Genomic DNA, 52502 nt, shown 5'->3' with positions numbered 1-52502 from the left:
CGGCTGTCGAAAGCGCTTCAACAGCAGACGAAAGTATAAGCGCGCCACTTTCTTAAAATTCACTTTGCTAAGCTAACTATTAAGTTTTGGCCATTCGGCATAAGACCGTTCTAATTTTCTTTCGACGTAATAGCCTCACGCAACTGAGCCTCGATCAGGCGACTCAACAAAGCAGCCACCCAATCGAAGCCCGGTCCCCATCACGCGCCCTTAATTCACCACCAACACCGGCGCCACAGCCGCCGGATCACTAATACTCGGCCGCCCATTCTCAACGTGCCCAGCCAAACGACGCGAGAAGCTAGCGTCGTCGTTACTCGTCACCGTCAAGTCATACCAGTGATGGCTCGACGCCAGCACCCAGGCCTCTTCGATATGCGCCTCCGCCGGCACCAGCACCGGACGCGTCCGCGCCCCATACGCGTTGTCGGTAACCGTCAAGCGCGCAACACTGCCGCCCTTGTTGCTGAACTTCAGAAACACATTGCCGTTCGCCACATCGTATTGCACCTTGATCTCTGGCTGTGCGGGCTTGCCGTTGCCATGTCCGCCCAAGGCTGCCTGTACCGTTTGCGCCGTCGCCGGTTGCGTATTACCCGCAAACTTACGCACGAAGCCATTAGGCCCAAACACTTCAAACGCATACACGCCGTTCGTCGTCGTCAGGTCAAAGCTTTCATTGAGCGACTTGCCGGCCTCGACGGTATAACGCCACGGACCATCCGTGCGATTCGTCGAGTACACGTAGAAATGCGCGCCTTGATCGCCGCTATTGGCAAGCACGATCTCGAACGTGTTCTTCTTTACATCCGCGTGACCGTTCACGTGCAACTCATACGGCAGCGCACGGGCGAAACGGATACCGCTTTCCTGCGGGTCAATTGCGCCGAGCGTCGTGGGCACAGTCGGCTTCGGCTGCGTCGCGCACTGGTTGTCGGCGATGCTCTTGTAGTTGCTCGTGTCCGGCAGCGGCGGCACCTTCGAGTCCGGCGTGCGGAAGTCGAACGCCGTGGTCAGGTCACCGCATACAGCGCGGCGCCATTGCGTGATATTCGGCTCATACACACCAAAGCGCGTCTCGATGAAGCGAATCACCGACGTGTGATCGAACACCTGCGAGCACACAAAACCACCCTTGCTCCACGGCGATACGATCGTCATCGGCACGCGCGGGCCGAGACCGTACGGTAGACCGTCCGCGGTGTAGCTGCCGCCACGCGCCGGATTCACCACGTTGTGAATTTCACCATCGGTGCTGACCGTCGACTGGCCTTGCGCCGGTGTCGTCGCCGGTTGCGGCGGCACGAGGTGGTCGAAGAAGCCGTCGTTCTCGTCGTACATGATGAACAGCACGGTCTTGCTCCACACTTCGGGATTCGACGTCAATGCATCGAGAATCTGCGAGGTGTATTCCGCCCCGTATGCGGGCGTATAGCTCGGGTGCTCGGAGTACGCAGCCGGCGGGCACAACCACGACACTTGCGGCAGCTTGTTGGCCAGCACGTCGGCCTTCAGGTCATCGATGGTGCGCACGGTTTGCGCGCGCTCATACAACGGCGAACCCGGCTGCGCGTTGATGAAGTTCGCGAAGTTCTGCAGGACGTTGGTGCCGTAGTTGCCATTCAACGGATCGGCGCCCGTCAAACCCTGCTGATACACCTGCCACGAAATCCCCGCGGCTTGCAGGCGTTCCGGGTACGTGGTCCACGAGAGCAATTGATAATTCGGCGGACCGTCGCCGTCGACGAAATCGTTGTTGTCGAGCAGCGGACCGCCCAGCGTGCCGGTCGGATCGACCATACCGGTCATCAGATACGAACGGTTCGGGTGTGTCGGTCCCGGCAGCGAGCAGAAGTAGGCGTCGCAGATCGTGAATGCATCGGCCAGCGCGTAATGGAACGGAATGTCGCTGCGCAGGTGATAGCCCATCGTCATGTCGGTCTTGTTCGCGGGCCACTGGTCGTAGCGGCCGCCGTCGATGGCGGCATGCGTCTTATACCAGGTATGGTCAAGATCGCCGACGCATTGCGCGCTGGTCGTCGCCGTGTTCAGATGGAACGGCAGCACCGGCTGGGTCGGGTCTTCCTTCGACGGTTGATACCACACCGGCTTGCCGCCCGGCAGCGGAATCGGGAAGCGGTCGTTGTAACCACGTACGCCGCGCAGGTGGCCGAAGTAGTGGTCGAACGAACGGTTCTCCTGCATGAACACGACGATGTGCTCGACATCGCGGATGGTGCCGGTGCGCGAAAACGCGGGCACGGCAAGCGCATTGCGAATGGACTCGGGCAGCGCGGTCAGCGCGGCGGCAGCGCCGGCGGATGAAGCCACGGTCTGCAGGAAACGGCGACGGCTATTTGATGTCATCGAATATCACCTTCTGCGGGTGGGGAAAGAATAGCGCGCCTCGCGCGCGCCGGAGGAGTCAGGTCAGTTGCTGTTGGCGTTGTCGCCCGGTGCGTAATGCATCACGGGCGTGACTTGCTGGCTGTCGGCAGCGAGGCTGGCTTGCATGTTTTGTGTGATCGGGTCGGACGCGGCGGCAGGGCCGGCTGCGAGTGGCGCTGATGCGTTGAGCATCCCCGCCACGGGAACTGTCGTGGCGTTTTGCGCGACAGCATTATTAGCGGCGGTTGGCGATGAAGACGTCGAGGCCGAGCCGGAGTCATCGGCGCCGCAACCGCTCAACGCGAAAGTTGCGAGCGCAACGAAAACGGCGCTGGCCAGGCGGGTGTCTGTTCTCATGTCTGCATCCAATGTGTGGCGGCGGATGCAGTCTCCATTCCTTTCGAGAAATAATTGTGAAACGTTTGCGAGTGGATAGACTTGCGTCGCAATGTCGGCTGGTAGAAAGGAAATGGAAAGCAGTAAGCAGGAGAATGGTCACGTTAGCGCCATACGGCTGAAGCCTTGGCACACCGAACGATTTGCGGCTTTGTATACCTTGGCAGCGCCATGACACGCATCGAAAGACCTTTCGACATCACGCGTCTCGAAGACGAATGGCTCGAAGCAGACGGCTTCGGCGGCTTCGCTTCGGGAACCGTCGGCACACTGCGCACGCGCCGCTATCACGCGTTGCTGCTCACGGCTACGCGCGCGCCTGGCGGGCGCGTGGTACTGGTTAACGGGGTGGAAGCGTGGCTCGAAGCGGACGGCCAGCGTTATCCGTTGAGCATGCAGCGGTATGTGCCGGACGTGATCTATCCCGACCTGACAGCGAGTCTTCTCGCGTTCGACACCGACCCGTGGCCGACATGGCGTTTGCAACTCGATCCGCAGAAAACGCTGATAGCGGAAGTGTTCGTGAGCAAGGCGACGCGCGAAACGGTTTTGCGTTGGCGGCTGGAAGGTTCTGAGGCGGCTTCTGGCGCGGGTGCGTTCACCCTGAAAGTCCGGCCCTTGCTCTCCGGGCGCGATTACCATGCACTGCACCACGAAAACTCCGCGTTCAATTTCAACGTGCAGACGAGCAGCGATCAGGCGTGCACGAGTTGGCAGCCTTATGGCGACCTGCCGGTCGTTAATGCGGCGACCAATGGCGTCTACACGCACGCGCCTGATTGGTATCGAAACTTCTGCTACGTTCGCGAGCGCGAGCGTGGCCTCGACTTCAGCGAAGACTTGGCAACGCCCGGCGTGTTCAGCTTCAATCTCGCCGATGGCGAAGCAGTGATGATCCTCAGCGCGTCGATCGCATGCTCAGCATCCGTGTCGGAGCCGTCCTCAGTATCCGCGTCGGAGCCGGCAGGTACGAAGGCAGTCGCCGACTATGCAGCAGAGTCGGCCGGCACCGGCAACCGTGTAACGAAGCCGGCAGGCGTGAACCTAGCCCCCCACGCAACGGAACTCGCAAACATCGAACAGCAGCGCCGCAGCGCACTCGGCTCACGTCTGCAACGTTCCGCCGATGCCTACCTCGTTGCCCGCAACGAAGGCCGCACGATCCTCGCCGGCTTTCCATGGTTCACCGATTGGGGCCGCGACACGTTCATCGCCATGCGCGGCTTGCTGATCGCAACGGGGCGCCTCGACGAAGCCGAAGCGATCCTGCTCGAATGGTCGGGCACCTTGTCCGAAGGCATGCTGCCGAATCGCTTTCCCGACTACGGTGACACCCCTGAATACAACTCCGTCGATGCATCGTTATGGTTCGTCATCGCCGTCCACGACTATCTGGCGACGACCCACGCAAAAGCCGACACCCGAACGCGCCTGCAGCAGGCGGTCGAAACCATCCTCGCGGGCTACACGAACGGCACGCGCTTCAACATCAAAGCCTCCACCGACGACGGCCTCCTGAGCGCCGGCGTCCCCGGTGTACAACTCACGTGGATGGACGCAAAGGTCGGCGATTGGGTGGTCACGCCGCGCATCGGCAAACCCGTGGAAGTACAGGCGCTCTGGATCAACGCATTGCGCATTGCAGCAACGTGGAATCCGCAGTGGCAGCCACCTGCGGAGCGAGCGTTGCAAGCGTTTCATGAACGTTTTACCGATCCGGCGACGCAAGCGCTCGTCGATAACGTCGACGTGGATTTCGTGAAAGGTGCGGTTGACCGCTCAATCCGCCCAAATCAGATCTTCGCCGTAGGCGGCCTGCCGTTTCCGTTACTCGAAGACGCGGCGGCGCGCGCGGTGGTCGATCAGGTCGAAGCGCACTTGCTCACGCCGCTTGGCCTCAGAACGCTCGCCCCGTCCGATCCTGCCTACCGCGGGCACTACGGCGGCACGCCGCTGGAGCGCGATGGTGCCTATCATCAAGGGACGGTCTGGCCATGGCTGCTAGGCCCATTCGTCGAAGCGTGGCTGCGGGTTCACGGCGCCGAGCCGGATGCCCGTACACAAGCCAAAGCGCGCTTTCTCGACCCGCTGTACGCGCATCTCGATCACGCCGGCTTCGACCATCTCTCCGAAATCGCCGACGGCGACGCGCCGCACACGCCCGCCGGCACGCCGTTTCAGGCGTGGTCGCTGGGGGAGTTGCTGCGCATCGAAAACCTGCTTGCCCGATTGGAGTCCATCGCCCCTTAAACCGCGCTACGATGTGAGTCCCACCGCCAGGCCCGACGCAAGGACGTAGTCATGCCACCGCTGCGCGCTGCCAATCTGCTCGATACGATCGAAGGTTCCCGCCTGCACTCCGCCGACTGTGCCCATTGGCAACGCTGGGGGCCGTATCTCAGCGAGCGTCAGTGGGGCACGGTGCGCGAGGATTACAGCGCGGATGGCACCGCCTGGGACTCTTTCCCCCACGACCACGCACGCAGCCGCGCTTACCGTTGGGGCGAAGACGGCATCGCCGGTTTCGGCGACGACAAACTGAGCTGGTGCGTGTCGCTCGCGCTTTGGAACCGGAAAGACCCGATCCTGAAGGAACGTCTGTTCGGCCTCACCAACGCGCAGGGCAATCACGGCGAGGACGTGAAAGAGCTGTACTTCTACGTCGACGGCACGCCGACGCATTCGTATATGCGGATGCTCTACAAGTACCCGCACGCCGCCTTTCCGTACGACGACCTCGTGCAGGAAAACGCGCGGCGTGGCGGCGACATGCCGGAATACGAAATTCTCGACACCGGCGTGTTCGACGATTGCTGTTACTTCGACGTGCAGGTTGAGTACGCGAAGCATGCGCCCGACGACATCCTGATGCGCGTGACGATCGAGAATCGCGCGGACGAGCCGGCTTCGCTCGACGTGCTGCCGCAGATCTGGGCGCGCAATTCGTGGTCGTGGAAGGAGAACAAGGACAAGCCGTCGCTGGTCGCCGGCAAGGACCACAACGGTGAAGTCCATTTGATCGGCAAGCAGCATGGCCATGAGCCGATCGTCGTGACAGCGTGGTCGAAAGACGCGCCGCAGATGGCTTGGCTGTTCTGCGAGAACGACACCAACGTTAAGCGTCTGTTCAACATGGAGGGTGCCGGGCCGTTCAAGGACGGCTTCAACGACTACCTCGTCCACGGCGACGAGCAGGCGGTCCGTCGCGATGCCGGCACCAAGGCGGGTGCGCATGCTTCGATTGAACTCGGCCCGCATGGCCGCGCCGTGGTGCACCTGCGCTGGCGTCCGCAGTCGGCGCCCGACGACACGCAACTCGATGCGGATGCGGTGTTCGCTCACCGCATCGCCGAGGCCGATGAATTCTATGGCGCGCTGCAACACGAAATCGACGATCCCGATGCACGCCTCGTGCAGCGACAGGCGCTCGCCGGCATGCTGTGGTCCAAGCAGTACTACCAGTACGACGTGCAGCGCTGGCTTGACGGCGATCCGCTGCAACCCACGCCACCTGGGTCCCGCAAACGCGGCCGCAATGCGGACTGGCGGCATCTGTGCAACGCGGACATCGTGTCGATGCCCGACAAGTGGGAATACCCGTGGTACGCGTCATGGGACCTGGCGTTTCATGCGGCCGCGTTCGCGCTGATCGATCCCGCGTTTGCCAAGCGTCAATTGCTGCTGCTGGTGAAGGACCGCTATCAGCATCCAAACGGCCAGATACCGGCCTACGAATGGGCGCTCGGCGACGCAAATCCGCCTGTGCATGCTTGGGCCGCGTGGCGCGTCTATGAAATCGACCGTGCGCTGACCGGCAAAGCGGATCGCGATTTTCTGGAACTCGTATTTCACAAGCTCCTGCTGAACTTCACGTGGTGGGTGAACCGCAAGGATGCGGACGGCCGCAACGTTTTTCAGGGCGGCTTTCTCGGGTTGGACAACGTCGGTATCTTCGACCGCTCGTCGCCGTTACCGACCGGCGGTCACATCGATCAAGCCGACGGCACCGCATGGATGGCCGCATACGCGCTCGACCTGATGCGGATCGCGCTCGAACTCGCGTACGCGAACCCCGTGTTCGTCGATATCGGCGTGAAGTTTTTCGAGCACTTCCTGTATATCGCCGAGGCAGTGAGTTGCGACGACGGTTGCGATACCGGTCTATGGGACAGCGAAGACGAATTCTTCTACGACAAATTGCGCCTGCCCGACGGCAGCAATATTCCGATGCGCCTGCGCTCGATCGTCGGCCTGATTCCGCTTTTCGCGGTGCACGTGCTTGAAGAGCGTTTGCATGGTCACTTGCCGGGTCTGCGCGAGCGGCTCGTCTGGTTCCTCGAACACCGCCCCGATCTGGCGAAGCTGGTTTCGCGCTGGAACGAGCCCGGCAAGGGCAATGCGTTGCTGCTCTCGCTGCTGCGCGGGCATCGGATGAAAGCGTTGCTGCGCCGGGCGCTCGACGAAAGCGAATTCCTCTCCGATCACGGCGTGCGGGCGCTGTCGCGATTCCATCGCGACCATCCGTTCGAGTTCAACCACAACGGCACCAGCGTCACCGTCAAGTATCTGCCGGCCGAATCCGACACACGGGTGTTCGGCGGCAATTCGAACTGGCGCGGACCGGTATGGATGCCGGTGAACTATCTGTTGATTGAATCGCTGTACGAATTTCATCGTTACTACGGCGATAGCTTCCGCGTCGAATATCCGACCGGCTCAGGGCAGAAGTTTTCGCTCAGCGAAATTGGTGACGAATTGGCGCGCCGGGCGACCACATTGTTCCTGAAGGACAAAAATGGCGAACGTCCGGTGATGGGCGCGTATCCACTTTTGCAGGCCGACCCGCGTTCGCGTGACCTCGTGCTGTTCCATGAGTACTTCCATGGCGACAACGGGCGTGGTGTGGGTGCTTCGCATCAAACCGGCTGGAGCGGCTTGGTGGCGCTGCTTCTGCAACCGCGGGCGATGGGCGCATCCGGCAATGTGCCGCTGGCTGGCGAGCCGGACCGGGCACCGATGCCGACGTCGACTTCGGCGCCTGCTCCGGCATACACACCCGAGTCCGCGCCCGAACCTGCGCCTGCGCTAGTAACGGCGGTGACCAAGTAGCGAGGTCTTTCATGTGCCGCCACGTCCGTTCCATTGGCTTCCTTCCATAAGCGAATCCCATGTCGACTACTCCGAACACCCCAACTTCCGCCAGTCGCGAACCCAGTTGCAAAGTCAGCGCGGGTCCGCATGAGGCGCCGTCGTCGCCTGCCGGCAAGCGGCCTGCGCCGCCTTGCACGCTGGTGATCTTCGGTGCGGGTGGTGACCTGACCAAACGGCTGCTGATGCCCGCGCTGTACAACCTCGCAGTGGACGGCCTGCTCGATGACGGCATGAAGATCATCGGCGTGAATCACGGCGAACGCGAGACGAGCGTATGGCGTGAAGACTTGCATAAGTCGCTGCAACAGTTCGCCGCCGACAAAGCCAGCACTTTCCACGCCGGCAAGCTCGACGACAAAGCGTGGGACTGGGTCGCGCAGCGGCTCGAATACATGGCCGGTGAGTTCGAAACCGACGATACGTTCGCGAAGCTCAAGCAAAAGCTCGATCAATCGCCGGGTGGCAATGTGATTTTTTACCTGGCGGTCACTGCGCGCTTCTTCAAACCGATCGTCGAACATCTCGGCAAAGCGGGCTTGCTGAAAGAAGGTGAGGGCAGCTTCCGCCGCATCGTGATTGAGAAACCATTCGGCACCGATCTCGCTTCGGCGCGTGATCTGAACGCGCACATTCTGTCGTACGCGGACGAGTCGCAGGTGTATCGCATCGATCACTTTCTCGGGAAGGACACCGTGCAGAGCATTCTCGCGGTGCGCTTTGCGAATGCGCTGTTCGAACCGATCTGGCGGCGCGAATATATCGACAGCGTGCAGATCACCGCGGCCGAAACGATCGGCGTGGAGGGGCGCGGCAAATTTTACGAGCAGACCGGCGCGTTCCGCGACATGCTGCCGAACCACCTGTTCCAGTTGCTCGGCATGGTCGCAATGGAGCCGCCCAATTCGTTCGATGCCGAAGCCGTGCGCGACAAGAAGGCCGAAATCTCCGACGCAATCCAGCCGCTGACTGCCGACGACGTTGTCTTCGGTCAATACGAAAAGGGTCCGGCGGGCGTTGGCTATCGCGAGGAACCGGACGTCGCACCAGACAGCACGACCGAAACCTACGCCGCCGCGCGCGTGTACGTCGAGAACTGGCGCTGGGCGGGCGTGCCGTTCTATCTGCGCACCGGTAAGCGGCTCGCCGCGCGCCGCACGGAGATCTCGGTGCAACTGAAGCCGGTGCCGTTCCGTCTGTTCCGCGACACGCCGGTCGACGCGCTAACGCCGAACGTGCTGACCTTGCGCATCGATCCCGCGCACGGCACGAGTTTCGATTTCAATGTGAAGACGCCGGGGCCGGTGATGCAGATCGGCGCGGTGCAGTCGTCGTTCGACTACGCAGACTTCTTCGCCGAGCGGGCCAACGTTGGCTACGAGACCTTGCTGTACGACTGCATGCTGGGTGACGAGACGCTGTTTCAGCGCGCAGACAGCATCGAAACGAGCTGGTGCGCGGTGGACGACGTGTTGCACCCGAAGACCGGCGGCGCGATGCCGGTGCACGGTTATGCTGCTGGCAGCGAAGGGCCCGCTGAAGCAGACGCGCTGCTCGCACGCGACGGCCATGCATGGCGGCCTTTGAAGCAGGATGCAGTCGAAAAGAAGTAATTCCATGAGGCGCACCAACACAATCGGGGGACACTGTGGCCACACGTAAGACGAAAGTAAAAAGCAGTACCGAGCGGATTCTGGCGATCGATGTCGGTGGCACGGGCTTGAAAGCCGCGATCATCGATGCGGACGGCCAGATGAAAACCGACCGTTTGCGCGTGCCGACGCCGCATCCGTGCACGCCGGATCAACTGGTGGATGCGTTGGTGAAGCTGGTCGAGCCGCTCGTCGAAAAGGAGCCGCCTACGCTGATGTCGATTGGTTTTCCGGGTGTGGTGCGCAACAACCGCATTTTGACGGCGCCGCATTTTGGCGTTGAAGGCTGGCATGACATTCCGCTCGCGGATTCGCTGGCGCAGCGCCTCGGCGGTCTGCCGGTGCGCATGATCAACGACGCGGAGATGCAGGGCTTTGCCGCGATCGAAGGTCATGGGATCGAGCTCGTGCTGACGCTTGGTACGGGCGCGGGCACAGCGCTGTTCCGCGATGGCGAGTTGATGCCTCACCTCGAGCTTGCGCATCATCCGGTCAGCAAGACGGGGGTGGCGTACGACGAGTACATCGGCGACGCGGCGCGCGAGAAGGCGGGGAATAAGCGCTGGAATCGCCGGGTCCAGAAGATAATCGGCATTCTCGATGCGCTGGTGAACTACGACAAGCTGTGGATTGGCGGTGGCAACGCGGCGCGGTTGACGTTCAAGTTGCCCGCGAATGTCGCGACCGTATCCAACGATGCAGGGATCGAAGGCGGCGCGCGCTTGTGGCATCCAAAGTCATTGCGTGAGACGCGGCAGTTGCCGGAGGCGAATGAGCGGACGGGTCGGTTCAAGTGATGCGTGGTGTGCTGATGGATTCGTTGCACGTCGGCGGAATAAAGCGCCCGATCGATACGTTTGTCACCGGTGGCTGTGACGCGCGTTTGTTGCGCCACCGCCTTTTTCAGCTTAGCTAACTTATACGCGGGGAGGCCAACGATGATTCGAAGCGATACCACTGGCGTTGCACGACGCCTGTTATTTGTCAGCGTGTGTGCCGTGCTGACTTTTGCTGCAGTGAGTGCCCGCGCGGCCGATGCATTCGCGCTGTCGTCGCCGGGTGTGGCCGACGGCGGCACGCTGGATTCGAGCCATGCGGCGAGCGCGAACAATTGCGGTGGCGGTAATGTGTCGCCGGCCTTGCAATGGCGGAACGCGCCTGCCGGCACGAAGAGTTACGCGATTACTATTTTCGACCCGGACGGCGCGAAGGGTCTGGGCCTTGTGCACTGGGTGCTATATGGCGTCGCGCCGTCGGCGACCGGGCTCGGCGCGGGTGCGACGCCGGCCGGTAGCGTGGCCGGAACGAACCGGACGGGTGGCCCTGGCTATTACGGACCCTGCCCGCCGGTCGGGGACGTCCCGCATCACTATGTTGCGCAGGTTTATGCGCTTGATTTACCGCCCGACGCATTGCCGGCAGGATTGACGCGCGACGCGTTGCAGGCGGCTATGAAGGACCATGTGCTCGCTGCGGCGAGTACGGTGCTTCGATACGGACGGTGATTTCTGTGCCTTCGAAGGCGGCGGCCGGGCAACCGAAGCCGCCGTCAAAGGCACCCCACTATCGGGCCGCATCACCCCATCGATACTCCAGACTCACCTCATCAAGCTGTGCCTTAACCTGTGCGTCGAGCACAAGCTCCGAAGCCGCCAGCGTATCGCTCAACTGCTCAGCGCGACTAGCGCCGATAATCGCCGATGTAATCAGCGGATTAGCCAGCACCCACGCAAGAGAAACCCGAGTCAAAGACTCGCCCGTCGGCGTGGCGATCGCCTTCAGTTTCTCGATCGTTTCGAACTCGCGCTGATGCCAGTACCGCTCCTGATACATGGCCCCCGCCTTCCCGACGGTTTCGGTGAATCGCCCGGACGTGGGTGCAGCATCCACCCGATGTTTACCGGTCAGCAAACCACCTGCCAGCGGGTTATAAGGCATCACGGCTAATTGCTCTTCATCCGCCAAAGGCAACAACTCCCGCTCGATCTGCCGGAACAACAGGTTATAGCGGGGCTGCACCGATACAAACCGCGCCACGCCCAGCACGTCGGCGCGACCCAGCGCCCGTGCCAGTCGATACGCCAGGAAATTCGACACGCCGATATACCGCGCCTTCCCAGATCGCACGATCACGTCCAGTGCTTCGAGCGTCTCATCGAGTGGGGTGTTCGCGTCGTCGGAATGGAGCTGGTACAGGTCCACGTAGTCCGTGCCGAGCCGCCGCAGCGATGCGTCGATCGCGTCCAGCAGATGTTTGCGCGACGCGCCTTGATCCCACGCGGACGGCCCCATCTTGCCGACCGCCTTCGTGGCCAGAATGAAGCGGTCGCGTTTGCCCTTCAACCACCGTCCGACGACCTCTTCCGTGCGTCCGGCAATACTTTCGTCGGCGCCGAGCGGATAAACGTCGGCGGTATCGATGAAGTTCACGCCGGCGTCCGCCGCTGTGTCGAGAATCCGCCGCGAAACGTCTTCTTCAGTCTGCAGGCCAAAGGTCATCGTGCCGAGACACAGGTGCGAAACGGTCAGGCCGGTGCGGCCGAATTTGCGGTATTGCATGGTCAACTCCGAAGATGGACGGGACAGTTGCGGTAGGCGGTGTTGTAGAAAGGATAAACGGTGTCGCGATTTCGTGTTCGGCCGCCGGCACTCGCCCGGAACCCTGCCCGGCCGCCAGCGGAAAAGTGGGCGCTCGCGCTAGAATCGGCGCAGACCGCCAAAAACCGTTGGCCCTGCCGGATTTCTGCCGATGACCACGTCCCCCAACCAGGTCGACGCCGCGTTGATATCGCGGCGGTCGATCCGCGCCTTTCTGCCCACGCCGGTTGCGCGCGCCGATATCGAGGCGATTCTCGAAGCGGCCAGCCGCGCCCCTTCGGGCACCAATACTCAGCCGTGGAAAGTGTATGTGGTGACGGGCGAGTCGCTCGCGCGCCTGTCGCAGGCTCTGGTCGCCGCCTATGACGACCCTCAGCGCGATGCGCTGTATCAGGAAGAGTATCGCTACTATCCGCACCAATGGGTGTCGCCGTACATCGACCGCCGCCGCAAGATCGGCTGGGATCTTTACGGCCTGCTGGGCATCGAAAAGGGCGACAAGGCGCGCATGCATGAACAGCATGCACAGAACTACCGGTTCTTCGGCGCGCCGGTCGGCCTGTTCTTCACGATCGAGCGGGTGATGGAGCGCGGTAGCTGGCTCGACTACGGCATGTTCCTGCAAGCGATCATGACGGCGGCGCGCGGGCGCGGCCTCGATACCTGTCCACAGGCGGCCTTTACGCAGTTTCATCGGCTGATTGCCGAGCATCTCGACCTGCCGGCCGAAGAGCAACTGGTGTGCGGCATGTCGCTCGGTTTCGCCGACGAAAGCGCGCTGGTCAATACGTTGCGCACGGATCGCGAACCGGTTGAACGGTTCACGCGATTTCTCGATTGAACCCGATCAACGGGCATCCCCACTTCCCATCTTCCCATCGGACCATGATGAAAACCTCACGCCGCCATTTTCTGATGCTGAGTGTGGGCGTGAGCTCAACGCTCATGCTGTCCCGCGTCGCGTTCGCCGACACCGCGAACGCACTGAGCGAAGCCGATCCGAAGGCGCAGGCCGTCGGCTATAAAGAGGACGCGTCAAAAGTCGACAAGGCGAAATTCCCTGGCTACGCCGCCGGACAAACCTGCGCCAACTGTTCGCTATTCCAGGGTAAGTCTACCGACGCCTACGGTGGCTGCACGCTGTTCGGCGACAAGCAGGTCGCCGCGCGTGGCTGGTGCAGCTCGTATTCGAATATGTGACCTGGCTAGCGGCCGTGTGCCGCTACGGGTGCCTTGGCACCTAGTTCAAAGCGCTCAGTACGAGCTCATGCGAACGGCCGATCCACAGTGCCGCGTCGCGGTGGTCGCGCAAGGCGTCGCCGGTATTCGGGTGCAGAAAAATATCGAGCGCGCCGTGATTCAGCGTGAGCCAGCCGACGAGTTCGGCGAACTGCTCCTGCGCGAATGCGAGCTGATACGACCACATCGGGTGCGGCCCGACCGGGCGTTCGTGAAAGCGCCCCATTTGCAGTTTGCCGTTCCAGTGTGCTTCGATTTGCTCGCGAAAGGTCCACGCGGCGTCGCGGCTACCTGAATCGAAGTAAACATGGGCGTGCCAGCTTTCGATGGCCGCGGTGTCGCGAAAGGTCATAGCGGGTTTCGTACCGTCTTTGTCAGACATTCATTTTGCTTGAGTTTTCGCTGACGCGTGCGGCGCGCGCCGCATCAGAAACTCTATTTCCTCTTCGGCGACGATTTCGAAGCCCAGGCGCTCGTACAGGCGCCTGGCGGGATTGCCTTTGAGCACCTTGAGGCTGACCGGCACTGCGTCGGCCTGCGCGGCCTGCAGAACAGTTTGCAGCGCGCGCTCGCCGATCCCGCGGCCTTGATGCTCGGGCGCGATCTGCACTTGCACGACGAACCACTCGGTTTCGGTGCGATACGCTTTCAGCAAACCAGCCGGCGCGCCATCGACGCAAATCACCTGTGCCGCATCGTAGCGATAGCGTAGACGCGCGAAATGCTGGGTATCGTCGACGAATTCGCCGGCGCGTGCCAGATGCTCGGTCATGGTGGCCTTGCGCAATTCGAAGAGAAAGCGCTCGTCGGCTTCCAGCGCGGGGCGCAGGGTAAGGGCAGGTTCTTGAACGGACATGCGGGTAACGTTTTCCGGTGCGCGGGCGGTGAGAAAGAATTGTCGTGGATTGTCGTGCCAGTAGCGCTTTTTACCACGCGCCTATGTTTCGGGCGCCCAACGTCACGGCTCAAGTCTGAAGAAACCGCGACACCGCGGCGATTCGGCAAACTGGCCTGCCAATTCCCCTCGTTTCGCGCAATTGCATTCTCGTGCGTTCACATAAACTGTTTTCCATGGAGCGACAAGTCACCGAGCCCATCGACGCGGTCTTCCCCCGCGTTGTTTTGAACCGTACCGTTGATGGCAGTTTGCCGCGTTTGACCAACGTGGCAGGGCAGTAAAGCAGTAGGAAGTCGAAGCAATGCAAATAGTGCGCAATCGCAGCAGCCATGCGCACGGCTCAGCAGGGGGTTGCAGCGAGGCGATGTTGATGGCGAGGAACCGAGCTGTAACGCAATACCGCAATACCGCCGTAAAGCAATACCGCCGTAAAGCAATACCGCCGTAAAGCAATACCGCAGCAAAGCAATAACGCAGTAGCGCAGTAGCAGTTCAGGTAGCAACAGCTTTGGTAGTCTGTGGTGGTTATAAAAGTCGGCAAGCATCCACGCGCCTGTACGACTCCTCCATCCTGTCCGGCCCTGTTCCCTCGCGGGAGCAGGGCTTTTTTTTTCGTCGGCGCGGCCAACGTGACTTGTATTTATCCGATCCGAACCTATATGGCAGCGTTGCATTTCCGGCCAGCCGCAGCGGAAAATCTGCTCGCGCGTGGCGAGACGCCGCGCACATTCGAGACTTTGAGTTGTTTAAGTCTGTCTTAATAGTTGCTTGCCATGATGGCTACACAGACTCACATTAAGGGCCTGTCAAGCCGCCGGCGCATCGGCGGCGTTTGCCACCGGAGAGCACACCATTCGGTGGCAAAGCCGAGAGTTAGCGAAGGAGGTTGAATCGATATGTCCAGTAAATCGCGAGTCCGCAAGCACACCCAGCCGGCCATGTCCCCGCTGTTGCGCGCGCTGACCTATAGCCGCACTGCCCACGAGCCAGTCACCGCGGCGATGCTCCTGCAGTGCTACACCGCCCTCGATGCATTCCGGCGCGGTCGAGGCACGCGGGATTTGCACCTGACCTTGAGCCGGCATCTGCTGGTGTCGCAAGAGTTGGCGCGTCTTGGCCTCGGTGAAGACGTTATTGCCGATATCGAAAGCGCGCATGCGGCGATGGTGCAACTCGACGCGCGTGAGCATCAAGACGGCGCCTGGCTGCTCGAAGACAGCGAATACGCACGTCTTTGCACCGCGCTGGCGATTCTGGATGGGCAACTGTCGGTCGCATCGTTGAGCGAGATTGCGAACGCCGAGACGAAGATGATCGAGGGGTTGATGAGATCGGCCCATACGCAAGCGATTGTCGAAGCGACCGTTTAAGCAACGTCGCGCTCTGCCGCAAGCTAACGCTCAAACGAAGAACGCCCCGCATGGGGCGTTTTTTCGCATCAGCGCTGATCCTGCTGTTGTTAGCCAATCCGACGCACCCGGTTAATTTACTGCGGCTATAATCTCCGGCATGAAATTTCTGCGGACTTTGCTCCTTCTGTTGCTATGCGCTGCGCTGCCCATTAGTGGGCTGGCGGCCAGCGGCTTGACGGGAGAATGTCCGATGCAGATGAGCATGAGTGCCGACGAGAGCGGTGCGATGTCGGCTGACATGCCCGGCTGCGAGTCGATGCATTCGTCGCAGCCCGAAAAAGCCAAGGGCTTTTTCTGCAAGGTAATGGCTCAATGCCAAATCGGCAGTCTGTATCACCCGGTCTCTCCGACTGGAATAACCCGGCCTGCCGGGTTGTCGAGCACCGTTGTTTTCCACTACGCGCAATCGCTGCCGGTCCGTGAGCCGACCGGACCGTGGCGACCTCCTCGCGCCATCTAAACCCTTGCTGACAGGTTCACCGCATTTGCGGTGAGGTCGTCCTGCGTCCAGGACGTGGACTCCCTTTGGGAGTTCGCCGTTGGGGTTAGAACATGCCATTCATTTTTCGCACGCCGTCAACCCGGCGTGCACCACGGCGCGCGCGCTCGCTTTTCGCAGCGCTGATTTTCGCGAGCGGCGCGGCACACGCTCAGCAAGCAAGCTACACGCTCGATGCGGCGCTTCAGGCCGCCACCGACCGCTCTTCCGCCATGGGAGCCGCACAGGCCTCTGTGCGCGCCAGCTCAGATGCCGCCGTTCGGGCCGGGCAGTTGCCCGATCCGATGCTCAAAGCGGGTATCGACAACTTGCCGGTGAACGGATCGCAACGGTTCACCATCGGTCAGGACTTCATGACGATGCGCCGTATCGGCATCGAGCAGGAATGGGTATCCGGTGACAAACGTCGCCTGCTCTCCGCGCGGGCGAACGATGTGGTGGACCGCGAGCGCGCCGGCTATCTGCTGCAGCTCGTGAACACACGACAACAAACGGCGACTGCCTGGTTGAACGCCGTCTATGCAAAGCAGGCGCTCGCGTTGCAGCAGGAGCTGGTGCGTCATATGGATCACGAACTGGACGCGACGAAAGCGTCTTACCGGGGAGCCAAGGCAAGCGCAGCCGACGTCGTGCAAGCGCAGGCGATGCTTGCGCAGACGCAGGATCAGCTACTCAAAGCACAACAGACATTTCAAACCGCGCTGATCGGCCTGTCCCGCTAGACTGCTACGCCTGTTCTCGATGTGAGCGGCGATCCGCCCGCGCCGCAATCGTATGTGTCGTCTCTGCCACCCGACGAGCTTCGCGACGTTCAGCCGGTGCTTGTGGCCGCTTCGCGGGACATCGCCGTCGCCGATGCCGATACGGCTGTCGCCAACAGCAACCGCAGTCCCAACTGGACGTGGGAAGTCTCTTATCAACAGCGTGGCGGGCAGTACTCGAACATGGTTTCGGTCGGCGTCAGCATTCCGCTGCCGATCAATCGCAAGAATCGCCAGAACCGCGACGCCGACGAGAAGGCGGAACTCGGCACCAAAGCGCGGCTGATGTACGAAGACACGCAGCGGCAAGTCGAAGCGGATATCCGCACGCAGTCGGCGACGCTTGCCAGCGGCCGCGAGCGCATCACCCATCTCACCGACTCCCTGCTGCCCGCTGCGGACCGGCGCGTCCAGCTCGCGGCCGCGGCCTATCAGGCGGGGAGCGGGTCGCTTGCGGACGCGTTTGCTGCCAGACGTGCATTGCTCGACGCTCAGTTACAGGTGCTCGACCTTCGGCGCGAGGTGTCCCTGACCTGGGCCCAGCTCGAATACCAGGTCGTGCCCGCGTCGATGTCCATCAGCCAGTGAAGGAGAACACCATGCAAAAGAAACAACTGGCACGCGCGGTTCTCGTTGCGTTCGCCGCCGCCGCTTTGTTAGGCGCAGGCTACCTGGCCGGCACGCGTCATTCCACGCAGGCGGGTTCGGCTTCTGCCGCCACGATGCCCGCCGCGACATCTGCGGCAGGCGACAAAATCGACGCGAAAACGGGGCGCAAGGTGCTGTACTGGCACGACCCGATGGTTCCGAATCAGCATTTCGACAAACCGGGCAAGTCGCCTTTCATGGACATGCAGCTCGAACCGGTCTTCGCCGATGACGCAGGCACGAGCGGCGTCAAAATCGATCCGGGCTTGCAGCAGAACCTCGGCATCCGCTACGCGACCGCGCGACGGCAGGACGTGATCGAAGGATTCGATGCCGTTGGGACCACGCAATTCGACGAATCGCGCGCCGACGTGGTGCAGTCGCGCGTCACGGGCTACATAGACCGCTTGTACGCGGACGCACCGATGCAACGGATAGCGAAAGGCGCGCCGATCGCGTCGCTCTTCGTGCCGGACTGGCTGGCGCCGCAGGAAGAGTACCTCGCGCTCAAACGCAGCGGTATGGACAGCGGCATGCTTGACGCGGCTCGCGCGCGCATGCGGGCGATGTCGATACCGGACGGCGTCGTTGCGAATCTCGACCGGAGCGGCAAGGCGCAGACGCATGTCGTGCTGACCTCGCCGGAAACGGGCGTGGTCAGCGAGCTGAACGTCCGCGACGGCGCGATGGTGACGCCCGGACAGACGCTCGCCAAGATCGCCGGCCTCTCGACGTTGTGGCTCATTGTCGAAATACCGGAATCCCTTGCACTAACCGTGCAGCCTGGCATGACCGTGGACGCGGCATTCGCGGGCGATCCCACTCGGCACTTCAAAGGGCAGATCCGCGAAATCCTGCCGGGCATCAGCACCGGCAGCCGCACGCTGCAGGCGCGTCTCGAGATCGACAACGCCGCGTTCAAGCTGACGCCCGGTATGTTGATGCGCGTGCGGGTCGGCGCGCAGAAACCGGCCTCGCGTCTGCTCGTTCCATCCGAAGCGGTCATCACGACCGGCAAGCGCACCGTGGTTATCGTCAGGAACGGTGATGGCCGTTTGCAGCCGGTGAATGTCACCGTCGGCAAAGATGCTGGCGACGAAACCGAAGTGTTGAGCGGTTTGACCGATGGCGATCAGGTCGTGGCGTCCGGCCAGTTTCTGATCGATTCGGAAGCCAGCCTCAAATCGGTTCTTCCTCGCCTCGCGGGGAGCGCAAACGCAGACCCGAGCGGGCCCGCGCCCGCATCCGCACCCGCCGCGACCAGTGCATCCCAAACGTACGAGACCACCGGCAGGATCGAAAAGGTGACCGCCGAAGACATCATCTTCTCCCACCAGCCGGTTCCGGCTTTGGGCTGGGGGAAGATGACGATGGCATTCGGTAAACCATCGCCCACGGCCTTTCCGGGCGCAAAACCCGGTGACGTAGTGCACTTCGCATTCCGGCAGACGGACAGCGGTTACCAGTTGACGACAGTCGAACCGGTAGGAGGCGCCAAATGATCGCGCGTCTTATCAGATGGTCGATTTACAACCGCTTTCTGGTGCTGCTTGCCACCGTGCTCGTCACGGCATGGGGCGTCTACTCGGTGATGCAGACGCCGCTCGACGCGCTGCCTGACTTGTCCGACACGCAGGTCATCATCAAGGTGTCGTACCCGGGCAAGGCGCCACAGGTCGTCGAGGACCAGGTCACCTATCCCCTCACCACGACCCTGCTGGGCGTACCGGGGGCGAAAACCATTCGCGCGTATTCGTCATTCGGCGATGCGTTCGTCTACGTTCTGTTCGACGACAAAACCGACCAGTATTGGGCCCGTTCCCGTGTGCTCGAATATCTGAATCAGGTGCAGAGCAGGCTGCCTCCTGGCGCGACGGTATCGCTCGGGCCTGATGCAACCGGTGTCGGTTGGGTCTACGAATATGCACTCGTCGACCGAAGCGGACAGCACGACCTGGGACAGCTTCGCGCCCTGAACGACTGGTTCCTGAAGTTCGAACTGAAGTCGGTACCGGATGTGTCCGAGGTCGCGAGCATTGGCGGCATGGTGCGTCAATATCAGGTCGTCCTCGACCCGGACAAACTGCGCGCTTACGGCATCACGCAGGCGATGGTCGCCGACGCGTTAGGCAAGGCGAATCAGGAATCGGGCGGGTCAGTCGTCGAGATGGCGGAGTCCGAATACATGGTGCGCTCGTCCGGTTACCTGCGCACTATGGATGACTTTCGCAACGTCGTCCTGCGTACGAACGAAGCCGGTACGCCCGTGCTGCTGGGCGACGTCGCGCGTATTCAGATCGGACCCGAGATGCGACGCGGCATCGCAGAGCTGAACGGCCAGGGCGAAGTTGCGGGCGGCGTCATCGTGATGCGTTCCGGCAAGAACGCGTTGACCACCATCGATGCGGTGAAGGCAAAGCTCGCCGAGCTGAAGCGTTCGCTGCCCGCGGGCGTGGAAGTCGTGACGACGTACGACCGCTCACAGTTGATCGAACGCGCGGTGGACAACCTGAAGGACAAGCTCGTCGAGGAATTCATCATCGTCGGGCTCGTCTGCGCTGTCTTTTTGTTTCATCTGCGCAGTGCGTTCGTCGCGATCCTGTCGTTGCCCTTGGGCGTGCTGGCCGCCTTCATCGTGATGCGGTATCAAGGCGTGAACGCGAATCTGATGTCGCTCGGCGGCATTGCAATTGCCATCGGCGCGATGATCGACGCGGCCATCGTGATGATCGAGAACGCGCACAAACATCTCGAAGCGTACGAGCACGCGCATCCCGGCAACGCGATCAGTTCGGCTGAACGTTGGGAACTCATTGCCACGTCGGCCGCGGAGGTCGGGCCGGCGCTGTTCTTCTCGTTGCTCGTCATCACGTTGTCGTTCATTCCGGTGTTCTCGCTCGAAGGCCAGGAAGGCAAGCTGTTTTCCCCGCTGGCGTTCACGAAGACCTACACGATCGCAGCGGCGGCGGGCCTGTCGGTGACGTTGGTGCCGGTGTTGATGGGTTTGCTGATCCGCGGCCGTATTCCGCACGAGAACGCGAACCCGATCAACCGCGTGCTGATCCGGCTCTATCGCCCGTTGCTGGAGGCGACGTTGCGTCGGCCGTGGGTCGCAATAGGTCTGGCGGTGGTTGCGCTTGCAGCGTCGGCGATTCCGCTTTCGCGGCTCGGCGGCGAATTCATGCCGCCGCTCGACGAAGGCGATCTGCTGTATATGCCGACCGCGCTGCCGGGCATCTCGACGGAGAAAGCGAGTGAACTGCTGCAGCAGACCGATCGGCTCATCAAGACCGTCCCGGAGGTGCAGACCGTGTTCGGCAAGTCCGGCCGCGCTGACTCGGCGACCGATCCCGCGCCGCTCGAGATGTTCGAGACCACGATTCAGTTCAAACCACGCAGCCAGTGGCGGCCGGGCATGACGCCGGAGAAGCTGGTCGACGAATTGGACCACACCGTCAAAGTGCCGGGGCTCTCGAACGTGTGGGTTCCGCCTATCCGCAATCGGTTGGACATGCTGTCGACGGGTATCAAGACGCCGGTCGGCGTCAAGATTTCGGGCCCCGACCTCGGGCAAATCGACAAGGTGGCAACGCAGGTCGAAGCAGCGGTCAAGACCGTGCCCGGTGTGACGTCCGCACTTGCCGAGCGCCTGAACGGCGGCAGATACGTCGACGTCGATATTGACCGGCTGGCAGCGGCACGTTACGGCCTCGCGGTTGCCGACATCCAGTCGATCGTGTCCACCGCGGTCGGCGGCGAAAACGTCGGCGAGGTCATTGCCGGCCGGGAGCGCTTTCCGATCAACATCCGCTATCCACGCGAGATTCGCGATTCGCTCGAGAAGCTGCGCGAGCTGCCAGTCGTGACCGAGCGTGGCGCGCAAATCCAGCTAGCTGACGTGGCGCACATCACGATTGCCGATGGGCCGCCGATGATTCGTAGCGAGAACGCGCGGCTCGCCGGTTACGTGTACGTCGATATCCGCGATACGGACCTGCATTCGGCCGTGCAGGCCATGCAGCGCGCGGTCGCAGAGAAAGTGACGCTGCCCGCGGGCTATTCGATTGCGTGGTCCGGTCAGTTCGAATATCTGGAGCGAGCGGCGGCGAAGTTGCGCACCGTTATTCCCGTGACGCTGGTGGTCATTTTCGTGCTGCTTTTTCTGACGTTCAACTCCGTGGGTGACGCGCTGCTGCTGATGTCGACGGTGCCCTTCGCGCTGGTCGGCGGTTTCTGGTTTATCTGGATGCTGGGGCATGCCGTGTCTGTTGCGACCGCCGTGGGATTTATTGCGCTCGCGGGCGTGGCCGCGGAGTTCGGTGTCGTGATGCTGCTTTACCTGAAGGGCGCGTTGAATCGCAGACTCGACGCAGGCGAGCCGCTGACCGAAACGCTGCTTCTCGATGCGATTCGAGAGGGGGCAGTGCAGCGTGTGCGTCCCAAGGCGATGACGGTTGCGGTCGTGCTTGCCGGTCTCATACCCATCATGGTCGGGCACGGCGCCGGCTCGGAAGTCATGCAGCGCATCGCCGCGCCGATGGTGGGCGGGATGATCACGGCGCCCATTCTTTCGATGTTGGTCATTCCCGCAGCGTGGTTCCTGCTGCAACGCCGCCGCGCGAAGCGTCTGCCCGACGCGCGGCTTTCTCACGCAGTACCTTCCGGCACAGCCGTGCCAACTACTCAAACTGGAGAACTTCAATGAAGAAATGGATTGTTGCGTTTGCTGCTTTCGGCGCCATTGCTGCGGCCCCTGCGTTTGCGGGCGACGATATGGCGGGGATGAACATGTCTATGAAGCCGGCGGCTTCAAAGGACTTACCGAATGCGGCGCTCACGGATGCGGAGGTGAGAAAAGTGGACCCGGCCTCCGGCATGGTCACGCTGAAACACGGCGCGCTGCAAAACGTCGGGATGCCGGCCATGACCATGGCCTTCAAGGCGAAGGATGCCGCGATGATCAAGCGGATTCACGAAGGCGACAAGGTGAAGGTGCGCATTGAAGACGTCGACGGCACGATGACCATCGTGAAACTGGAAAAAGCGTCGTGATGCGTTGTTGATGCAAACTCGCGGGCTTGTTGCTTGGGCCTGCGAGTTTGCAGGACTACGGTTGCGTCGATGGCCGATTGAATTCCTGCGCTAAACTCTCAGAACGCCCGGTGACGGCGACTCACAAGGAGACAGGTGTCATGGAACGCTCTGAATTCCTCGCAGTCACGCGGCAACTAGCCGCCGCCGCTGAGCTTCTAGCCAAGGCCGGTCCAGAGGACTGGCGACTCGACGCGTTCCAGATGCTCGCGTTCTTTCGCCGATACGACCAGCCGGGTTCCGGTTCGAACGCAGTCGCAACGTCCAACGACGAACTGTTCGCGAGCACCGGCCACGCCGCATTGACGATGGCGGGACGCAACGAGTTTGCTGCGTCCCACGCACTTCTCGAGCAGGCCCGGTCGCTGTTGCCGGCGGCATGAAAGCCGCTGCGATGCGCCGGCGTTTCTTGTTTGTCCTGCTCTAGTCGTTGTACTTCGTCAAGTCGTAGTACGTGATCCCATTCCGCCCGCCACCCAATTGCACGAGCCGCGAACCACCGGACGTCAACGCCGGGAACGGGCAGTTCGTGCAAGTCTGTACGCCCCCGGCATTGACTCCCGCAAAGACGGTGGTTTGAAACTGGCCGACCGATGTGTTGTTCGGCGCGCTGATCGAGAAGCCATCGATTGCAGTCGTCGAGCCGGAGCCCGTTCCAGGGGAGGCCTGAATCTGCACTGACGTCACCGGATACGCGAGATTCTGTCCGTTCACGAGGCTCGACCACGTCACGCTCATCGCGTACTGCACGCCGGCCAGCGACCCGGCTGGCGTGAGGAACTGGGTCGCGAAGTCCGGCAGTAGCGTCGGCCACGCGACCGCGCTGCCCGCCGCCGCGTTCAACGGGCTGCCCGGATTGATGATCGACGACTGGCCGAGCTGCACGCCGTTCTGGTCGTAGAACGTCACGGTGTAGGTCGAGTAGAGGGGCACGGTGCTCGCGTCGATCGATTGCGCCGAGTAGTAGCCGCTCGAAGCCGCCGGTGTGAAGTTCGCGGTCGACGACAGCGATTGCCATGACCAGCGATACAACTCCGTATTACTGCTGGTCGTCGCCGGCGAAACCGGCGCCGCGCTCAACGGCAAATCCGACAGACCCAGCGAGCTGATGCCGAGCGCATTGCGCTGCATCAGCCAGACCGGCGCAGCGAGGCCAGGTCCCGTGACGGAAGCCGAATACACCGTCGGATTCGAAGTGGTCGGAATCGCAATCTTAAGACCCGACTCGTACCGGTTCACGTCGTTCAGCTTCGAATCGAGGAAGGTGCGGCGCTGGATTTGCGACATGATCGACACAGCGAATTGCGACTGATTGCCGATCAGATCCCAGCCGAGCTGCGTGCCGTTGGCGAGCGTGACGGGCGTGGAGAACTGTTGCGCGATGGTGTAGAGCACACCGGCTGCCGTGCCGCTCGCCAGCGTGACCGGCAACTGCACGAGCGCAAGCTGCTTGCCGTTGCGTGTGAAGAAGGCAAGCGTCTTCGGCGAACCGAACACCGCACCATTGAAGGTCGTTTCCGTCAGACCGTGGGCGACGGCCAGATCGGTCGAGCCGTTTTCGAGGTAGGCAGAGTCGATGGCCGGCGAGCATGACGTGTTGAGCGTGCCGGTCGCCGCGCAGGCAGTCAGCAGAGACGCCAGCGGCTCCAGATAGTTGGCCGCCGCGGGCGGCGCTGCCAGCGTGACCGATTGGGAAGTCTGGTTGTTCAGCACGACTGTCGTGCCCGGCGTCGCGTTCGATAGCAGCAACAGGCCGCCGTTGGCCGCCGACACGACCGACACCGTGTCGATCACCGCATCGGCGCCGGTGTGGTTCGGCGTAAAGGCCACGCCGATGGGATCGAAGCCCGCCGTCTGGATGCCGTTCTGCGCGAGGATTTTCGTCAGTATCGCGTCGAGCGTGATGGTGGCGATCTGCACGGACGGCAGCGTCACCTTGGCCAGCGCCGTGGTGGACGCGAGGTCGAGCGGGTTGCCCGAAGCGGTCAGCATCGCGGCAATCGCCGTGGTCAGCGTGGTGACGTTGGCGACTGCCGGCGCCGTGCCATTGGGCAGTTTGGCGAGCACGGAGACGAGCGGGGTAGAGATGCCGGTGGCGTCGGTGGCGACGATCAGGAACGGCGCGGTCATGCCTTTCACCGAGATCGTGTACGCGCCCTGGGTGTTGGTGGCTGTCGTGGCCTGAGCGCCGGTCGCATCGGTCAGCGTGACGGTTGCGCCCACTACGGCGCTGCCGGTGGCGACCGTGCCGTTCACCGAGGTAGCCGTGACCGTCGGCGTGCTCGACGATGTTGAGCTGGAACCGCCGCCGCCGCAACCGCCGAGTTGGAACAACGCAAAGGCCACTGCGGCCGCGACGCCGCTACGCACTAACGATCGATGCATGAATTTCCCCGATACCCTGTTTATATGATTCGTTTGTTATGTCGGCAGATTATGCCGATAAATTTAATTGCATTTGTCGCGCCGGTTTATCGGCTTGAAAGCAGATTATTTGCTGCCTTTAATCCACGCGTAATGCGTTCACGACGCGTTTAAACGCGTTGGGAGAATACTTCAAAGTGGCGTTGTTGTGTCACGTGAGAGAGCGGCTGAATAGGAGAATATGAAGGGTGGTCGCGTTTGCGAACCCGTCATATTCTCTGATCGAATTGTTTCAGGCAGTTCAGGCTTAAATTACTTGCCCAACTCGTGTCCGATAATCCCGCCGGCTACCGCGCCGCCGACCGTGCCGACCGCGCTGTGATTGGTCGCCTCGTTGCCGATGACGCCACCTGCTGCCGCACCGCCAAGGGTGCAGCCGGCCGTCAGTGTCAGTAGCGCCAATGCCATTGCAATGACGCCCATTACAGATCGATTTCGCATGATGTCACCTCGGATGTGTATCGATACAACCGAAGCAGCAATCCACGTGCCGCATCCGTATTACGAGTGTCCGTAGGGCTTGCGGTCCGTCGATGCCCGGGCAGTGAAACGGGTTTGCTGGAGTCATCCGCGCTTGCTAGACTGGCTTTCGCAACCCAACTGTAAGCGCGCTCTTGCCGTCATACGCCTCGCTGGCGTTCACGCCCACGGCGCGATCAATCGGAGACGCCATGTCTTACATGCTGCTTATCGTCGAACCCCCGAATCAACGCGTCGAACGTGGTGAGCAGGCGGGGCGCGAGGTTTATGACCAGATGGTGCGTTTCGCCACCGGCCTCAAAGAGCGCGGCAAGCTGGTCGCAGCCGAAGCGCTGACCTCCACGAATGACGCCGTGCGCGTGCAGGTGCGCGATGGTCAAGCGAAATTGCTCGACGGCCCGTTCGCCGAAGCCAAGGAAATGATCGGCGGCTTCTATCTGCTCGATTGTGAAACCCGTGAAGAAGCAGTGGCGATCGCGCAGGCCTGCCCGGCGGCGTCGTGGTGCACCGTCGAAGTCCGCAAGCTCGGGCCTTGTTTCCTATAAGCAGGTTCGCCCATTCATGGCTATTTTCTTGGGGTTTTCCCTAGGCTGACGACAAATATGTCGATCCGGCCGCGCATCGCTCGTCGTGTGAGTAAGGAGCCAGCAAACAGATAACGGCTCTCCACCAACTACACACCACCCTAGGAGCGATTGCGATGCGATTCATGATCATAGTCAAGGCGACTGCCGTCAGCGAAGCGGGCGGCCAGCCGGACGAAGCCCTGATGGTGGCGATGGGCGCCTACCATGAAGAACTGGCCAAGGCCGGTGTGCTCCTCGACGCAACCGGCCTGAAACCGAGTTCGAAAGGCTGGCGCATCCACTACAGCGGAGGCAAGCGCACGGTGATCGACGGCCCATTCGCGGAAACCAAGGAATTGATCGCCGGCTACACGCTGATTCAGGTTCGCTCCCGCGAAGAAGCCATGGAATGGGCGCGGCGCTTCCCGGCGCCGTTCGGCGAGCAGGCCGAGGGCGAAATCGAAGTGCGGCAACTGTATGAACTCGAGGACTTCGAGCCGGGCCCGGAAGTGGACCGCTTCCGCAAGCTGGACGCAGCCAAACATTAATCGCGACGCCGATCCGACCGCCGAACGAGGCACCGATCCGGCCACATCGAGAGGATTCATCATGCTCAAAGTCATTCTGATCAGCGTCGTCGCGGCGGTGGGTTTGCTGCTCATCTATGCGGCGACGCGCCCCGACAACTTTCGCATCGAACGCAGCGTGCGCATCGAGGCGCCGCCTGAGCGGGTTTACGGATTGATCGACGATCTGCATCAGTTCAATCGCTGGAATCCGTTCCTGCGCAAAGATCCCGCGGCGCAGGGCACTTATAGCGGCACGCCGAGCGGCAAGGGTGCGCGCTATGCGTGGCAAGGCGAAAAGGTTGGGGTGGGGCAGATGGAGATCGTCGACACGGCGGCGCCGGCGAACGTGACGATGAACCTCGATTTCATCAAGCCGTTCGAAGCTCATAACATCGCCGATTTCACGTTGAAGCCGGAGGCCGGCGCGACTCAGGTCACCTGGGCGATGCATGGGCCTGCGCCGTTTCTGTCGAAGCTGATGCAGGTGTTCGTCAGCATGGACCGGATGGTCGGCAAGGATTTCGAAGACGGCCTGAGCAATCTGAAAACGCTGGCCGAAGCGAGTTGAGTACGCGGGATCGCTGCATGCGTGACGCAGTGCGATGCACTGCGACGTCCCGGCGAGCCCACAACCCGATCACTGGATTTCATCATGCATAAGCAGATCTACGTCAATCTCGCTGTCGACGATCTCGAACGGTCGAAGGCATTTTTCAGCGCGATCGGTTTCAGCTTCGAGGCGCAATTCACCAACGAACAGGCCGCGTGTCTGATTCTCGGCGAGAACCTCTACGCGATGCTGCTGATCAAGGACCTGTTCAAGTCCTTCACGCGCAAGTCGCTTTGCAATCCGAAGGAAAGCACCGAGGCGTTGCTGGGCCTCTCGTGCGAGAGCCGGGGCGAGGTGGATGCGCTGGTTGCGAAGGCGCTCGCCGCCGGCGGCACGGTGCCGCGCGCACCGCAGGACTACGGTTTCATGTACGGGCACGGCTTCGAAGATATCGACGGACACATCTGGGAGCTGATCTACATGGATCCGAACGCCAAGGCAGCGGGCTGATCCCGTGACAAAACCGGCCACCCATCGTGCCATCGAGGCAGTCTGGCGGATCGAATCCGCCAAGGTCATCGCCCACGTCGCGCGGATCGTGCGTGACGTGGGGCTCGCCGAAGAGCTGGCGCAGGACGCGCTGGTCTCGGCGCTCGAACATTGGCCCGACGCTGGCGTGCCCGACAACCCGGGAGCGTGGCTGATGGCAACCGCGAAGAATCGCGCCCTCGACCGCTTGCGCCAGGAGGCGCTGCATGCCCGCAAGCGTGAGGAGTTGGGCCACGATCTCGACGCAATGGAGGCGCACCTCGTGCCGGATTTCGTCGATACCCTCGATGCCGCACGCGCCGACGATATCGGCGACGATCTGCTGCGCCTGGTGTTCACGGCGTGCCACCCGGTGTTGTCCACCGACGCACGAGTCGCGTTGACGCTGCGCCTGCTCGGTGGCCTCACTACGGACGAAATCGCGCGCGCGTTTCTTGTGCCCGAGCCGACCATCGCGCAGCGCATCGTGCGGGCCAAACGCACGTTGTCGGCGGCCAAGGTGCCGTTCGAGGTGCCTCAGGCCGATGCGCGTGCGCCGCGGCTAGCGTCGGTGCTGCAGGTGATCTATCTGATTTTCAACGAAGGCTATTCGGCCACAACCGGCGACGACTGGATGCGTCCGGCGTTGTGCGAGGAAGCGCTACGGCTTGGGCGGGTGCTGAGTGGGCTCGTGCCGGACGAAAGCGAAGTGCATGGCCTCGTCGCGTTGATGGAAATCCAGGCGTCGCGCACGCACGCGCGCACCGATGGCGAGGGCCGGCCGGTGCTGCTGCTCGACCAGGACCGCAGCCGCTGGGACCCGCTGCTGATCCGCCGCGGGTTGGCCGCGCTCGGCACCTCGCACGCGTTGGGCGGTGCGAGTGGGCCGTATGCATTGCAGGCGGCGCTGGCCGCGTGTCATGCGCGTGCACGCCGTGCCGAGGAGACTGATTGGGTGCAGATCGTCGCGTTGTACGACGCGCTCGCGCAGGTGACGCCTTCGCCGGTGGTGGAGTTGAATCGTGCGGTGGCAGTCGGCATGGCGTTCGGACCGGCTGCGGGTCTGGAAATCGTCGATGCGCTCGCCGCCGATGCGGCGCTCGCGAACTATCACTGGTTGCCGAGCGTGCGCGGCGATTTGCTGGAGAAACTCGGCCGCGTGGAAGAGGCGTGCGCCGAATTCGAACGCGCTGCCGCCATGACGCGCAATGCGCGCGAGCGCGAGTTGTTGCTCGAGCGTGCTGCGCGCGGCCGCGCGCATTGAACCGTACGTAAGTAACTTACCGGATCAACTGACGCACACCCAACGCGACGATCAGGCCGCCGCACACGCGATCGATCCACGCCTTGCAGCGCCGGTACTGCGGGGCTGCAGTGTCCGCAACCGCGACGAAGTTCGGGCCGGGGATCACCACGCCGTTCGCGTAATCACGCCGAAAAGAACGCCACAGCGGCAGTGATCACACCCGCAGCCGCAATCCCAAACGACAGATTGCGCAGCCATTTCTTGCGAGTCAGCAACGTGATCGCGCAGAGGGCGATGGCCACCTGAATCAAGGTCGTCGCTTGCGCCCAGCGATGATGGCCATGCAGCAGCGCTTCGCTTTTAGCGTCGTTGTCTACGACTTCCTTTTCGATCGCTTCAGCCTTCGCGCGGATCGGCTCTTTCTGCTGCTTGTACTTGTCGACGTCGGCGGCGAACTTCGCGTGCGCGTCGGTATTGCCGAGCGACAGCGCCGCACCGAGTTCAGCGAGATTCTCTTTCTCGCCCTTGGCCTGGTAGTAGTTCCATTGATTCGCCGCTTCGGTCTTTTTAATGGCGGCTTCGTTCTTGTAGTACAGCGCCAGGTTTTCGCTGTTGCCGCTCTGGTAGGCGCACAGTGCGCCGATCGTCGCGAGGATCGCCGTCATCACGGCCATGCGGCTCGCAAAGGGATCCGAGTCATGGTGGCCGGCGTGTTCAACCGCATGGTCGTGCGGACCATGCACTTCATATTCTTCAGACATCTGACTCTCCGAGTGAAGCTTTTCTTGTGATCTCCGGGCAGCGCGCATGGCGATGGTACATGCGCGGGCGATGCTGCAAGCGCGGCTCTCCGGCCCGGCGGGCTCCATCTTAGCGTGTGGCGCCCGGTGATGGAAAAGCTATCGGCGCGAAGCGATGTCGATGACAGACGTTAATGGGAAGACGTCAGTGAATACCGACGGCCAGCCACGTCCGCACGAACGGGATCATATGCTCGCCGGCCAGCATGCCGAGCAACCCGACCAGGGCGATGGTCGGCGGCGCGGGCGATTTCACCTGCATTACGCTGTAGATCAAACCGACCACGACGCCGGCCACGAGCGAGATCAAATACGCTTTCATGTTGTTCATACCCATCTGAAATGCGGGCAGCCACGCCCGCCGGTCGTTTCGGCAATTACATCGTGATGACGACGCGGCCGCGCGTGCCGGCGGCCACCGCCTCGTAGGCCTCGCGTGCCCGTTCGAGCGGGAATTCCTGCGCGATGGCCGGCCCTTGAAGCTTGCCGCTTTCGAAGCCTTCCACCAGCGCCGTCATCAACGGCGCCGATTCGGCGACGACCAGCTTGGCGCTGTCCACGCCGAGCAGTTGCGTTTCGTTGTGATAGAAATCGATCAGGTCGAATTCCACGCGGCGTTTGCCCGTGGCGCTGATTTCCAGCACCCGGCCGCGGCGCTTGACGAGACTCAGTGTGGTCTCGAAGGCGACGCCGCCGACCGTGTCGTACACCACGTCCGCGCCGGCGCCGCCGGTCAGGGCTCTGACAGCCGCGGCTGCGTTTTCATCGAACGGAACGTAGTCGTCGATTAGTCGGCCTGCGGGCGTGTCGGCGGAAAGCGGATGACGGTCGACCGCGATCACGCGCGCGCCCCGCGCTTTCGCGATCTGCACCACTGCACCGCCGACGCCGCCGCCCGCACCGATCACGGCAATCGTCTCGCCCGCTTGCAGGTTTGCGTACTCGACCGTGCCGAGCCACGCGACCACGAAGTTCACGCCGATCGCGGCGGCCTCCGTGTGGCTGAGTGTGGTGGGCTTGCGCGACAGGGCGGCGAGCGGAATCTTGATGAACTCGGCGTGCGTGCCGTCGCGTGTGAAGCCGATATCGCCGCCGGTGCCCCAGACTTCTGCGCCGAGCCATTCGGCGGGGCCGGCTGTCACGACGCCGCTGAAGTCGCGGCCGGGCGTGCGCGGCAGGACGGTGTGTTCGAAATGGCCGGACACGTTCTTGACGTCGCTTGGATTCACCGAGGCCGCCTTGACCTGCACGACGGCACTGTCCGCGTCGGCTTGGGGCGTCGGCAGATCGACGTAGTCGAGCACCTCGGCGTTGCCAAAAGTCTTGAACTGAATCGCTTTCATTGCGTGTCACTCCTGTTGGGTCTTGCGCTGCGTCGTGCAGCCGATGAGCGTAGTCTAAGTGGCCGGTACGGAGGCGTTGAGACAAAGACTTTCGAATTTCTGACAAGGCGTGCTGTGCGGCGGCTTACTGGCCTCGGTGGGCGTCGTTAGGCCGGCAGCGCAAACGGCTTGGCCGACGGTTGAGGGCGCGGCTGTTAGCACGATTCGTTAAGCCGCCAGCGAGCGCTGGCTTAGCTGCAAGGGCGAATCTTGCTACCGTCAGCGCGTATGGCTTACCCGTCAGTGGACAGCTTGTCTCGCGCCTGCTCCGGCGAAGCTTCAGAAGCCGCCTCGCTGAGCGTACCGCTCGGATCGAAGCCGGTTGGCGGCGAGCCTAACTCGCGGCGGAACATGTCGCTGAAGCTGCTCGGCTGGAAGCCCAGCGAGCGCGCAATGCTGCTGACCGGGCGTCCTTCGGCGAGACCTGACACGGCCACTGCCAACTGCACCTGACGCCGCCATTCGGCAAACCCCACTCCCAACTCACGCGTGAAGAGGCGCGCCAGCGTGCGCACGCTTGCGCCGACCGAGGTCGCATGCTGTTCGAAGCTGATCGCGATCGAGGGGTTGTCGATCACCGCGCGGCACAACGCATCGAGCCGCCGGTCCGAAGCATCGGGCAGCGCGATGCGCAGCGACGAGCGCGGCGCGTGCCCCAGCTCCAGCATCGCGAGACGGTACGCCGCTTCAAGATAGGTCTCGTCGCGAGCGAGCGAGTTCTCGTGCTCCGCAATCGACGTGATGAGTTCGCGCAGCAGGCCGTTGATCTCGAACACGTCGCTGCGCCGGCTCAGATGGCCGACGTTGCGCTCGTGGAGGTAGAGATTGCGCATCTCCACCTCGCTCATCATGTGGATGGAGTGCACCGTGCCGGCCGGCAACCAGACCGCGCGCTGCGGCGGCACTACCAGCGCTTCGCGTCCGACTTCCACCCACATCACGCCCGACACTGCATAGAGCACCTGTGCCCACGTGTGCGAATGCGGGTCGATGCGCAGCCCACGCGGATAGCGTCGCGCGAGGGAGCGGGCGTCGGCGTCGTCGTGAAGTTCAGGTGGGCGGGCTTTGGGCACGGCGGTTCGGTTCGCTGTTTGCTCTTTGCGGATGGGGGGCGCGGACCTTGGTGGTCCGTGTGCGAAGCATAGCGCGAGGCGTGGAGCGGCGGATATTCTCTGGTTCCGCTTACGTGCGATGCCCCATCACCAGCAGCAGCAACGACAAGGTCACCACCGACCCCACCGTCGACAGCAAAATCGTGCGCGACGTGATGCGCGCTTCGCGTCGATAGAACTCGGCCAGCATGAATGGGCCGGTGCCGGTGGGCAGCGCGGCCAGCACGACGGCCATCTCGACCAGTGTGGCTGAGAGCCCGAACACGCGCGCCGCGAGCCACCAGGTCAGCGCCGGCTGCCCCAGCAGCTTGACACCGGTCAGCAGCAGCGAGATGCCGCCCGCACCCGCCTCTGACGGGCGCTTTTCCGCGAGGAACAGGCCAAGGCTGACCAACGCGCACGGACTGGCGGCGCCGCTCAACAGCTTCAGAAACGTCTCCGCGCTTTGCGGCAAGGCGACGTGGGTGCTCGCGAGCAGCACACCCGCAATCGGCGACACGATCAACGGATTACGCGCCAGCGACCCCAACACCTTCAACCCCAGCTTGTGCGGCGTGCGTTCGGTCTGCAAGCCGACTTCGATCAGCACGATGGCAAGCGCAAAAAGCACGCACGCGACGAGGATCGTGGCGATCGTGGTCGGTGTCAGGCTGGCTGAGCCGAACGCGATCATGCCGAGCGGGAAGCCGATGTAGCCAGTGTTCGGATACGACGCTGCAATCGCATCGACGCTTGCGTCGGCCAGATGCCGGCCGCCGATCATACGCATGGCGAGAATCGGTAGAAACGCGCCGATGCACCCGATCGAAAACGCCGCGACGAAGGCCGGCTGATAAAGCTGTTGCCACGTGGCATGCGCCATCGTGTCGAACAGCAGCGCCGGCAGCGCCAGCCAGACGACGAAGCGGTTCAGTTCGGACGCGGAGTTCGGTCCGAGCACGCCGCGTCGGCGGCATGCAAAGCCCGCGAAAATCAGGCCGAACACAGGAAGCAGAATCTCAAGAGTAGCTAACATCGATTAGAAAGAAAGCGTGGGTGCAGGGAGCGATGCGCCAGCGTAGTGGCTTGCATTGATACAATCCAATACTGTTTTCTGCCACCAACAATACCTTTTCTGCATCGTCATTCAGCTTGAGGACGTTGTGATCGATATCAAGCCGCTACGCTACTTCGTGACACTCGCCGAGACGCGCCATTTCGGCCGCGCGGCGGCGCGACTGAATCTGTCGCAGCCGCCGTTAAGCCGCCAACTGGCGGCACTGGAGGCGAACCTGGGTGTGACGCTGCTCGAACGCAGTCCGCGCAGTGTCACGCTGACCGCGGCGGGCGAGCGCTTTTACGCCGATGCGAAGGCGATCCTTGCGTCGGTGGAACAAGCCGTCAGCAATGCCCAGGCGGCGGCGCATGGCGACGCCGGCAAGCTCGCCATCGGCTTCACGATGTGCGCCGCGTACAACGTCGTACCCGGCTATGCGCGCGCGTTCGGCGCCGCGTTTCCCGAGGTCGCATTGAACCTGCGCGAGGTCGTATCGAACGATCTGGCTGCGCAGGTGCTGACCGGCCAGATCGACGCCGCGATCATGTTTCCAAACGTGCCCGACAAGGGCATCGTGACCCGGACGATCCTCCGCGAGCCTTTGTGTGTGGCCTTGTCGCGCAGCCATCCGCGAGCGCGAGCGCGGCGTCTGAAGATCGCGCAACTGGCGGGCGAGCCATTCGTGCTGGCGTCCGAGGAAGTCGCGCCGAGCTTGCGCACAACCATTCTCGAGCATTGCCGCTCAGGCGGCTTCGAACCGGATATCCGCTTCGAAGTGCAGTTGCAACAGACCGTGCTTAGTCTCGTCGATGAAGGGGTGGGGGTGGCGCTGGTGCCGGCCTCGATGCGCAAAGCGCAGCTCGCGGGCGTGGTGTTCCGGCCGCTGGTCGATGCGCCGCTGATCGAGCAGGTGCTGGCGTGGTCGCCGGCCAATCGCAATCCGTGTCTGGCGCGGTTTCTCGAGATGGCGTGAGGGGCGGGTTCATGAATTCGCCAGACGGTCGGCGGTGTTCGCAGGATCGGCTGGATAGCGCTTGGCGTCCTGCTTTTTGGCGGCGAACCTGGCGCGCAAAAAATCTGCGATCATCCCAGGCACTCTTCAACGCTTCTCAACCTCATAGCGTCTACGCCAACCACCCGCCCGCCTATGTCCAACCGCCCCACGCTTCTCACCACCGACCGCCTGATCATGCGTCCGCACGCGCGCGACGATTTCCTCGAGAGCTATGCGATGTGGTCCGATCCCGAAGTGATCCGCTACATCGGCGGCAAGCCGTTTACGCGCGAAGAAGTCTGGGCGCGCCTGCTGCGCTACGCCGGGCATTGGGCGATGCTGGGATACGGCTATTGGGTGGTGCGGGAAAAGAACAGCGGCCGGTTTCTGGGCGAAGTCGGCTTTGCCGACTACCACCGCGAGATCGAGCCTTCCTTGCTGGACACACCGGAAATAGGTTGGGCGCTGGACCCTGCCGTCCACAACCGCGGCTACGCGACCGAAGCCGTGCGTGCGGCACTGGGTTGGGCCGATGCGAATTGGCCTGGCGGCGAGACGGCCTGCATCATCGCGCCGGAAAACCAGCCTTCGCTGAACGTCGCGCGCAAGTGCGGTTACCGTGAGCAGCTTCGCACGACGTACAAAGGCAACCCGACCATCGTGCTGCGGCGAACGGCAGGCGTTGCCTGAGCCGCTGCGCCGCACGACGCCTGACGTCTTGTCAGGCTCTTCAGTCTACGAAGCTACGGAATCGCAGAGCCGACGCATGCCGGCCCCTTGGCCGGCTCGCAACCAGCCCGCAACGGGCTACCTCATTGACCGCTTTCGCCCGCCGCTGCCCGCTGCCGCGCGATCAGGTCCACCAGCCGCTCAACCTGCTTACCCTGCGCATCGAAATTGCCTGCATCGAGCCAGAGTGCATAGCTCGGACGCAGCGCAGGCCATTCGCTATCGATGATCGAGAACCACGCGGTATCGCGATTGCGTTCGCGATAGACGATCGCCTGCCGGAAGATCCCTTCGAACGTAAAGCCATAGCGCAACGCCGCTGTGCGCGACGGTTCATTGAGCGAATCGCACTTCCATTCGAAGCGGCGATAGCCAAGGTCGTCGAACACATGGTTCATCAGCAGGAACATCGCTTCGGTGGCGATGCGTGTGCGTTTCAGGCGCGGCGAATAGGTGACGTGCCCAACTTCGATCACGCCGTTCGCGCGGTCGATGCGCATCAGCGCGAGCGTGCCGACCGCCTTGCCTGTAGCCAGATCGATCACCGCGTAGTGCAGCGGATCAGGCGATGCCGCCATGCGCGTCAGATGCTCGCGATACGCGGCAAGGCTTTCGAATGGTCCAACCGCCAGATAGGTCCAGTCGCGGCCGTCGGGCGCCGAACTGTAGGCCTCGTAAAGGTCTGCCACATGGCGTTCGACGTCCACCGGTTCGATCCGGCAATATTGGCCCACCAGCGGCTCGCGGCCGGGCGCCTGGGCGCCTTTCCAATCCGGCACGGGGACGCCAATCGGTTGCTCGAACGCGTTACGTCTGGGTTCCATGTCTGCTCTCCTGTCGATAGTGGGTGATGGTTGCTTATGGAGAACGATACGGCAAACGTGGTATGTTAAAAAGATCCAGCAGAACAGCATTTGATAGGTCCAGCCAGGATGATCGAAATCATTGGCCCACTCGCCAACCCGGCCGCCGCGACCACCGCCGGCAGCGGCGAAAAGTCCGTGCCGCTGCAAAAGCAACTGATCGAACGCTTGCAACAGGCGATCCTCACGGGGCGTTTGCCGGCTGGGTCGCTGCTGCCGTCGTCGCGCTTGCTGGCGGCGGAGATGGGCGTGTCGCGCAACACGGTGGTGATCGCGTACGAGCATCTGGCCGCGGTCGGCTATGTGGTGGCCGATAAAAAGGGCACGCGCGTGAGTCCGCTCTCCAGCCCTTCGGCACGCGGTGAAACGCGGACGCCGCCGGCCGCTCCGGAGGTCGCCTACGCGGCGCGGGTCGAGCAATTCGCGGCGACCCGCACCCATGCCGACAACACCTTGCCGCTGACACCCGGCACGCCCGCGCTGGACCGTTTTCCACTGGCCGCCTGGCGGCGCGCGCTCGAACGTTCGATGGAGCGCGCGTTGCCGCTCGCGCTCGGCTACGGCGACCCGGCTGGCGAGCCGGCGCTGCGCGACGCGATTGCCGCGCATTTGCGGATGGCGCGCGGCGTGCGCTGCGAGGGTTCGCAGGTGGTCATTACCGAAGGCGCGCAGGAAGCGCTGAACCTGTGCGTGCGGCTGTTCACCAATCCGGGCGACATCGCGTGGGTGGAAGATCCGGGCTATCGTGGCGCCAAAGCCGCTTTCAATCTCGGCGATCTGAGCATGCTGCCGATGCCGGTTGATTCCGAAGGCATCGCAGTGCCGCCTGACGCGTGGCGCGCGCATCCTCCCAAGCTGATCTACACGTCGCCCGCGCATCAGTATCCGACCGGTGCGGTGTTGTCGGTGGCGCGCCGGCTGGAGCTGATCGCGCGGGCGCGCCGCTGTGGCGCGTGGCTGATCGAAGACGACTACGACGGCGAATTCCGCCATACCGGCGAGCCGATTGCCAGCATGCAAGGGCTGGTCGAGGACGCGCCGGTTCTGTACGTCGGCTCATTCAGCAAAACGATGTTTCCGGCGCTGCGCATCGGCTTCGTGGTGTTGCCGCGCGCGATCGCCGCGCACACGGCCGTCGCGTTGCAGGAGATGCTGCGCGGCGGGCATCGTCTGGAGCAACTGGCGCTGGCGCATTTCATCGATAGCGGCGAATTCGGGCGGCATCTGGGCCGCATGCGGCGGTTGTATCGGGAGCGCCAGCAGGCGCTGCGCGATGCGCTCACCGTGCATTTCGCGCCGTCGCAGATTCTGGGCGGCAATTGCGGCATGCATCTGACGCTTCGGTTGCCGCCGCATATTTCCGATCGGACCCTCGCCGAACGCGCGCTTGCCAGGCGGCTCAATCCTCGTGCGTTGTCGGGTTTTGCATTGCAGCAGCGCGAGGAGACGAACGGCCTCGTGATCGGCTACGGCAGCACGTCAGCCGAACAACTGGCGCTCGCTGTCCGCGTATTGGCCGAGTTGGTGCGGAAGATGACGGGCGAGTCGAGTGGCGAGTCGGAAAACGGGGCAGCAAGCGGTTCGATAAGCGTGCCAGCGAGCGGTTATGCAACCCGACGCGCTGTGTAAGTTTTTACGTTTGTCCACGCGGCCCATGTCGCGCTATCGTGTCGTTTATGCGCGGCGAATTCGAAGTGTGCGACGTCGACGAATCGCCCGCAGGTCATGCCCAGCGCACCGCCCTGCAGCATCGTGTGACATGCGGCGCGCACCTGCCAGGCCGCTACCGGGCTCGGGCATGAAGAATGCCTTGCTTGTGGTTATCTTTGACGATTTATCCGACCGGAGACGACATGAAGGAAATCGAACCGACCGCCTGGTTTGAGCTTGCTGCCCATACGCCTGTCCATGAAGGCTGGTACGAGGTGCAGTTGACGAGCGGCGACACGGCATTTGCGAAATATGGCGACGGCGTATGGACCGAGAAACCGCTGCTGGTGTTCACGCACTGGCGCGGCCTCTCCGCCGACCCGTCGAAAGCTGCGGACGGCGAGGCAGAATCGATTGGCGCGGAGGCCACCGCGGCTCAGGGCGTGCGCGCCGCATGGAACGCGTTCTTCCCGGGACTCGGCGAAGAACAGCACAAACCGCTGGACGCCCTGCCCAACGGCAAAGCTCCCCATTGACTGACGGATTGCCTGGGCGGCGGCTCACCCGCTGCCGCCTGATGGCCTGTGCATTCGCCGACAGGGATAGGGATCGAGACGCGAATGCAAGGCGGCTGTATTCAACTGCGGTTTAGCGGTTGCGTTCGGCTACGATCGTCTCCTCTGCAGCTCCCAGTAGCCACTTCCCAGCAGTCATTTCCCTGCCGTCACTTCCGCTTCAGCGCTTCGGCCGCCATTCCGCCGATGTTCATATCGATGTCCGGCGTCTCGCCCGTTTCGAGAATCCACGCCGCGGACAAACCCGACCACGCGAGGATCCATTGCAGCAGACGGTGTCGGTCGATCCCGGCGATGTGCGCCACGCGTTCGACGCGACGCTCGAACCGTCCTGGTGCCAGCGCGGACGCCTCGTCCGGATTGCAGAAGATGTTCGCGTAGTCGAAGCCGCGTTCGCCGTAGAGACCTTTCGGGTCGATCGCCAGCCAGCCACGCGCGCCGAAATCGAGGACGTTGCCGTGATGAATATCGCCGTGCAGCACGACCGGGTCTTGCGGCGCGGCGAGTAGGGCTTGTGCTGTCGCGGCACTGTCGGAGAGCCAGCCGCCGTATTGCCGCGCGGCGGGCCAGAGACTCTGGAACCAGCGTGGCAAGCCGATCAGTTCGGGCAACGGTTTGTTGCGCGGTGCGTGGAGTCGTGCCGCGGCGGCGCAGAGGATGTCGATGGCGTGGTCGTCTGCTTCATCGTCACCCGTGCGGGCCAGGTCCGCTAACGCGTGATTGCTTTGGGCGCGCTCCAACAGCAGGGCGTCGGCATCATGCGCGAGCACGCGGGCCGTGCCGTCGCCGTCCCACCACACCATCAGTTGCGCGCCGAATTTCTCTTCGGGTTCCTGAGCAACTTTCAGCATCGCGGCGACGCCATGCTGGCGCACCGGCAGCAGACGGCTGCTATGCGTGCGAATCGGCTCGCCGTCCGGTAGCAAGTCCCATTTGACGAGGTACTCGGCGAACATCGCGCTTCAGGCTGCAAGTGTGGCTGCGTGGACTGCGGCTGCGAGGGCGATGGCCGGTGTGGCCAGCGGTTTCGCCCCGGCCGTGACCAACAAGGCCGCGCCAGCCATCGATGTTTGTGCAAATGCCACGACGTCCGCGCCGTTTTCGTAGGCCGCATCGGCAGCGATGGCGATCATGGACAGGTAGCCTGCCGTGTCGTCTGCTCTGAAATGGTCCCATGCGCCGCTTACCAACTGGACATCGACATCCGCGCCGGTATGCGTGGCGGCTTGAGCGAACACGCGGGTGGTCGGGTCGAGTGTGGTGGATACGGTGCATAGCACGACAACCTTGCCGCCATCTTCCACCGCGCGTTGAGCCAACGCGGCATCGGCCCGTAAAATGGGTACCGGTGCGGCTTGCGCGGCTAGGGCTTCATTCACTGATGGGCCGAGCGTCGAGCAGTTGAGCAAAACGGCGTGGGCGTTGTCCTTCAGCGTAAGGAGCACCTCTCGGGTTTGCGACGCGATTGCGTCGGTCAAGCCACCGGCTTGCTCAGCGGCTGCGAGCAAGTCGGCGCGGACCACGTGCGTCAACTCGAGTGCCTCGAATCCGGCGGCGCGGGTGGCTGCATCGAACAAGGCGATGTTGCTGTCAGCGGTGTGCAAGCAGACGATGCGCACGGTCTCTCCAACGGGTTGCGGTGGTTTTGCATTCTCGCCTGGAAATGGCTGCCTGTCGTGCCGGATGCCGGCATTCGATCGGCGTCTGGACCATTGACAATCGTCCCTGCAGGCTCAAACCGTTGCACCTTGTAGATAACGATACTGAAATGCTCAATTTTTCCGATAACCTGGGTCTAGCCACTGACCTATTGCTGCACGCAGAAACCGGTATGGTCGAGTCGCAGGATGACTACGTCGTCGTCCGGACACCGGACGCACCAGAATATTTTTTTGGCAATATGCTCGTCCTGGAGCAACGACCTTCAGAAATCGATCTAAAACGGCTGGAGTCTGACTTTGCCGAATTTGTCGGGATCCCACCGCTGATCGCACACCGCACGTTTGCCTGGCCGGAAAGAGCGGACAGTGTTGTGAACCTCGACGCATTCGTTGAGCAAGGTTACGACGCAACGGTTTGTCGTGTGCTGGCTGCGCATCCAAATGACATACGACCAGTTGCGACAAACTCATTGGTCGAAGTCCGCAAGTTTGGCACGCAGAGGGATTGGGACGATTGGTCTCGAATGCAGTTCGCCGACATGCCAAATCCGTCGAACATTACCTCACAGCGATACTTGGCACATCTACAGACCGCCTACAGGACCCTAATTGCCCGCGGTCTTGGAAACTGGTGGGGAGCGTTTATCAATGATGAACAGGTGGGAAGTCTGGGCTTATTCTTCTTCGGCGGCATTGGGCGTTTCCAATCGGTTCTTACCGCGGAACAGCATCGAAACCGAAATATTTGTAAGACCTTGGTGAGCGAGGTTATCAAACTGACGGCCGGACAATCGGACCGGCTCGTCATGGTTGCAGATGAAAGTTACCATGCCGGCGCGCTATACGAGGCAATGGGCTTCCAACTGCAAGGGCGTGTCGCAAGCTTGTGCCAGGAGCCGCGTAATTGAGTTGATGCAGAACGATTTGACGCATACGAGGACACCCGCTAAACGATAGTCCGTAGACGCCCGAGATGCTTCTGGAGGGGCCGCATGAGGGCGCTGATGCATACAGGTTCGGGGTTTCCGTCGGCAAAGTCGGCGGCTCCGTATGTTATTCACACGCCGGCTTTTGGGGAACGGTTGTCTACTACTCGCCTCAGCGTGCCATTGCCGTAGCAAGTTTCACCACCGTTCGTAACGCTCGACCTGGCCCGCTAGATGATTTTCAATCAGCGCATGTTCGATTGGGACGCGAGCTGAGGTCATCGTGGTGTAGATGGCGGGGCGAACGCAAGCTGCTGCGTGCGCGACGTTTGGTTCTAAGGGTTTGTACTTACTTTTACAACATTGTTTTGTTCGGCAAGTACTTAATTGCGAGCACGCCCCAGCCTAGACTGCAAGCACTGAAACGCAAACGGGCGTTTGCGGACAAACGAAGTCGAGAGGTAAGCATCATGAAACTCGTTCAATCGCTCATCGTCGCAGCTGCTCTTGCAATTCCGGCTGCCTCATCTTTTGCTCAATCCAACCAAGCGGTCGCTCCGACCAATGTTCAGGCCGTACAAACTAGCGTGAATCCAGGAAGTGGCGCTGCGACCGATTTTGGCGGTGTTGCTGACGGTACTTCAGCGTCGGGGGGCCATCATGAACTGCGTTCGTTCGGCACCGCCGTCTCCCACTTGGGACATAAAATTCAAGGCTCTGTTCGCCCGGACCCGAATGATGGAATGAAGCCCGTGTTTTTCGGCGGCGCGTAAATTGACTGGATTGATTGCAGCCTTGTGTCGTTGATTGAGTGGTGCCTAGACGTCCTTGGTCTGTTGAGGGAATGACGTTGAGACGCGCAGATAGATCTGCGCGTTTTCGTTTTTAGGAATCTGCCGCTGTAATGCAGACTTTCATGTCAGGTCGTGAGCGTGAGCCTGTTGTGGCGCTGGTCACGTCGATGTGTGCCGCTTCTGCTTCAACGAGGCCCGATTGCGAGACTTGGTGGTGCCGTGAGGGCCGACTGAACGGCGCGAAAGAGCGCGACGGCGTTTCCCGGTCTGTCAAAAGAATGTTCGATGCCGTACGGAGAGTGTTAAACCCACCAGCTAGGCTACGTTGGTACGGTCGCCTGCCGCAGACATTTCAACGCCCGGACGTAAGAGCCATGGTTGCCTCCTGGCGGTCGGCAAAAGTATCGCCATCGAGGTGCTGCCGCCCCTGAATCATGTCGTATGCCATACGTGGAGTTTCGATGGATCGCTTCGCCCCCTCAGTGGTGTCGCGTGCACACAGCGACCTCACGGGACGCACACCCGTTTACACAAGCACGCCCGAACGGATCGGCGCGTCGCAGTTGACCGCGTTCACCGCCTTCCTGCGGATCTGTACCGGCCAGCCCCTGCCTGACTACGAAGCGCTGCACGATTTTTCCGTGCGAGAGTTTCGAACATTCTGGCAATGCTTCGTGCAATGGTCATTGGGACTCAACTGGTCAGGCAACGCTGAGCCAGTCTGTATCGGCGACGATTGCGAACACGCGAATTTCTTCCCGCAGATGCAACTGAACTATGCGGACAATCTGCTTGGGCTGTCGGTGGCATCTCCCGACGCGCCCGCGCTGACTGCCTGCCATGCCGACGGGCGTCGCGTGCGTCTGACCCGCGCCGAACTGCGTGAGCGGGTGGCGCGTCTCGCACACGCGCTGTCTGAGTTGGGACTAGGCGAAGGGGACCGCGTGGTGGGCGTGATGCGCAACGACGCGGATGCGGTCGTGACTGCATTGGCCGTTACCGCCCTCGGTGCAACGATGTCGACCGCCGCGCCCGAGATGGGTGTCGATTCGATCCGCGATCGCTTCGAACCACTCGCACCGCGACTGCTGTTCGCGCACACGGCGGCGCGGACATTCGACACCGGCAGGTCGGTGGCGAGCAACGTCGCCGATCTCGCTGCCGCGTTGCCGTCTCTGCAAGGTGTCGTGTGTCTCGACGACGGGACTTTGCCGAGCACAGTCACGCAGTCGATCTATTCGCTCGGCGAGTTGCTCGATGCCGGCGACGCGGACCGTTTTGTGTGGCGGCGCTTCGCTTTCAACCATCCGCTTTTCATCATGTTTTCGTCGGGCACCACCGGCAAGCCGAAGTGCATCGTGCATGGCACCGGCGGCACCCTGATCGAGCATCTGAAGGAGCATCGGCTGCACAGCGACCTGCGACCAGGCGATCGAATGTACTTCCACACCAGTTGTGCGTGGATGATGTGGAACTGGCAGTTGTCGGCGCTTGCTTCCGGCGTCGAGATCGTGACGTACGATGGTCCGATCTCGACGGTCGATACGCTATGGCGTCTTGTTGCCGAAGAGCGCGTCACCGTGTTCGGCACGAGTCCCGCTTATCTGAAGATGTCCGAGGATGCAGGCGTGGAACCGAAGGCGCAGTTCGACCTCGGTGCGCTGCGCGCGATACTGTCCACCGGTGCGGTGCTGTACGACGCGCAGTTCGAGTGGGTGCGCGATCACGTGAAGCCGCTGCCGCTGCAATCGATCTCGGGCGGCACCGACATTATCGGCTGCTTTGTGCTTGGCAATCCGAACCTGCCGGTCTACGCGGGCGAAGCGCAGTGCAGGAGCCTCGCGCTGGATGTACAGGCGTGGGACCAGGGATCGCGGACCGGCGGCGTTGGCCAACTCGTCTGTGTGAATCCGTTTCCTTCGCGTCCGCTCGGCTTCTTCGGCGACGCGCAGGGCGATGCCTTTCATGCCGCCTATTTCGCCAGCAATCCAGGTGTCTGGACGCATGGCGATCTCATTTCGTTGTCGCCGGAGGGTGCTGTACGAATGCATGGTCGTTCCGACGGCGTGCTGAACGTGCGCGGCATCAATGTCGGTCCAGGTGAAATTTACCGCGTGCTGAACGACATCCCCGAAATCCGCGAGGCGATGGTCGTCGAGCAGAAGGTGCGGGATGCGTCCGCCGGCCACGCGGACCCGGAGAATGTCGAGTCGCGTGTCGTGCTGCTGCTGGTGCTGAATGATGGCGCGGCGTTGAGCGGCGCACTTGCTGCCCGGGTACGCCGTGATCTCGCGCGTCGCGCGTCGCCTGCGCATGTGCCAGACCGGATCATTGCGGTCGATGCTTTGCCGGTCACGCATAACGGCAAGCTTTCCGAAGCCGCGGCGCGCAGCGCGGTCAACGGACTGCCGATCGGCAACGCGGCGGCATTGCGCAATCCCGAGTGCCTCGATGCAATCCGGCGTCATCCGGCGCTGAATCTGGCTACACGCGAGTTGCCGCCGGTTGGCGAGAGCCGCGAACAACTCGAACTGTATTTGCAGGCGTATTGGGAGAAGCTGTTCGGCGTCGCACCGATCGGTCGCGACGACAACTTCTTCGACCTCGGCGGTCATTCGCTACTCGCGACACGCTTGCTCGCTGACGTACGCCAGTCGACCGGACGCACGATTCCACTCGCGATGCTGATGATCGCGCCGACGATCACGCGACTCGCCGCGCTGATTTGCGACGACGCGCTGCCGCCGTCTTCACCTACGCTCGTACGAGTGCGCGCCGGGACCGGTATGCCGCTATTTCTCATCCATAGCGCAAGCGGTTCGGTGATGGAATGCCTGGCATTGATCGGTTCGCTGAAGAGTCCTCGCCCGGTTTACGGATTGCTGGCACGAGGTCTCGACGGCGAGCAGCCGGCATTGTTGCGCGTCGAAGATATGGCGGCCAGCTACATCGAGCAGATGCGTACCGTCCAGCCGAACGGGCCGTACGCGGTAGCCGGCTATTCGTTCGGCGGTCTGGTTGCGTTTGAAATCGCGCAACAACTGCGCCGTGCCGGCGAACGGATCGAATTGCTTTTCCTGCTCGATACCTACGTGGACGAACATTGCCGGCCCTGGACGGCGCGGTTGCGGCGCCGCGCCGGCTCTGTCCGCGCACATTGGCAAACGGTGCGTGAGCTGCCTGCGGCGCGACTTCCCGGTTACGTGAAGGACAGGTTCGCCGGCGTGGCGGATCAAATTCGGATGCGTGTTGGCCGTATGGCGCTGCGGCCCGAGGGCTACACCGCAGTGCTGCCACCGGCGATGCAGCATATGCGCGAAACGATGCGGGTTGCGATGACGACCTATCGGCCTAAGCCTTATGACGCGGGACCGATTGTCTATGTGCGTGCGGCAGTCTCGCAGAGTGCATATGGCGATCCGATGCTGCTTTGGCGGCGTGTCGCGCGAGCCGGGCTGGTGGTGGCGGAGGTGTCCGGTGGCCATGCCGACCTGATCGTCGAACCGAATGTGCAGTTCGTTGCGGCGGCGCTCGACCGCGGGTTGGGGGAGTGATGACTTCGGCAAGCACCATGTGACACGTTGCACCCGTTCTGCGTGTCCCCGCTACAATCTGCCAGATCCATTTGACGCGGAAGAGCACGTATGAAAGTCACCCGGGAGCCTGTCGCATTGTCGCGGGCCACGCAGCTGCTGAATCATGGCCCTGTCACGATCATTACCAGCGCGCACGGCGGCCGCTCGAATGTGATGGCCGCATCGTGGGCGATGCCGCTCGATTTCACGCCGCCAAAGGTGGTCGTCGTGGTAGACAGCCGCACGCTCACGCGGCAACTGATTGAAGCGAGCGGCGTGTTCGGCCTGCAACTGCCGAGCCGCGGATTTGCTGCGCAGACGCTGGCGGTGGGAACGAACGCAGGCGCTGAACTCGACAAATTCTCCGCCTTCGACCTCGAGACTTTTCCCGCACAAAAAATCGATGTGCCGATGCTGGCGGGCTGCATCACGTGGATGGAATGCAAGGTGATTCCGGACGATAGCCAGCGGCACGATCTGATCATTGGCGAAGTGGTCGCCGCCTATGCGGACAGCCGCGTGTATTCGAACAACCGCTGGCACTTTGGCGATGATCCGGATCTGCGTACGTGCCATTACGTGGCGGGCGGGACGTTCTTCGCCACAGGCGATGCGTTTGAAGTCGCGCCGGTGGCGAGCGGCGCGGGGGATTAGTCGGTTAGCGGCGGCGCGCCCGCATTTTGTAAGCGTCCACGCCGCGCGCTATTTCTGCCGCAGAAATTTGCCCGCCTTCTGCTCCAGCAGCGCGACGAGTTCGGGCTGCATGAACGCATAGTCGTCGGGGATGTCGAGGCAAATCACTTTTTTGCCATTCAGATACGCGCGGAATTTTGCCGACAGCCTCGCGCGATGCGCTTTTTCCATTACGAAGACGATGTCGGCCCAGCGAACCTGCTCGGGCGAAAGTGGCACGTCGGCATCCGCGGCAAGTCCGGCCGAATCCGTTTCGACGTTTGGCCAAGTGGCGAACACCTGCTCGGCTGTCGGGCTGCGCAGGCGGTTCTTGCTGCAGATAAACAAGGCACGCATCACTGATTAGCTCGCTACGTTTCTGTTCAGGGGCAAGCGTGTCTCACGTATTGCCATCGGCAAACGCAGTCAGTGCCTCGCCCGCCAGCCGGTAGCGAACCCATTCGCTTTGCGCGCTCGCGCCGATCGATTCATAGAAGCCGATTGCAGGTTCGTTCCAGTCGAGCACGCTCCATTCAAAGCGCCCACAGCCCGTTTCGCACGCAATTTGTGCGAGATGGCGCAGCATCTGTTTGCCCGCGCCACTGCCACGCGATGTCGGCGATATGTACAGGTCTTCCAGATAAAGCCCCTGTTTGCCGAGCCACGTCGAATAGGAAAAGAAGTAAACGCAAAAACCGATCGGCTGGCCGTTCATTTCGCAGATCAAAGCCTTCGCCGTGGATGTGGCGGAGAACAAGCTCGTTTCGATGTCTTCGACGTTCGCGACAACTTCGTGTTCCGCTTTTTCATACACCGCGAGTTCGGTGATGAAGCGGAGAATCAGGGCGGCGTCGGCTGCGTGGGCGGGGCGGATGTGGATGGTCAAGGTGAGGTGCTCGGTCGATTGGATGGTGGGTCGAAGTTTAGCGAAGATGCGGCGGCTTCGGATCAAACATCCATCGTATCGCTTATCCAGATTGCAATTGACGCATCGCCACAAAATCGTTTACTGTCGATCCATGGACTTCCACTCGATTCCCTTCGCTGCCGTCACCACCACGACGACCACCTTCACAGGCGGGTCGTCTGGAGGTTGCGCACGCTAGAAGCAGGAAGCTGTGGCAGACCACGAAAGGCCCCGCCGGAAACGGACGGGGCCTTTGGCGTTTCTGGACCTCCGTTTGCGGCATCGATCCTCAGTATCTGCAAGATCAAATCAAACGGAGTGTCATCGTGAACGACATCGACCATCGTGTACTGGGCAATAAACTCGACCTCTTCCATCAGCAGGAAGAAGGCGCCGGCATGGTTTTCTGGCACCCACGCGGCTGGGAGCTGTACCGCGTGCTGGAAGATTACATTCGTGCCCGCATGCGGCGCGCTGGCTTTCGCGAGATCCGTACGCCGCAACTGCTGGCGCGCTCGTTGTGGGAGAAGAGCGGTCACTGGGAGAAGTTCGGCGCGGCGATGTACTCGTTGGCCGACGCTGAAGAAGGGCGCGCGCTGTGTTTGAAGCCGATGAGTTGTCCGTGTCACGTGCAGGTGTTCAACCAGCGTGTGCGGTCGTATCGCGAGCTGCCGGTTCGTTATAGCGAGTTCGGCGCGTGTCATCGTGACGAACCTTCGGGATCGCTTGAAGGGCTGAAGCGTACGCGTGCGTTCGTGCAGGATGATGCGCATGTGTTCTGCACGGAGGCGCATATCGAAGCCGAAGTGGGCCGCTTCTGTTCGCTGCTGCGTGCTGTCTATGCGGATCTCGGCTTCCCTGACTTCAAAGTGGCGCTCGCCACGCGGCCTGCGATGCGCGCGGGCAACGATCAAACGTGGGATCGGGCGGAAGAGGCGCTGGCTAATGCAGCGCGTGCAGCGGGCCTTGAATTCGACTTACTCGAAGGAGAGGGCGCTTTTTATGGGCCGAAACTGGAGTTTCATTTGACGGATAGCCGAGAACGTAGCTGGCAGTGCGGCACGATTCAGCTTGATTTCGTGCTGCCCGATCGGCTTGACGCGGAGTTCGTCAACGAGCGCAACGAACGCGAGCGGCCGGTGATGATTCATCATGCGGTGCTTGGCAGTATGGAGCGTTTCATCGCGATGCTGCTCGAACATCATGAAGGGTGGTTGCCGGTGTGGCTTGCGCCAGAACAGGTCGTGGTCGCGACGATCAGCGATGCGAACGCGGCTTATGCGCAAGAGGTGATGCAAGCGCTTGATGACGCCGGCATAAGAGCACTGCTCGACGGCAGACCGGAGCGATTGGAGAAGAAGATCGTCGACGCAAGGGAAAAGCAGGTGCCGATTTTCGTCGCGGTCGGTTCGCGGGATGAACGCGATCGGACGATCAGTATTCGTATGCGCGACGGGCAGCAGTCGACGCTTGCGCTCGCGGAGGGTGTCGAGCATTTGCGGGTAGGTGCGTTGCCGCCTCCACTACGATCCGGATTTTAGTGGTGCAGGGGCGCCGGTCCGCTTCGGCCGCTGCGTACCCAGCCGGTTTGCATTTGCGTCCTGCGCCAACCATACTCCTTCTGTCGGCAATCTTCCGAGCGAACCTCGATGAACCCTAACGACACTGACGGCACCCAGCACGAGCACGAGCATGCCGACGCTCACCACCACAACGGCAGTGCGTTGTCAGAGATGGATTTGCGGGTGCGTGCGCTGGAATCGCTGCTAGTCGAGAAGGGGTACGTCGATCCACGTGCCCTGGATATCCTGATCGAGACCTATGAGCACAAGGTCGGGCCGCGCAATGGCGCGCGCGTGGTCGCGAAGGCATGGCGCGACCCGGCATACAGGCAATGGCTGCTGGACGACGCTACTGCCGCGATTGCTTCGCTCGGCTACACCGGCAGGCAGGGCGAACACATGGTGGTGCTGGAGAACACGCCCGCCGTGCACAACATGGTGGTCTGCACGCTGTGCTCGTGCTATCCCTGGCCGGTACTTGGGCTTCCGCCGGTCTGGTACAAGTCGGCGCCTTACCGGTCGCGCGCGGTCATGGATCCGCGTGGTGTGTTGAAGGAGTTCGGCTTCGAATTGGCCGCCGAAGTGGAGTTTCGCGTGTGGGACTCCACCGCAGAGGTTCGTTATCTGGTGTTGCCCATGCAGCCGCCCGGAACCGATGGCTTCTCTGAGGAGGCGCTGGCTGAACTGGTGACACGTGACTCGATGATCGGCACAGGATTGCCGAATACACCGGAATCGAATCGGGAGCCCGCATGAACGGCGCACAAGACCTTGGCGGCATGCAGGCATTCGGCCCGATACGGGCGGAAGCCGACGTCTCGCTCTTTCACGCTGACTGGGAGCGCCGGGTGCTGGCGATCACGCTGGCGATGGGCGCAGTCGGCAAGTGGAACATCGACATGTCTCGTGCCGCACGGGAGAGCTTGCCGCCTGCGCAATACCTCTCCAGCAGCTACTACCAGATCTGGTTCGAAGGACTGATAAAGCTGCTGCTGAGTACCGGGCTGGCAAGCGCGGAGGAAATCGGAACCGGCGAGTCGAGGAATGCGGCGGCGCCGGTCCCTCGAGTGTTGATGGCCGACGAAGTAGCCGCCGCGCTGCTCCGGGGCAGCCCTGCCGATCGCCCCGCAGCCGCTGACGCATGCTTTAAGGTTGGTGACAGGGTGCAGACCCGTCAGTTGAATCCATCCACGCATACGCGTCTGCCGCGCTACTGCCGCGGCAGACGAGGGCAGATTATCGGCGTGCACGGCGCACACGTCTTTCCCGATGCCAACGCGGTTGGGCTCGGCGAACAACCGCAATGGCTCTATACGGTGCGCTTCGATGCCGCCGAACTCTGGGGGACGGATACGACAGCGGCATCGGTCTGCGTCGACTGCTGGGAGCCGTATCTCGACTACCCGAACGCCGGGTCTGCCTGACATGACTTCCACCCGGCCAAATCTGCTTGAACTGCGTACCGTCTTGCCGGCGTTGCCTTGCGACGAGGCGGGGCCTGTTTTCAGTGCGCCGTGGGAAGCCCAGGCGTTTGCTATGACATTGGCCTTGCACAAGTGCGGCATGTTCACCTGGGCTGAATGGGCAGAATGCCTGAACCACGCAATCCGTGATGCGCAGGCCGCTGGCGACCCGGACCGTGGCAACACTTACTACAGTCATTGGCTGACGGCGCTGGAGCGCATCAGCACCATCAAGGGACTGGTGACAGACGACATGCTTCGGCAGCGTCGCAACGCATGGGACGTCGCAGCACGCCGTACTCCGCACGGACAGCCGATCGAGCTTGGATGACGGTGTCCCTCGCACTCGGCCATTTATAGCCATTGGCCGGCGCTCGCGCGAGGACATCAGTGAGCGGTCGCTTTCTGCGCCGCGCATCGCATGTGTACATGTTCGCCAGCTTAGCGGGCTGATATCGTATTTCTCGAATAACACCGCAAATCGCCGATTAACTTCCCGCTTTGAACGTGCACATCTCATGAAACTGCCGATCTATCAGATTGACGCATTTACGGATAAGGTGTTTAAGGGCAACTACGCTGCGGTAGTGCCACTCAAACATTGGTTGCCCGATAGTTTGATGCAGGCAATCGCCGCTGAAAACAACCTGTCCGAAACAGCATTCTTCGTGAAAAATGCTGACGGCGCGTTCGACATTCGCTGGTTTTCCCCACTCACCGAAATCGCTTTCTGTGGGCATGCCACACTGGCAAGCGCATATGTGATCTTCAAGCGATGTGAAGATCTGGACGTGATCGAATTTGTTGCGAAAGCCGTCGGTCGGCTTACCGTTTGCCATACGCGTGACGGTCTGATCGAAATGAGCTTCCCGCAGCGGCCGGCTGAGAAACTAAACGACATACCCGCAAACTTGATCCAGGGGCTTTCGATACGGCCTCAAGAAGTGCTGATAAACCAGCAAGCCTACGTTGTCATCTACGCAACAGAACACGAGGTACGATCCGTCGTACCCGACCTCAATTTGCTGTCGACACTTGGTCCGCTCGATGTCGTCGTGACAGCGCGCGGAGATGAGCATGATTTTGTGTCCCGCTACTTTTGGCCTGCTAATGGCGGAGATGAAGATCCAGTGACCGGATCTATTCACGCGGCGCTCGCGCCCCTATGGTCCGACCGTTTGGGTAGGTCGGAGCTCGTGGCCATGCAGGTGTCACGACGCAGCGGGTTACTTCATTGTCGCGTGCAAGACGACCGGGTGTATATCTCTGGTCAGGCTGTTCAATATCTTGAAGGGACAATCGACATCCCGGATGCGTAGGAGCGGCTGTTGAAGTCGCGTTATGTCGCCACGCCTTGACATCTGTTGCCGCGAGATCCTGATCTTCTCTCTAAAGCAACCCAACCTCTCGCGACGAATAGATTCAGAAGATCCAGCGCGTCGCGAGTTGCTTGTGAAATTTGATCGGCCAAGGCCGCATCAGTAACAGTTTCCGCGTCGAGCCACACGGATGCTGTCTCCGCGTCGAGTAGCGCCACAGTGACTTCGCTTACGGCTTCAGCAAAACGCCGTTTCAAGACGCCTTCAAGGACTTGCTGAATTCGGGCACTCTCTTCGTCGGATGCTTGCGAAATTTGAACGTCTATCAAAAAGCGCTCTCGCAGACCTCGCGCCAACGCCGCAAGCTTTCGCCTCGAAGTTTGTTGCCCGTCGTGAGCAGTTGCAGCGACCCGTTGCGCGTCGACCACCAGAAAGACAGTCTGGTCGACGACTCGTGCACTCTTTACATACGTCGCGTTCTGCATCGCAAGGAACGTGCGCACGTCGTCCTCAGTTGGTAAGGCCAAGCTGCCTCCACACGTGTTTGACTTGACCTATTGCTCGCTCTGCCCTGCGCCCCCAATTTCGAGCAGCATCAGATGTTTTGTCATCAAGAAGAACATGACCGTTCTGCACAGTCGCCAATACTGACGGCTCATAATCGGCGATTTCCCTGATGCGGTAGCCCTCCTTGAGGATTTCGGCAAGCTCACGAAGAGCAGTCGACGCCCTTTCGACAAACTGCGACTGCTCGGCATGGGAAATCAGTCCTCGCTTAGCCCGCTGACGGGCGACATCAACGATCTTTTCACGTAGTTTTCCCGTCAAGTCATCGGGCATGGTTTTGTGAGGAAAGCGCACTATTTCTGGGTGACCGTAACGAATCATTTCGCGAACAGCCAAAAACACACCGTAGTAGTAGCGATTGAAAGCGCTACGTCCAAAGAGATTAGGGTTCAACACGCTATCGGTTGCGACCGCATGTTGTGTCAGCGCGTCAGCTACTTGCTCCATTGTCCCTCACGGTCGGCATGAGTTCGTCTATCGAGATTATACGAGAACGAACGTTCATGTCTTGCAAGCAGCTTTGAAAATGATTGAAGGCTGTCCACGTGGGCAGCCGATTGGTCTTTGGGACTCTTGGCGGCGCTCCGTGAGACGGAGACAGCGGCTCCAAGCCGCATGGCCGAGATGCTCGAGATCGGACCGGACATTGCGGAATGGCCGCCGCAGCGAATGCGTGAGTACCCGTCAGGCCGAACACAAGCCGCCCTCGTCCTATCTCTCCTTATCCGTTCGGCCAAATCAAACATTTAGCCTACAAGATTGAAGTCAACAGCGGTCGCCTCCCTTATAATTACCAAGTCGTCAGGAGACACCCGGCGACCA

At 61.8% G+C, this 52502-nt stretch carries 51 protein-coding genes and 2 pseudogenes; 32 read left to right on the top strand and 21 right to left on the bottom strand.

What is annotated here, in order from left to right; all coding sequences use genetic code 11:
- Positions 1–210: 210 nt before the first annotated feature.
- Positions 211–2367: a phosphocholine-specific phospholipase C gene (locus FSO04_RS29845; RefSeq protein ID WP_154565218.1), complete on the bottom strand. Its 2157-nt coding sequence runs from the start codon at positions 2365–2367 to the stop codon at positions 211–213.
- Between the two features lie 63 nt (positions 2368–2430).
- Positions 2431–2745, bottom strand: coding sequence for a hypothetical protein (locus FSO04_RS29840; RefSeq protein ID WP_154565217.1), 315 nt, complete (start codon positions 2743–2745; stop codon positions 2431–2433).
- 210 nt (positions 2746–2955) lie between these two features.
- Between FSO04_RS29840 and FSO04_RS29835 the strand changes: the two genes are divergently transcribed.
- From FSO04_RS29835 to FSO04_RS29815, 5 genes are all read left to right on the top strand, one after another.
- Positions 2956–5034: an amylo-alpha-1,6-glucosidase gene (locus tag FSO04_RS29835; RefSeq protein ID WP_154565216.1), complete on the top strand. Its 2079-nt coding sequence runs from the start codon at positions 2956–2958 to the stop codon at positions 5032–5034.
- Between the two features lie 51 nt (positions 5035–5085).
- Positions 5086–7893, top strand: a complete 2808-nt coding sequence (locus FSO04_RS29830; RefSeq protein ID WP_154565215.1) for an MGH1-like glycoside hydrolase domain-containing protein — start codon at positions 5086–5088, stop codon at positions 7891–7893.
- Positions 7894–7952: 59 nt separating this feature from the next.
- A complete protein-coding gene (gene zwf / locus FSO04_RS29825) occupies positions 7953–9545 on the top strand; it encodes a glucose-6-phosphate dehydrogenase (protein ID WP_154565214.1) in 1593 nt (530 codons plus the stop codon).
- 35 nt (positions 9546–9580) lie between these two features.
- A complete protein-coding gene (locus FSO04_RS29820; RefSeq protein WP_168435896.1) occupies positions 9581–10381 on the top strand; it encodes an ROK family protein in 801 nt (266 codons plus the stop codon).
- A gap of 141 nt (positions 10382–10522) precedes the next feature.
- On the top strand, positions 10523–11089 hold the full coding sequence (locus FSO04_RS29815) for a YbhB/YbcL family Raf kinase inhibitor-like protein (protein ID WP_154565213.1): 567 nt from the start codon (positions 10523–10525) through the stop codon (positions 11087–11089).
- 58 nt (positions 11090–11147) lie between these two features.
- Here FSO04_RS29815 and FSO04_RS29810 read toward each other — a convergent pair whose 3' ends face one another.
- A complete protein-coding gene (locus FSO04_RS29810) occupies positions 11148–12143 on the bottom strand; it encodes an aldo/keto reductase (RefSeq protein WP_154565212.1) in 996 nt (331 codons plus the stop codon).
- Between the two features lie 190 nt (positions 12144–12333).
- On the opposite strand from FSO04_RS29810, the gene FSO04_RS29805 reads away from it, so the two are divergent.
- Complete coding sequence (locus FSO04_RS29805) at positions 12334–13023, top strand: nitroreductase (RefSeq protein ID WP_154565211.1); 690 nt, start codon at positions 12334–12336, stop codon at positions 13021–13023.
- A 47-nt stretch (positions 13024–13070) separates the two neighbouring features.
- Entirely contained in the window at positions 13071–13382 is a 312-nt protein-coding gene (locus FSO04_RS29800) for a high-potential iron-sulfur protein (protein WP_154565223.1), read from the top strand.
- Positions 13383–13422: 40 nt separating this feature from the next.
- Here FSO04_RS29800 and FSO04_RS29795 read toward each other — a convergent pair whose 3' ends face one another.
- The 3 genes from FSO04_RS29795 to FSO04_RS29785 form a co-directional block, all read right to left on the bottom strand.
- A complete protein-coding gene (locus FSO04_RS29795; RefSeq protein WP_154565222.1) occupies positions 13423–13773 on the bottom strand; it encodes a DOPA 4,5-dioxygenase family protein in 351 nt (116 codons plus the stop codon).
- Between the two features lie 30 nt (positions 13774–13803).
- The gene (locus FSO04_RS29790; RefSeq protein ID WP_154565210.1) at positions 13804–14277 is read right to left on the bottom strand and encodes a GNAT family N-acetyltransferase; all 474 of its coding nucleotides are present in this window, start codon (positions 14275–14277) and stop codon (positions 13804–13806) included.
- A gap of 197 nt (positions 14278–14474) precedes the next feature.
- Positions 14475–14864 (bottom strand): hypothetical protein, encoded by a 390-nt coding sequence (locus FSO04_RS29785; RefSeq protein ID WP_154565209.1) that lies wholly within the window; start codon positions 14862–14864, stop codon positions 14475–14477.
- A 351-nt stretch (positions 14865–15215) separates the two neighbouring features.
- Between FSO04_RS29785 and FSO04_RS29780 the strand changes: the two genes are divergently transcribed.
- From FSO04_RS29780 to FSO04_RS29750, 7 genes and pseudogenes are all read left to right on the top strand, one after another.
- Complete coding sequence (locus FSO04_RS29780; RefSeq protein WP_154565208.1) at positions 15216–15689, top strand: hypothetical protein; 474 nt, start codon at positions 15216–15218, stop codon at positions 15687–15689.
- A 139-nt stretch (positions 15690–15828) separates the two neighbouring features.
- Entirely contained in the window at positions 15829–16191 is a 363-nt protein-coding gene (locus FSO04_RS47725) for a hypothetical protein (protein WP_154565207.1), read from the top strand.
- 92 nt (positions 16192–16283) lie between these two features.
- A pseudogene (locus tag FSO04_RS29770) lies at positions 16284–17579 on the top strand (TolC family protein).
- A gap of 11 nt (positions 17580–17590) precedes the next feature.
- Positions 17591–19141 (top strand): efflux RND transporter periplasmic adaptor subunit, encoded by a 1551-nt coding sequence (locus FSO04_RS29765; RefSeq protein WP_154565206.1) that lies wholly within the window; start codon positions 17591–17593, stop codon positions 19139–19141.
- Positions 19138–22344, top strand: coding sequence for an efflux RND transporter permease subunit (locus tag FSO04_RS29760; protein ID WP_154565205.1), 3207 nt, complete (start codon positions 19138–19140; stop codon positions 22342–22344). Before FSO04_RS29765 ends, FSO04_RS29760 begins: the two co-directional genes overlap by 4 nt.
- Positions 22341–22691 carry a copper-binding protein gene (locus tag FSO04_RS29755; protein ID WP_154565204.1) on the top strand — a complete coding sequence of 117 codons (351 nt, stop codon included), beginning with the start codon at positions 22341–22343 and terminating at the stop codon, positions 22689–22691. Before FSO04_RS29760 ends, FSO04_RS29755 begins: the two co-directional genes overlap by 4 nt.
- A 140-nt stretch (positions 22692–22831) precedes the next feature.
- A complete protein-coding gene (locus tag FSO04_RS29750) occupies positions 22832–23113 on the top strand; it encodes a hypothetical protein (protein WP_154565203.1) in 282 nt (93 codons plus the stop codon).
- A gap of 40 nt (positions 23114–23153) precedes the next feature.
- Here the strand turns inward: FSO04_RS29750 and FSO04_RS29745 are convergent, their stop codons facing one another.
- Together FSO04_RS29745 and FSO04_RS29740 are read right to left on the bottom strand one after the other, a co-directional pair.
- Positions 23154–25115, bottom strand: coding sequence for a hypothetical protein (locus FSO04_RS29745; RefSeq protein ID WP_154565202.1), 1962 nt, complete (start codon positions 25113–25115; stop codon positions 23154–23156).
- 291 nt (positions 25116–25406) lie between these two features.
- Entirely contained in the window at positions 25407–25577 is a 171-nt protein-coding gene (locus FSO04_RS29740; protein WP_233465023.1) for a glycine zipper 2TM domain-containing protein, read from the bottom strand.
- Positions 25578–25825: 248 nt separating this feature from the next.
- Between FSO04_RS29740 and FSO04_RS29735 the strand changes: the two genes are divergently transcribed.
- The 5 genes from FSO04_RS29735 to FSO04_RS29715 all read left to right on the top strand — a co-directional run bounded on the left by FSO04_RS29735 (position 25826) and on the right by FSO04_RS29715 (position 29111).
- A complete protein-coding gene (locus FSO04_RS29735) occupies positions 25826–26179 on the top strand; it encodes a YciI family protein (protein WP_154565200.1) in 354 nt (117 codons plus the stop codon).
- Between the two features lie 155 nt (positions 26180–26334).
- Positions 26335–26748: a YciI family protein gene (locus FSO04_RS29730; protein WP_154565199.1), complete on the top strand. Its 414-nt coding sequence runs from the start codon at positions 26335–26337 to the stop codon at positions 26746–26748.
- 61 nt (positions 26749–26809) lie between these two features.
- On the top strand, positions 26810–27337 hold the full coding sequence (locus FSO04_RS29725) for an SRPBCC family protein (RefSeq protein ID WP_154565198.1): 528 nt from the start codon (positions 26810–26812) through the stop codon (positions 27335–27337).
- A gap of 84 nt (positions 27338–27421) precedes the next feature.
- Positions 27422–27829 carry a VOC family protein gene (locus tag FSO04_RS46805; protein WP_154565197.1) on the top strand — a complete coding sequence of 136 codons (408 nt, stop codon included), beginning with the start codon at positions 27422–27424 and terminating at the stop codon, positions 27827–27829.
- Between the two features lie 4 nt (positions 27830–27833).
- Positions 27834–29111 (top strand): RNA polymerase sigma factor, encoded by a 1278-nt coding sequence (locus tag FSO04_RS29715; RefSeq protein WP_168435895.1) that lies wholly within the window; start codon positions 27834–27836, stop codon positions 29109–29111.
- 16 nt (positions 29112–29127) lie between these two features.
- Here FSO04_RS29715 and FSO04_RS29710 read toward each other — a convergent pair.
- The 6 genes and pseudogenes from FSO04_RS29710 to FSO04_RS29685 all read right to left on the bottom strand — a co-directional run.
- Positions 29128–29217, bottom strand: a pseudogene (locus FSO04_RS29710) (LysE family translocator); the annotation flags it as partial.
- 58 nt (positions 29218–29275) lie between these two features.
- Entirely contained in the window at positions 29276–29854 is a 579-nt protein-coding gene (locus FSO04_RS29705; RefSeq protein WP_154565195.1) for a DUF4337 domain-containing protein, read from the bottom strand.
- Positions 29855–30038: 184 nt separating this feature from the next.
- The gene (locus FSO04_RS29700) at positions 30039–30215 is read right to left on the bottom strand and encodes a DUF1427 family protein (protein WP_154565221.1); all 177 of its coding nucleotides are present in this window, start codon (positions 30213–30215) and stop codon (positions 30039–30041) included.
- Positions 30216–30270: 55 nt separating this feature from the next.
- Entirely contained in the window at positions 30271–31236 is a 966-nt protein-coding gene (locus FSO04_RS29695; RefSeq protein ID WP_154565193.1) for a quinone oxidoreductase family protein, read from the bottom strand.
- Positions 31237–31508: 272 nt separating this feature from the next.
- Positions 31509–32348 carry an AraC family transcriptional regulator gene (locus FSO04_RS29690; protein WP_168435894.1) on the bottom strand — a complete coding sequence of 280 codons (840 nt, stop codon included), beginning with the start codon at positions 32346–32348 and terminating at the stop codon, positions 31509–31511.
- A gap of 109 nt (positions 32349–32457) precedes the next feature.
- Complete coding sequence (locus FSO04_RS29685; protein WP_154565191.1) at positions 32458–33402, bottom strand: AEC family transporter; 945 nt, start codon at positions 33400–33402, stop codon at positions 32458–32460.
- 127 nt (positions 33403–33529) lie between these two features.
- Between FSO04_RS29685 and FSO04_RS29680 the strand changes: the two genes are divergently transcribed.
- The gene (locus FSO04_RS29680) at positions 33530–34396 is read left to right on the top strand and encodes a LysR family transcriptional regulator (protein WP_168435893.1); all 867 of its coding nucleotides are present in this window, start codon (positions 33530–33532) and stop codon (positions 34394–34396) included.
- Between the two features lie 174 nt (positions 34397–34570).
- On the top strand, positions 34571–35107 hold the full coding sequence (locus FSO04_RS29675) for a GNAT family N-acetyltransferase (protein ID WP_154565187.1): 537 nt from the start codon (positions 34571–34573) through the stop codon (positions 35105–35107).
- A 122-nt stretch (positions 35108–35229) separates the two neighbouring features.
- On the opposite strand, the gene FSO04_RS29670 is transcribed toward FSO04_RS29675, so the two are convergent.
- A complete protein-coding gene (locus FSO04_RS29670) occupies positions 35230–35970 on the bottom strand; it encodes a GNAT family N-acetyltransferase (protein WP_154565185.1) in 741 nt (246 codons plus the stop codon).
- Positions 35971–36078: 108 nt separating this feature from the next.
- Between FSO04_RS29670 and pdxR the strand changes: the two genes are divergently transcribed.
- Positions 36079–37638, top strand: coding sequence for a MocR-like pyridoxine biosynthesis transcription factor PdxR (pdxR, locus tag FSO04_RS29665; RefSeq protein WP_154565183.1), 1560 nt, complete (start codon positions 36079–36081; stop codon positions 37636–37638).
- A gap of 224 nt (positions 37639–37862) precedes the next feature.
- Positions 37863–38195: a hypothetical protein gene (locus tag FSO04_RS29660; RefSeq protein WP_154565181.1), complete on the top strand. Its 333-nt coding sequence runs from the start codon at positions 37863–37865 to the stop codon at positions 38193–38195.
- 188 nt (positions 38196–38383) lie between these two features.
- Here the strand turns inward: FSO04_RS29660 and FSO04_RS29655 are convergent, their stop codons facing one another.
- Both FSO04_RS29655 and FSO04_RS29650 read right to left on the bottom strand, forming a co-directional pair.
- Entirely contained in the window at positions 38384–39190 is an 807-nt protein-coding gene (locus FSO04_RS29655; protein ID WP_154565179.1) for an aminoglycoside phosphotransferase family protein, read from the bottom strand.
- 6 nt (positions 39191–39196) lie between these two features.
- Positions 39197–39853 (bottom strand): Asp/Glu racemase, encoded by a 657-nt coding sequence (locus tag FSO04_RS29650; RefSeq protein ID WP_168435892.1) that lies wholly within the window; start codon positions 39851–39853, stop codon positions 39197–39199.
- Positions 39854–40002: 149 nt separating this feature from the next.
- Here FSO04_RS29650 and FSO04_RS29645 point away from each other — a divergent pair, with 149 nt between their 5' ends.
- The 4 genes from FSO04_RS29645 (at position 40003) to FSO04_RS29630 (ending at position 45844) form a co-directional block, all read left to right on the top strand.
- On the top strand, positions 40003–40803 hold the full coding sequence (locus tag FSO04_RS29645; RefSeq protein WP_154565177.1) for a GNAT family N-acetyltransferase: 801 nt from the start codon (positions 40003–40005) through the stop codon (positions 40801–40803).
- 488 nt (positions 40804–41291) lie between these two features.
- Positions 41292–41594 (top strand): hypothetical protein, encoded by a 303-nt coding sequence (locus tag FSO04_RS29640; protein ID WP_154565175.1) that lies wholly within the window; start codon positions 41292–41294, stop codon positions 41592–41594.
- 482 nt (positions 41595–42076) lie between these two features.
- Positions 42077–45169: an acetoacetate--CoA ligase gene (locus FSO04_RS29635; protein ID WP_154565173.1), complete on the top strand. Its 3093-nt coding sequence runs from the start codon at positions 42077–42079 to the stop codon at positions 45167–45169.
- 90 nt (positions 45170–45259) lie between these two features.
- Positions 45260–45844: a flavin reductase family protein gene (locus FSO04_RS29630; RefSeq protein ID WP_154565171.1), complete on the top strand. Its 585-nt coding sequence runs from the start codon at positions 45260–45262 to the stop codon at positions 45842–45844.
- A gap of 48 nt (positions 45845–45892) precedes the next feature.
- Here the strand turns inward: FSO04_RS29630 and FSO04_RS29625 are convergent, their stop codons facing one another.
- Together FSO04_RS29625 and FSO04_RS29620 are read right to left on the bottom strand one after the other, a co-directional pair.
- Positions 45893–46219 carry a low molecular weight protein tyrosine phosphatase family protein gene (locus FSO04_RS29625; RefSeq protein ID WP_154565219.1) on the bottom strand — a complete coding sequence of 109 codons (327 nt, stop codon included), beginning with the start codon at positions 46217–46219 and terminating at the stop codon, positions 45893–45895.
- A 43-nt stretch (positions 46220–46262) separates the two neighbouring features.
- Positions 46263–46748, bottom strand: coding sequence for a GNAT family N-acetyltransferase (locus FSO04_RS29620; RefSeq protein ID WP_154565169.1), 486 nt, complete (start codon positions 46746–46748; stop codon positions 46263–46265).
- A 347-nt stretch (positions 46749–47095) separates the two neighbouring features.
- Between FSO04_RS29620 and thrS the strand changes: the two genes are divergently transcribed.
- The 5 genes from thrS (at position 47096) to FSO04_RS29595 (ending at position 51113) form a co-directional block, all read left to right on the top strand.
- Complete coding sequence (gene thrS / locus FSO04_RS29615; RefSeq protein WP_168435891.1) at positions 47096–48310, top strand: threonine--tRNA ligase; 1215 nt, start codon at positions 47096–47098, stop codon at positions 48308–48310.
- 108 nt (positions 48311–48418) lie between these two features.
- Complete coding sequence (nthA, locus tag FSO04_RS29610) at positions 48419–49087, top strand: nitrile hydratase subunit alpha (RefSeq protein WP_154565165.1); 669 nt, start codon at positions 48419–48421, stop codon at positions 49085–49087.
- The gene (gene nthB / locus FSO04_RS29605) at positions 49084–49755 is read left to right on the top strand and encodes a nitrile hydratase subunit beta (RefSeq protein ID WP_154565163.1); all 672 of its coding nucleotides are present in this window, start codon (positions 49084–49086) and stop codon (positions 49753–49755) included. The genes nthA and nthB overlap by 4 nt, the downstream gene beginning before the upstream one ends.
- Positions 49658–50125 carry a nitrile hydratase accessory protein gene (locus FSO04_RS29600; RefSeq protein WP_414693477.1) on the top strand — a complete coding sequence of 156 codons (468 nt, stop codon included), beginning with the start codon at positions 49658–49660 and terminating at the stop codon, positions 50123–50125. The genes nthB and FSO04_RS29600 overlap by 98 nt, the downstream gene beginning before the upstream one ends.
- A gap of 187 nt (positions 50126–50312) precedes the next feature.
- Complete coding sequence (locus FSO04_RS29595) at positions 50313–51113, top strand: PhzF family phenazine biosynthesis protein (protein WP_154565159.1); 801 nt, start codon at positions 50313–50315, stop codon at positions 51111–51113.
- Between the two features lie 20 nt (positions 51114–51133).
- On the opposite strand, the gene FSO04_RS29590 is transcribed toward FSO04_RS29595, so the two are convergent.
- A complete protein-coding gene (locus FSO04_RS29590) occupies positions 51134–51640 on the bottom strand; it encodes a hypothetical protein (protein ID WP_154565157.1) in 507 nt (168 codons plus the stop codon).
- Positions 51624–52127: a hypothetical protein gene (locus FSO04_RS29585; protein WP_154565155.1), complete on the bottom strand. Its 504-nt coding sequence runs from the start codon at positions 52125–52127 to the stop codon at positions 51624–51626. The genes FSO04_RS29590 and FSO04_RS29585 overlap by 17 nt, the downstream gene beginning before the upstream one ends.
- Positions 52128–52502: the final 375 nt, after the last annotated feature.

This window comes from Paraburkholderia madseniana (genome assembly GCF_009690905.1).
GTDB lineage: Bacteria > Pseudomonadota > Gammaproteobacteria > Burkholderiales > Burkholderiaceae > Paraburkholderia > Paraburkholderia madseniana.
The sequence above is the reverse complement of the archived record's forward strand: the minus strand, read 5'-3'. Positions and strand labels throughout refer to the sequence as shown.

What these genes read in the sequence shown, in the direction of transcription:
- FSO04_RS29845 (WP_154565218.1), bottom strand. Translation starts at nt 2,367, where the DNA reads ATGACATCAAATAGCCGTCGCCGTTTCCTGCAGACCGTGGCTTCATCC.
- FSO04_RS29840 (WP_154565217.1), bottom strand. Translation starts at nt 2,745, where the DNA reads ATGAGAACAGACACCCGCCTGGCCAGCGCCGTTTTCGTTGCGCTCGCA.
- FSO04_RS29835 (WP_154565216.1), top strand. Translation starts at nt 2,956, where the DNA reads ATGACACGCATCGAAAGACCTTTCGACATCACGCGTCTCGAAGACGAA.
- FSO04_RS29830 (WP_154565215.1), top strand. Translation starts at nt 5,086, where the DNA reads ATGCCACCGCTGCGCGCTGCCAATCTGCTCGATACGATCGAAGGTTCC.
- zwf (WP_154565214.1), top strand. Translation starts at nt 7,953, where the DNA reads ATGTCGACTACTCCGAACACCCCAACTTCCGCCAGTCGCGAACCCAGT.
- FSO04_RS29815 (WP_154565213.1), top strand. Translation starts at nt 10,523, where the DNA reads ATGATTCGAAGCGATACCACTGGCGTTGCACGACGCCTGTTATTTGTC.
- FSO04_RS29810 (WP_154565212.1), bottom strand. Translation starts at nt 12,143, where the DNA reads ATGCAATACCGCAAATTCGGCCGCACCGGCCTGACCGTTTCGCACCTG.
- FSO04_RS29805 (WP_154565211.1), top strand. Translation starts at nt 12,334, where the DNA reads ATGACCACGTCCCCCAACCAGGTCGACGCCGCGTTGATATCGCGGCGG.
- FSO04_RS29800 (WP_154565223.1), top strand. Translation starts at nt 13,071, where the DNA reads ATGAAAACCTCACGCCGCCATTTTCTGATGCTGAGTGTGGGCGTGAGC.
- FSO04_RS29795 (WP_154565222.1), bottom strand. Translation starts at nt 13,773, where the DNA reads ATGACCTTTCGCGACACCGCGGCCATCGAAAGCTGGCACGCCCATGTT.
- FSO04_RS29790 (WP_154565210.1), bottom strand. Translation starts at nt 14,277, where the DNA reads ATGTCCGTTCAAGAACCTGCCCTTACCCTGCGCCCCGCGCTGGAAGCC.
- FSO04_RS29785 (WP_154565209.1), bottom strand. Translation starts at nt 14,864, where the DNA reads ATGCTTGCCGACTTTTATAACCACCACAGACTACCAAAGCTGTTGCTA.
- FSO04_RS29780 (WP_154565208.1), top strand. Translation starts at nt 15,216, where the DNA reads ATGTCCAGTAAATCGCGAGTCCGCAAGCACACCCAGCCGGCCATGTCC.
- FSO04_RS47725 (WP_154565207.1), top strand. Translation starts at nt 15,829, where the DNA reads ATGAAATTTCTGCGGACTTTGCTCCTTCTGTTGCTATGCGCTGCGCTG.
- FSO04_RS29765 (WP_154565206.1), top strand. Translation starts at nt 17,591, where the DNA reads ATGCAAAAGAAACAACTGGCACGCGCGGTTCTCGTTGCGTTCGCCGCC.
- FSO04_RS29760 (WP_154565205.1), top strand. Translation starts at nt 19,138, where the DNA reads ATGATCGCGCGTCTTATCAGATGGTCGATTTACAACCGCTTTCTGGTG.
- FSO04_RS29755 (WP_154565204.1), top strand. Translation starts at nt 22,341, where the DNA reads ATGAAGAAATGGATTGTTGCGTTTGCTGCTTTCGGCGCCATTGCTGCG.
- FSO04_RS29750 (WP_154565203.1), top strand. Translation starts at nt 22,832, where the DNA reads ATGGAACGCTCTGAATTCCTCGCAGTCACGCGGCAACTAGCCGCCGCC.
- FSO04_RS29745 (WP_154565202.1), bottom strand. Translation starts at nt 25,115, where the DNA reads ATGCATCGATCGTTAGTGCGTAGCGGCGTCGCGGCCGCAGTGGCCTTT.
- FSO04_RS29740 (WP_233465023.1), bottom strand. Translation starts at nt 25,577, where the DNA reads ATGGGCGTCATTGCAATGGCATTGGCGCTACTGACACTGACGGCCGGC.
- FSO04_RS29735 (WP_154565200.1), top strand. Translation starts at nt 25,826, where the DNA reads ATGTCTTACATGCTGCTTATCGTCGAACCCCCGAATCAACGCGTCGAA.
- FSO04_RS29730 (WP_154565199.1), top strand. Translation starts at nt 26,335, where the DNA reads ATGCGATTCATGATCATAGTCAAGGCGACTGCCGTCAGCGAAGCGGGC.
- FSO04_RS29725 (WP_154565198.1), top strand. Translation starts at nt 26,810, where the DNA reads ATGCTCAAAGTCATTCTGATCAGCGTCGTCGCGGCGGTGGGTTTGCTG.
- FSO04_RS46805 (WP_154565197.1), top strand. Translation starts at nt 27,422, where the DNA reads ATGCATAAGCAGATCTACGTCAATCTCGCTGTCGACGATCTCGAACGG.
- FSO04_RS29705 (WP_154565195.1), bottom strand. Translation starts at nt 29,854, where the DNA reads ATGTCTGAAGAATATGAAGTGCATGGTCCGCACGACCATGCGGTTGAA.
- FSO04_RS29700 (WP_154565221.1), bottom strand. Translation starts at nt 30,215, where the DNA reads ATGAAAGCGTATTTGATCTCGCTCGTGGCCGGCGTCGTGGTCGGTTTG.
- FSO04_RS29695 (WP_154565193.1), bottom strand. Translation starts at nt 31,236, where the DNA reads ATGAAAGCGATTCAGTTCAAGACTTTTGGCAACGCCGAGGTGCTCGAC.
- FSO04_RS29685 (WP_154565191.1), bottom strand. Translation starts at nt 33,402, where the DNA reads ATGTTAGCTACTCTTGAGATTCTGCTTCCTGTGTTCGGCCTGATTTTC.
- FSO04_RS29675 (WP_154565187.1), top strand. Translation starts at nt 34,571, where the DNA reads ATGTCCAACCGCCCCACGCTTCTCACCACCGACCGCCTGATCATGCGT.
- FSO04_RS29670 (WP_154565185.1), bottom strand. Translation starts at nt 35,970, where the DNA reads ATGGAACCCAGACGTAACGCGTTCGAGCAACCGATTGGCGTCCCCGTG.
- pdxR (WP_154565183.1), top strand. Translation starts at nt 36,079, where the DNA reads ATGATCGAAATCATTGGCCCACTCGCCAACCCGGCCGCCGCGACCACC.
- FSO04_RS29660 (WP_154565181.1), top strand. Translation starts at nt 37,863, where the DNA reads ATGAAGGAAATCGAACCGACCGCCTGGTTTGAGCTTGCTGCCCATACG.
- FSO04_RS29655 (WP_154565179.1), bottom strand. Translation starts at nt 39,190, where the DNA reads ATGTTCGCCGAGTACCTCGTCAAATGGGACTTGCTACCGGACGGCGAG.
- FSO04_RS29645 (WP_154565177.1), top strand. Translation starts at nt 40,003, where the DNA reads ATGCTCAATTTTTCCGATAACCTGGGTCTAGCCACTGACCTATTGCTG.
- FSO04_RS29640 (WP_154565175.1), top strand. Translation starts at nt 41,292, where the DNA reads ATGAAACTCGTTCAATCGCTCATCGTCGCAGCTGCTCTTGCAATTCCG.
- FSO04_RS29635 (WP_154565173.1), top strand. Translation starts at nt 42,077, where the DNA reads ATGGATCGCTTCGCCCCCTCAGTGGTGTCGCGTGCACACAGCGACCTC.
- FSO04_RS29630 (WP_154565171.1), top strand. Translation starts at nt 45,260, where the DNA reads ATGAAAGTCACCCGGGAGCCTGTCGCATTGTCGCGGGCCACGCAGCTG.
- FSO04_RS29625 (WP_154565219.1), bottom strand. Translation starts at nt 46,219, where the DNA reads ATGCGTGCCTTGTTTATCTGCAGCAAGAACCGCCTGCGCAGCCCGACA.
- nthA (WP_154565165.1), top strand. Translation starts at nt 48,419, where the DNA reads ATGAACCCTAACGACACTGACGGCACCCAGCACGAGCACGAGCATGCC.
- nthB (WP_154565163.1), top strand. Translation starts at nt 49,084, where the DNA reads ATGAACGGCGCACAAGACCTTGGCGGCATGCAGGCATTCGGCCCGATA.
- FSO04_RS29600 (WP_414693477.1), top strand. Translation starts at nt 49,658, where the DNA reads ATGCCGCCGAACTCTGGGGGACGGATACGACAGCGGCATCGGTCTGCG.
- FSO04_RS29595 (WP_154565159.1), top strand. Translation starts at nt 50,313, where the DNA reads ATGAAACTGCCGATCTATCAGATTGACGCATTTACGGATAAGGTGTTT.
- FSO04_RS29585 (WP_154565155.1), bottom strand. Translation starts at nt 52,127, where the DNA reads ATGGAGCAAGTAGCTGACGCGCTGACACAACATGCGGTCGCAACCGAT.